This is a genomic window from Corynebacterium sp. ACRPH, assembly GCF_022347285.1.
In the GTDB taxonomy this organism is placed as follows: Bacteria; Actinomycetota; Actinomycetes; order Mycobacteriales; family Mycobacteriaceae; genus Corynebacterium.
Genome location: NZ_JAKRND010000001.1, coordinates 114,448 through 172,118 on the forward strand (window position 1 = coordinate 114,448; position 57,671 = coordinate 172,118).

The window sequence follows — 57,671 nt, forward strand, 5'->3', positions numbered from 1 at the left end:
GAGAACGTCTGGACCAGCCAATTCCACCCGGAGATGGATGCGGCGGGTATCACCCGGCGACTCAGCTTCTACGAGGACGAGGGCTACTGCGACCCCGCGGAGATAGCGGAGACCTACGCCCGCTTCGAGGGGCAGGATACGGCGGCGGCGAATTCGCTGCTGCGGCGCTTCGTGGAGCACTCCCGCAGCTCGCTGGGGATGGTAAGCTAGCTGGCTGGGCTAGGCCAGCTCGACGATCTCCATGTACTCGTCGCTCCATAGGTCCTCCACCCCGTCGGGCAGCACGATCACCCGCTCGGGCTCCAGGGCCTTCACCGCGCCCGGGTCGTGGGTGACCAGCACGACCGCGCCGGTGTAGGTACGCAGCGCGTCCAGCACCTGCTCGCGGGACTGCGGATCCAGGTTGTTGGTTGGCTCGTCCAGGAGCAACACGTTCGCCCGGGAGCTGACGAGGGTGGCCAGGGCCAGGCGAGTCTTCTCGCCGCCGGATAGAGTGCCGGCAGGCTGCTCCAGCTGCTCGCCGGAGAACATGAACGCGCCCAGTAGACCGCGGAGGTCCTGCTCGCCGGCATCGGGGCAGGCCTCGATGGCGTTGTCCCAGACCGACTTGTCCGGGTCGATCGTGTCGTGCTCCTGTGCAAAGTAGCCGACCTTCAGGCCATGGCCTGTGACAATGCCGCCCTCGCCGTCGGTGCGTTCCACTCCGGCTAGCAGCTTCAGCAGGGTGGTCTTTCCCGCGCCGTTGAAGCCGAGCACCACCACGCGGGATCCCTTATCGATGGCTAGATCCACCCCGGCGAAGACTTCCAGGGAGCCGTACATCTTGGTCAGCCCCTTGGCGTTCATGGGAGTTTTGCCGCACGGTGCTGGCTCCGGGAAGCTGATGTTGGCCACGCGGTCCTCGACGCGAATCTCGTCCAGATTGCCCAGCATCTTTTCCGCGCGGGCGGCCATCTGCTTAGCGGCCTTCGCCTTGGTGGCCTTCGCTCCCAGCTTCTCGGCCTGTTGCTTCAGCGCGCTGGCCTTCTTCTCTGCGTTGGCTTTCTCGCGGCGCCGGCGTGCCTCGTCGGTCGCGCGGGCGTCCTTGTATTTGGTCCAGCCCATGTTGTAGACGTCTGCTTCTCCGCGGACCGCGTCGAGGAACCAGATTTTGTTGCAGACGTCATCCAGCAGTTCTACGTCGTGGCTGATCATGATCAGCCCACCCTCGTGCTTTGCCAAAAAACCGCGCAGCCAGGTGATGGAATCCGCGTCCAGGTGGTTGGTCGGCTCGTCCAAAAGGAGGGTGGTCTGCGAACGACCGGATCCTGCGGTGGCCGCAAAGAGGATCTGCGCCAGCTCCACACGGCGGCGCTGACCACCGGAGAGAGTCTTTAGCGGTTGGTCTAGCACCCGCTCGGGTAGTCCCAGCGAGTCGCAGATCTGCGCGGCCTCGCTGTCGGCCTCGTAGCCTCCGAGGGCGTGGTATTTCTCTTCCAGGCGGCTGTATTTGAGGATCGCTGCATCGCGCTGGCTAGTGGATTCGCTCGTCTCCATGATCTCCTGCTGGCGTTCCATGGAGTGCCGGATGCGGTCTAGTCCACGCGCGGAAAGCACTCGGTCGCGCGCGCTCTGCTCGATGTCTCCCTCTTTGGAGTCCTGTGGCAAATAGCCCATTTCGCCACTGCGCGTGACGGTGCCCCCATAGGGTTCGCCCTCGCCCGCCAGGATGCGCATGGTGGTGGTCTTACCCGCACCATTGCGCCCGACCAGGCCGATGCGATCGCCGGGCTGCACACGTAGATGCTGCCCAGGGGCGTTCAGCAGGGTTCGAGCCCCCACTCGAACCTCGAGGTCATTAGTAACAATCACAAGGAAGAAGCCTATCAGCCATCCCCGTCGGCGACCCTTCCCACCCCATGAACACCGGAGTCGCGCTGCCCGGGTCCCCCATACTCCCGAGTCGCAGCCGGCGTGTGCCACCGACGGGGTTGTCTTCTTCTCGTGCCCCACCTTTCGGTATGTTCGTACCGAGTAGGACAACGTTTATGTTAGAAACTGGTTTTGATGCCCGCAGGTCAAGCGTTACACCTGATCTGTGGCCTGTCCCCCAAACCCTAAACTTAAACCTGAGCTTGCAAAGCTATTTATTCTATTAGGTGCGTCTTATATCTATAGGTAAATCATTCAGGCGCAAAAGATTCCTGAAGAAAAGATGAGTAAAACACGGCTGTGTAAGTTCGGGGGTAAGGATCCCACATCGGAGGTAAGTAGTGACCCAACAGCTTGTGCTTAAAGGCCTCGGGCCAGCCGGTGCACTCCTGGCCATTCGAGCTGCACAGCGCGGTTTTCACATCACCGCTTATGATCCTGCCTTCGATGTGCACAGCTCTACCCCCTTTCCCGGCACCTATGGGGTGTTCTCCACGCAGATTCCCTCGTGGGCCGACCACCTATTTGCCGCACCTGAGTCTTTGGAGGTCGTCGCAGGTACTCCCCTGAACCGCCGCACCCTAGGGTTTAGCTATCGAATGCTGGACCAGGCGGCGGTAGTCGAGGCCTTGCGTGCCGCGCGTGTGCGGATCGAAGCCAAACCACTTCCGGAGGGAACATCTGCCGTCGACTGCACCGGCGCCCCACGGACGGACACCGCGCTGTGGCAATTGGCGGTCGGCTGGTTCTTGCCTCTTACTGAGGCCCTTTCAGAATCCACCCCCACATTCATGGATTGGACCGGGACGGCTACCCAGGCCGGAGATTGCCCACCTAGCTTTTGCTACATCCAGCGCACCGACGAAGGCTGGCTTTTCGAGGAGACCATCTTGGCGGCGCATTGCAGCGCTGTCGCAGTGAAACAGGAAGAAGTATTCGAGGTACTGCGGGCGCGACTGGCAGACCGCATAGGCACCCAGACTGTACTGCGCGAAGAACGGGTCGCGATCCCGATGGGGACCAGGCGGCGTCATAAAGAAAGAAAGTTTGGCGCCGCGGCTGGGTTTATCAATCCGGCGACGGGCTACTCGCTGGGGCATGCCATGGAGTCTGCCAACGATTTCCTAGACGGCAAACGCGCTGGCGGGTGGCTGGCGTACGTGCTGCGCCAGGTCGGTGGGGAGCTCATCGCGCGGGCGGACGGTGCCACGCTGCAGGACTTCTTCGGGCACTTTTTTGCCCTGGAATCGCGGGCACAGCTGGCCTATTTAAGCGGGCGCGACGGGCTGGCCGTGGCGCGCACGATGTGGGCGCTCAGGAAGGGAACCGGGCTGCGCCACGAGTTCCTCCGTCCTCTATACCACCAGCCCTGGTCGGTGGGACGGGCGGTGTGTAAGAGGCTGTTCTCGGGTTAGACCGTGAAGCCGAGGAAGCGCAGCTGCTCGCGGCCTTCCTCGTTGATCATGTGCGGGCCCCAGGCCGGGCTCCACACCCAGTTGATCTGCAGGTCGGAGACCTCGTCGACGTTGTTGATCACAGCATCGCGCGCCTGATCCTCCAGCACGTCCTGCAGCGGGCAGGCCGGGGAGGTTAGGGTCATGTTCAGTACTGCGGTCTTGTCCTCGATCCAGATGTCGTAGACCAGGCCCAGGTCGATGACGTTGATGCCGAGCTCCGGGTCGATAACGTCCAGCAGGTGCTCCTCGACCTTGCCAGCCAGCGCCATGTCCTCCGGGCTGCGCTCTGACGGCCCCTCCGGGGCCTTGTCCAAAGGCGAGGGATCCATCTCCGGGGCGGTGGGTTCTGCGTTCTCAGTCATGGTGTGTTCCTTACTCTGTGTTGGTGTTAGCGCTCACGCCGGCCTCGGTGGCAGCGGCCTCGAAGGCCTTCCAGCCGAGCAGGGCGCACTTCACGCGGGCGGGGTACTTGGAGACACCCGCGAAGGCGATGCCGTCGCCGATGATCTCGTCATCGCCTTCGACCTTGCCGCGGGAGGTGACCATGCGCTCGAACTCCGCAAGCTTGGCGAAGGCTTCCGCAACGGGCCGGCCGACCAGCTCCTCGGCCATGACGGACGTGGAGGCCTGGCTAATGGAGCACCCCACAGCGTCGTAGGAGATGTCCTCGACCGTCTGGTTGTCCTCGCTGAGGTGCAGGCGCAGCGTGAGCTCGTCGCCGCACGAGGTGTTCACGTGGTGCACCTCGGCCTCGAAGGGCTCGCGCAAGCCCGCGTGCTGCGGGTGCTTGTAGTGGTCCAGGATTACTTCCTGGTACATCTGCTCAAGTTTCATAGGGCCCTAGTATCCTCTAGTACTTTCCTCAATCGCCGTTCTTACGCCGTGCCGAAGAACTCTTGCGCCTTGCGGATGGCGGCGACCAGCGCGTCGACTTCCGAAAGGTCATTGTAGATGTAGAAGCTGGCGCGGGCGGTGGCCTGCACGCCCATGCACGTGTGCACCGGCCATGCACAGTGGTGGCCCACACGGATGCACACACCCTGATCGTCGACGACCTGACCCAGGTCGTGCGGGTGGATCCCCTCCACGACGAAGCTCAGGGCACTACCGCGATCCTGCGAGTCGGTGGGACCGATGATGCGCAAGCCCTCGATGGTTTGCAGCTGCTCCAGGGCGTACTCCGTCAGCTCCGCCTCGTGCGCGGCGACCTTGTCCATACCCAGTTCCTCCAGGTACTTCACGGCTGCACCCAGGCCCACGACCTGAGAAGTCATCTGCGTGCCCGCCTCGAAACGCTGTGGAGCCTCAGTAAAGGTCGTGCGCTCCATCGTGACCTTCTCCACCATCGATCCGCCGGTCAAGAAGGGCGGAAGCTGGTCGAAGTGCTGTGCCTTACCGTAAAGGACGCCGACGCCGTTAGGTCCCAGCATCTTGTGGCCGGAGAAAGCGGCGAAGTCCACGTCCAGTTCGTGGAAGTTTACGGGCATGTGTGGCACGGATTGGCAGGCGTCCAAGACAAAGATTGCCCCAACTTCGCGGGCGCGGCGCACGGCCTCCTTGACGTCCAGCACGGCGCCGGTGACGTTCGACTGGTGAGTCAGCGCAACCACCTTTGTGCGCTCGCTGAGATCCAGGCTGTCCAGGTCGATGCAGCCATCCGAAGTGGCGGAATACCACTTCAAGGTCGCGCCGGTGCGCTGTGCGAGTTCCTGCCACGGGACCAGGTTGGCGTGGTGCTCCAGTTCGGAGACGACGATCTCGTCGCCTTCGGTGACCTGCAACTCCCCCGCCCGAGCGTCGCCCAGGATGTGAGCGACCTCGTTGAGCGCTTCGGTGGCGTTCTTGGCGAAGGCGATCTCCCGGTCCTCGGCGCCGACGAAGGCGGCGATGGCCTCACGAGCCGATTCGTAGGACTCGGTGGCCTCCTCCGCGATCTCGTAGGCACCGCGGTGCACCGGAGCGTTATGGGTTGTCAAAAACTCCCGCTCCGCATCCAACACCTGCACCGGCCGCTGGGCGGTAGCTCCGGAATCCAGATACACCAGCTTCTTCCCATCGCGCACGGTGCGCGAGAGAATCGGGAAGTCGCTGCGGATCTTCGCGATGTCCAGGGAACTGTTGGAACTCACAAGTTCACACTTTCTGCCCAGTTCGGGCTGAACCGAGCAAGGTTTCGTTGGGATTAGACGGATGGGAGTGGGTAAAGCGCTGGCCTAGATGAACTTGTCGTAGCCCTCGGCCTCGAGCTGCTCAGCCAGCTCCGGTCCACCGGATTCCACGATGCGACCGCCGGCGAAGACGTGCACGTGGTCGGGCTTCACGTAGTTCAGGATGCGCTGGTAGTGCGTGATCATTACCACGCCGCCGTTCTCGCGCTCCTGGTAGCGGTTGATGCCCTCGGAGACGACGCGCAGTGCGTCGACATCCAGGCCGGAATCGGTCTCGTCGAGGATTGCGAACTTCGGCTTCAGCAGACCCAGCTGCAGGATCTCGTGGCGCTTCTTCTCGCCACCGGAGAAGCCCTCGTTAATGGAGCGCTCGGAGAAGGACGGGTCGATCGCCAGCTCTTCCATCGCACCGCGGGCCTCCTTGACCCACTCGCGGATCTTCGGTGCCTCGCCGCGCACGGCGGTGGCGGAAGAACGCAGGAAGTTGGCCATGGAAACGCCCGGCACCTCGGTCGGGTACTGCATGGCCAGGAACAGGCCCGCACGGGCGCGCTCGTCGACCTCCATATCCAGCAGTTTCTCGCCGTCCAGCAGCACCTCGCCCTCGGTGATCTCGTAGCGCGGGTGGCCAGCGATGGCGTAGGAGAGGGTGGACTTGCCGGAGCCGTTCGGGCCCATGATGGCGTGAGTCTCACCGGAGTTGATGGTCAGGTTCACGCCGTGCAGGATCGGCTTCGGATCCTCGTTCTCGTCGGCGGGGACGACCTGCGCGTGCAGGTTCTTGATTTCCAGAGTGCTCATGGTGTGTAAAAAGCTTTCTTTGGGTGTTTGACGGGTTGAATGAATTTATAGAACCGTGTGCTGCAGCTCGGCCTCGACCTTGTCCTCCAGCAGCTCGCGGATGGACTCTTCCGGGATGCGCTTGATGACGTCGGTGAAGAAACCACGGACGATCAGCATCTTGGCGCTAGCCGGGTCGATGCCACGGGACTGCAGGTAGAACATGTGCTCGTCGTCGAAGCGACCGACGGTGGCGGCGTGGCCTGCGCCGACGATCTCGCCGGTCTGAATCTCCAGGTTCGGCACCGCATCAGCGCGGGCGCCGGAGGTCAGCAGCAGGTTGTTGTTCTTCTCGTAAGTGTCGGTGCCCGTGGCATCCGGGCGGATCAGCACGTCGCCAATCCACGCCGTGCGTGCCTCACGGGCATCCTTGCCCTTCTCCGGCTCGCCCTGCAGCGCACCCTTGTACAGCACGTTGGAGCGGCAGTTGCGGATCGAGTGATCCACCAGCAGGCGCTGTTCGAAGTACTGACCCGCATCCGCGAAGTACAGACCCAGCAGCTCAGCATCGCCACCGGTGTCCGTGTAGCGCACGTGCGGCACGGAGCGCACCACGTGGCCACCGAAGGCTGCGTAGTAGTGGCGAACGGTTGCATCGCGGCCAACCTGGATGTGCGAGTTCGACAGGTGCACCGCATCGTGGTTCCAGTCCTCGAAAACCACGGTGGTCAGCTTCGCACCGGTGCCAACGACGAACTCGACGTTGTCGGAGTGCGCGCCGGAGCCCTCGTAGCGGACGAACACCACGGCCTCAGCGTGGGGCTCGAGCTCCACGACCAGGGTGCCGTAGGAGACCTCGTCCTCCCCCGGGCCGTCGACGGTGATGGTCACCGGAGCCTTCAGCGCCGCATCCTTGGAGATGTGCACGTAGTCCGCGGACTCGGTGTTTTCCCACGCCTGGGCTGCGGCACGATCCACGGGAGCACCCGCACGGCCGAGGCGCTCGTCGCCCGGCTCCAACTGCTCGACGGTCACGCTGGGGGCGTCATCATCAGAAACACCGACGGCGACGGCAGCGCGCTTGTCAGCTACGGCCGAGCCATCGTGCAGGCCGCGCAGCTCACGCAGCGGGGTGAAGCGCCAATCCTCATCCTTACCGCGCGGCACGGAGAAGTCCGCGGCCGAGAAGGAGGTGAAACGGTCACCCTTGGTCTGGTGATCCGTACCAGCCTGGACCGGTGTGATAGTCGCTTCGGTTTCGTTGAGTTGGGTGGTCATTTGGTTTAACCCACCGATCCTTCCATCTGCAGTTCGATTAGACGGTTGAGCTCCAGGGCGTACTCCATGGGCAGCTCCTTGGCGATGGGCTCCACGAAGCCGCGGACGATCATCGCCATTGCCTCTTCCTCCTCGATGCCGCGGGACATCAGGTAGAACAGCTGATCCTCGGAGACCTGGGAGACGGTGGCCTCGTGGCCCAGCGTCACGTGGTCGTTACGAATGTCGTTGTACGGGTATGTGTCCGATCGAGAGATGGAGTCGACCAGCAGCGCGTCACACTCGACATTCGAAGCGGAGTGGTGCGCATCCTTGTTCACCTGCACCAGGCCGCGGTAGGCAGCGCGGCCACCGGCGCGGGCGACGGACTTGGAGACGATATTCGAGCTCGTGTGCGGAGCCATGTGCACCATCTTCGCGCCCGTGTCCTGGAACTGACCCTCGCCAGCGAAAGCCACGGAGAGCACCTCGCCCTTCGCGTGCGGGCCGGTCATCCACACGGCCGGGTACTTCATGGTCACCTTGGAGCCGATGTTGCCGTCGACCCATTCCATCGTGCCGCCCTCTTCGCACTTGGTGCGCTTGGTGACGAGGTTGTAGACGTTGTTCGACCAGTTCTGGATCGTGGTGTAGCGGCAGCGGCCGCCCTTCTTCACGATGATCTCGACCACTGCGGAGTGCAGGGAGTCGGTCTTGTAGATCGGTGCGGTGCAGCCCTCGACGTAGTGGACGTAAGCGTCCTCGTCGACGATGATCAGCGTGCGCTCGAACTGACCCATGTTCTCGGTGTTAATGCGGAAGTACGCCTGCAGCGGGATGTCCACGTGCACGCCCTTTGGCACGTAAATGAAGGAACCACCGGACCAGACGGCCGTGTTCAGCGCGGAGAACTTGTTGTCGCCGGCCGGAATCACGGTGCCGAAGTACTCCTCGAACAGCTCGGGGTACTCGCGCAGTCCGGTATCGGTATCAACGAAGATCACGCCCTGCTTTTCCAGATCCTCGCGGATTTGGTGGTAGACAACCTCGGACTCGTACTGGGCGGCCACGCCAGCTACCAGGCGCTGCTTCTCGGCCTCTGGGATGCCCAGCTTGTCGTAGGTGTTCTTGATGTCCTCCGGCAGATCCTCCCAGGTCTGAGCCTGCTTCTCGGTGGAGCGGACGAAGTACTTGATGTTGTCGAAGTCGATATCGCTGAGGTCCGCGCCCCACGTCGGCAGCGGCTTCTTGTCGAAGATGTCCAGAGCCTTCAGACGGCGCTTCAGCATCCATTCCGGCTCGTTCTTCTTCGCGGAGATGTCGCGGACGACGTCCTCGTTCAGGCCGCGGCGGGCGGAGGCGCCGGCGACATCGGAATCGTGCCAGCCGTAGCCGTACGCGCCGATGGAATCGATAATCTCTTCGTCGGTCTGGGGTTTAGTTTCAGGTGTTTGTGCAGCTTGAGTCATGGTTAACTTTCCTTCTTGGGGGAAGGGTCAATGGTTCTAAGCGGAATATAGGTGGTGCAGACACCGTTGCCGTCGGCGATTGTCGCCAAAGGCTGAGTGTGCTGTCCCAGCAGCTCTGCAACCACCCGGTGCTCCGCCGCGCACAGTTCTGGGAACTCGTGAGCGACATCTTGGATCGGGCAGTGATGACGGCAAATCTGTACGCCACCGCCTGCGTGACCGACAGTGGCAGCGTAGCCCCTCTTGGTCAATGCATCGGCAATAGCCTGGGCCTTGGCGGCTACGTCCGCGTCGGAGTCGGAGACGTCCTCCAGCAGATCGTTGATGCGCTGAGCGGCGAAGTCCTCCACCGCTTCCTCTCCGCCAGCAGAGCGAAGAGCGCGCAGCGCCAGCAAGGCGAGCGTGTCGTAATCATGTCCAAACTCCGCCCGGCCTTCGTCGGTCAGCCTAAAGAGCTTGGCGGGCCGTCCACGTTGCCCGGAACGAGGTGCCTCGACGACCTCGGCGAGGCCGTCGGAGACGACGTTGTCTAAGTGACGCCGAACGCCGGCGGCGCTTAGCCCAAATGCCTCGCTTATGTCCGATGCGCTCACCGGACCGTGGCGCAGCACGTGCAGAAGAATGCGGTGCCGCGTGTCGTGCTCTGGAGTGGGCTGGGTTGCCCGCTCCTCAGATGTCCGTGCCACGCTAGTACCTCCTTTAGCTTCTGTTAGAGTGCGCCTGTGCAACTTAAAGTTGTGCCTACATGATTAGACAACAAAAGTGTGTCGTAAATATTCCCGCTTGTCTACTAAGGTAACCCTGCCTAACTGTCACAGAGCTCGCGCGTTTTCTTTGTGGCGCTGGTCACGGCCATGGCTGAAGAAGATTGTCTGAGGCATTCGGTAGTATCTGCACCTATGACTACCCCCACCTCAGCCACCCCGAGCTCGTCTCGGGGGTCGCGTCTCCTGGCGCCCTGGCGGAGGATCCAGGAGCAATTGCCTCAACTGGGCCTGGCGGGGTCGCGTTCGGCACAGCTGCACTCCGAGTCTGACGGCGACAATGTGCCGGAGAGCTCCCTGCAGCTCCAGCCCCTGAGCCGCGCCCTTTCTATGCGGCTCTACGCTGCCGTTTTCCTCGGCGCCCTCGGCACCATGCTGATCACAGTCGGCGGCCTGGGCGCCGGCGCGTTCCCCGTGATTCACAATCCCTATTGGGACTTCCCCGGCGTGAACACGCTGGCGCGGATGCTGCATTCCACCACCGTTCTGGTTTTCGTGGGCATCGGCTTCCTGGTCTACGGCTGGTTGCTGCTTTTCACCTTCGCCGTCTCTGCATCCGGCAGACCCAATCACCCAATCCCAGTGCGGACCTACTGGCGCACCTTCTTCGTATGGGTCACCCCGCTTATGGTCACCCCGCCGCTGTTCACCCAGGACATTTACTCTTACCTGGCGCAGGGAGCGATCGCCGCGAAGGGCTGGGACCCCTACAGCGCCGGACCGGTAGACCTGCTGGGCATCGACGATCCCTTGGCCCGTTCCGTGCCGCTGATGTGGGCGCACTCCCCCGCCCCCTACGGCCCGGTGGCGCTGGGCTATGGCGAGGTCATTTCCATGCTGACCGGCAACTCCATCATCCTCGGCATCGTGCTTCACCGGTTGGTGGCCATTCTGGGGCTGGCGTTAAGCGGCTGGGCGCTCGTCCGGTTGGCGCGGCGTTGTGGCGTGTCCAGTGGAGCTGCGTTGTGGCTGGGTGTGTTGAATCCGCTGGCGATCCTGCACCTGGTCGGTGGCATCCACAACGAGGCTGCCCTGATCGGCCTTCTGCTCGCAGGCCTGGAGCTTGTGCTGCGCGGCGTGGATAACGAAGAGCGCCCCCTCACCAGCCGCTGGATACTCATCATCGGCGGGTTTGGCCTGATCACAATGGCCGGCCTGGTCAAAGTCACGGCCTTCATCGGCTTGGGCTTTGCCGGTGTCGCACTCGCCCTCTGGTTCGGCGGGCGTCTGGTGGATCTCTTCTCTGCTGCGGCCGTCGCCGTAGTGGTCGCAGTTGTAACCTCCGTCGCATTCTCCCTCTTCACCGGGGTCGGCTTCGGCTGGATCGCTTCCCAGGGTGGCGCTGCGGAGATCATCTCCTGGATGTCGATCACCACCTCCCTCGGCCTGACCTCCGGCGCGCTCGGTGCCCTCTTGGGGTTGGGCGATCACACCGATTCGGCGCTGATCATCTTCCGCACCCTCGGTCTGCTCGTGGGTGCGTTCTGGGTCGTTCGCATGCTGTGGGCCTCTTTCCGCGGCCGTATCCACCCCGTAGGCGGACTGGGCGTGGCCACCCTCATCCTGGTGTTCTTCTTTCCCGTCGTTCACCCCTGGTACCTCCTGTGGGCGATCCTCCCCCTCGCGGCCTGGGCGAACCGGCGGGCGTTCCACCTCACGGCCGTGATCTACTCGGTGGTGTTCAGCTTCTTCATCCTCCCCCGCGGACTTTCCCTGCCTACCTCCACCGTGATCTACATCTACGCGATGAGCCTCGTGTTCTTCCTGGTAGCGCTGGTGATCCTGCGGGCTCTTGCGGCCCGCAACGCAGATCTGGCCGAGGCCCTGTCGTTTCGCTCCGACAAACTCCGGCGAGCAGTAGCCGCTACTACGTAAAACGCTGCCAGGGGGCTAGACTTTCACATCATGACCACAAGACCTGAAACCCAGGCAACCCAGGCACGGGCGAGCTCTCCCGTGCTTCAGCTCCGCGACGTAGTCAAAACCTACGGCGAGCGCCGCGCCGTCGACGGGCTGAGCCTTGAGCTGTCCGCCGGACAGGTGCTCGCACTGCTAGGCCCGAACGGCGCAGGCAAAACCACGACCGTCGAAATGTGCGAGGGCTTCATTCGCCCCACCGAGGGCACCATCCGCGTGTTCGGCAAGGATCCGGCCGTCGAGTCGGACGAGGTGCGCAGTCGCATCGGGGTAATGCTGCAAGGTGGCGGCGCCTACCCCGGAATCCGCGTGGGCGAGATGTTGCGGCTGGTGGCGTCATACTCGAAAAACCCCTTGGACCCCGACTGGCTGCTCGAGACCGTCGGGCTGACCGGCCACGAAAAGACACCCTACCGGCGCCTTTCGGGCGGTCAGCAGCAGCGCCTGAGCCTTGCCTGCGCTCTGGTCGGGCGGCCCGAGTTGGTGTTCTTGGACGAGCCGACCGCCGGCCTGGACGCCCAGTCCCGCCTGGCGGTGTGGGATCTGGTGGTCTCGCTGAAGCGCGACGGCGTGGCGGTGGTGCTGACCACCCACCTGATGGACGAGGCTGAGGCGCTGGCCGATCAAGTAGTCATCATTGATTCCGGTCGCGTGGTCGCTTCCGGCACGCCCGAGGAGATGATGTCGAGCCGTGACCCGGACTCCACCGGTGCGTGGCTCGCGGTGCAGGTTGATTCCGACGCCGCACTCTCCGATGTCTCCGCGGCCATTGCCAAGCGCGCGGAGGAGCCGGTGACGGTGGACGAGCTGCGCCCCCGCCACTTCAGGATTGAAGCCCAGGAGCTGAGCCCGCAGTTGGTCGCAGCGGTGGCCGAGGCTTTCGCCGATGAATCTGTGATGATCAGCCAACTCGAGGTCAACAGGCAGTCGCTGGAGGACGTCTTCCTCTCTATCACCGGAAAGGACATCCGCTCATGAGTACCACCAGCCGCTTCGAGCCAGGATTCTTTGCCCCCGCACCCCAGCAGGCGAAGTCCGGCGACATCGTAAAGGCTCAGGCCAAGATCGAATCGCTGTTGTTCTTGCGCCACGGCGAGCAGCAATTGCTATCTATGGTCATTCCGCTGGGGCTGCTTATTGGTCTGACGCTAGTTCCCGGCGATGACGCCTCCCACGCCGTGACCCGCATTTTTCCCATGGCTTTGGCGATTGCGCTGATGGGCGCGGGCTTCACGGGGCAAGCCATCGCGGTGGCCTTCGACCGCCGCTACGGGGCTCTGAAGCGCATCGGCGCGGCGGGTGTGCCCACCTGGGCGCTGATCGCGGGTAAGGTCGTCGCGGTGTGCATCGTGGTGCTGCTGCAGGTGCTGGTGCTTTCCATCGCCTCGTTCGCGCTGGGGTGGCGCCCGGACCTCGTGGGGCTGCCCGCGGCTCTGGTGACGGCGGTGCTCGGAGTTGCGGCCTTCACCAGCCTGGGGCTGCTGCTGGGCGGCACACTGAGCTCGGAGCTGGTGCTGGCGCTGGGCAATACGATCTGGTTCGTTCTGCTGGGCGCGGCTGTGTACGCCACCATGACCACCCCGGCAGGTGAAAACGTCAATGCGCTCTTCATGGCCGTTCCCTCGGTGGCGCTGATGGAAGGCTTCCACACCGCAGTGGTTGCCGGTGGTTTCAACTGGTTGGCACTGCTGAGCCTGGCCGTGTGGGCCGTGATCGGCTCGGTCCTCGCGCTAAAGCTTTTCCGCTTCACCATGGAGAGCGACTAACGCAAGGACGCCTAGCCGCAATTAGCCCCGTCACGTGGGCTTCCGATAGTCTTAAAGGCGTGCTTGAGACTATGAAACAACGCGCCGCGGAGGAGAACAATCCCTTCGTCAGAGCGCTGCTGAAGCTGTACGCCTTTGCACATGCAGCCGACCGCAGGTTTGGCTTCCCTCGGCCCGTTACCGCCCCGACTATCCGGCGCCAGCGGCTCTTCGCCATCATCCTGTTGGCTTGCCAGACGGGAATTACCTTCACCGGCTCTTTGGTGCGCGTTACGGGCTCCGGTTTGGGCTGCGACACGTGGCCGCAGTGCCACCCGGGCTCCCTGTTCCCGGTTGCTGGCTCCGCGCCGTGGATTCACCAATTGATCGAGTTCGGTAACCGCACCCTGACCTTTGTGCTGATCATCGCCGCCCTGGTGTGCTTCATTTCCGTGGTGCGCGCCGCGCGGCGCTCCGCGATTCTCCACCTGGCCTTCATTCAGGGCATTGGCATTATCGTCCAGGCCGTTATTGGTGGCATCACTGTGCACATGGATTTGATGTGGTGGACCGTTGCCCTGCACTTCCTGCCCAGCATGCTGTTGGTCTTCCTGGCAGCGAAGCTGGTGGTGCGCATCGGTGAGCCCGACGATGGCGAGATGCAACCCTTGATGCCACGCCCCCTGCGCATTCTCACCGACGGATCCGCGCTGAGCCTGGCAATCGTCCTGATTACCGGCACCCTGGTGACCGGCGCCGGTCCGCACGCGGGCGATGAGGCGATTCTTCCGGAGCACCGTCTGCAGGTGCCACTCATCGACATGGCGCACATCCACGCCGGTTTCATGTATCTCTACCTGGGTTTGACCGTTGGCTTGCTGGCGGGCGTGTTCGCGCTGAACCTGGAGCACCGCATCAAGACGGCTTCCTACTGGGTGATCGCAGCGATCATTCTGCAGGCGATCGTCGGCATCATGCAGTACTGGCTGGGTGTCCCCCGCTGGTCGGTGCCGATCCACGTTATCGGCTCCGGACTTACCACCGCGGCCACCGGCTTCCTCTGGGCTCTGAAGTACCGCTACAGCGGCGGCAACGCCAGCCTGACGGGTACGACGGCCGGCGACTGCCAGCGTCAGGAGACCGTTGACGCCTAAGACGGCTCAGACAGCACGAAAGACTCAGTCTTTTGAGTTTGAGATGAAGCACAAGGCCGACTGGCTCAGGACGGCCTGGTGATCTTTAGTCGGGAATCTCTCAGCCGAGCACTGCCTGGGCGAGCGTCTGCCAACCCAGCACTGCGTCTACGGAGAGGGCGACGAAGAGGATAGACAGGTAGTTGTTCGACAGGAAGAACAGCTGCATCGGCTTCACCGGCGTACCGTTCTTCACGCCCTGGTGCAGCATGTGAGCCTTGATGATGAACCAGCCGCCGGAGATCAGTGCGGCAGCCAAGTAGATCCAGCTGGCGGCCGGAACCAGCAGAAGCGAGGTGATCACGGTCGCCCAGGTGTAAGCCAGGATCTGACGCGTGACCTGCAGCGGGGGTTTGACCACAGGCATCATGGGCACACCTGCGGCCTCGTAGTCCTCGCGGTAACGCATTCCCAGAGCCCAGGTATGCGGCGGCGTCCAAAAGAAAATAATCATGAACAAAATGAGCGCCTGAAGCCACGAAGACCACCCGGCGTGGAAGGCACCGCCGTTGTTATCGGTGATGACGGCCCAGCCAACAATCACCGGCATGCAGCCCGCAGCACCGCCCCAGATGACGTTCTGCCAGGTACGGCGCTTCAGCCACTTGGTGTAGACGAAAACATAGAACCAGTTCGTCAGCACGATAAAGCCGGCAGCCAGCCACGAGTGGCACAAGAAGCCCAGCCACAGCACAGAGGCAATCAGCAGCACCCAGGCGAAGACGCGAGCCTCCCCGACGGAGACGGTCTGGCGGGCGGTGGGGCGGCGACGGGTGCGGCGCATCAGCTGGTCGATGTCGTGATCGACCACGTTGTTGAACGTGTTAGCCGCGCCGGCGCCCATCCAACCGCCGATGAGTGTGAGAAGGATTAGGCCGAAGTTCACTTCGCCGCGCGCTGCCTGCAACATCGCAGGAATAGTGGCCACCAGCAACAATTCAATGACCCTGGGTTTGGTCAGTGCTAGATACGCCTTGGCCGTCTCAGCGAATGTCTTCACCGGCTGCCTCGCCTCCACCTTCTCGAATATTTTCCGAATCGCGTCTAACGCTACCCGAGCGCGGGGTGCAGGCCGAAACAGAGCCTGCACTCGCCCATCTACATATGGTCGTACGGGAGCTCCAAATAGTTCCCGCGGCCTGCAAGAAATTTTTGCCCCGAGAATCCAGCCTGCAACTGCGCCCATTAGCCACGGCGAGCGACTACGACCATTAGTATGTATGGGGTATTCGGCTTGATGAAGAAAGGCAACTGACAGTGACTCTCTCCCCAGAACAGCAGGCACTCACGGTGCGTAACTACCCGGCGGACTGGACGGAGACCGACACGCGTGCGGTCGACCTTGCCCGTGTGCTGGCCGCAGACGCCGTGGAGAAGTGCGGCTCGGGCCACCCCGGCACGGCAATGAGTCTGGCGCCGCTGGCATATACCCTCTACCAGCGGGTGCTGCGCCACGATCCGCAAGACGTGCACTGGGTAGGTAGGGATCGCTTCGTCCTGTCGGCCGGCCACTCCTCTTTGACCCAGTACATCCAGCTGTACCTGGGCGGCTTCGGGCTGGAGCTGGAGGACCTGCAGGCGCTGCGCACCTGGGACTCCAAGACCCCGGGCCACCCGGAGGTGCACCACACCGATGGCGTGGAGATCACCACCGGCCCGCTGGGCCAGGGTCTAGCATCCGCGGTGGGCATGGCGATGGCTTCACGCCGTGAGCGCGCCCTATTCGACCCGCAGGCACCTGCCGGTGAGTCCCCGTTCGACCACTTCATCTACGTAATCGCCTCCGACGGCGACGTGCAGGAGGGCGTAACCTCCGAGGCTTCCTCCCTGGCGGGCACCCAGCAGCTGGGCAACCTCATTGTCTTCTGGGACGACAACGGCATCTCCATCGAGGACCAGACCGAGATCGCCTTCACCGAGGACGTCTCCGCCCGCTACGCCGCATACGGCTGGCAGACCCTCGAGGTCACCGGCGAGGATGTCGAGGGCATCCTGGACGCAATCGAGCGCGCCAAGGCCGAGACCTCCCGCCCCACCTTCATCCGCCTGCGCAGCGTCATCGCCTACCCCGCCCCGACGAAGATGGATACCGGAGCCTCCCACGGCGCTGCCCTCGGCGCGGAGGAGATCACGGGCATCAAGCAGGCGCTGGACTTCCCGGACGAGCCATTCCCGGTGGAGGACAACGTAATTGCCCACACCCGCGGTTTGATCGATCGTGGCGCGGAGGCGCACAAGCAGTGGCAGGTTCTTTTTGACGCCTGGGCGGAGAACAACCCGGAGAACAAGGCTCTGTTCGACCGTCTGTACTCCCGCGAACTTCCGGAGGGCTTCGATGCCGAGGTTCCCAGCTGGGAGGCCGGCGAGTCCCTGGCTACCCGCAAGGCTTCGGAGGCCACCCTGCAGGCTCTGGGTAAGACCCTGCCGGAGCTGTGGGGCGGTTCTGCCGACCTGGCCGGCTCCACCAACACAATCATTAAGGGCTCCCCGAGCTTCGGGCCGGAGGCCATCAGCACCCGCAACTTCACCGCGGAACCGGGCGGCCGCAACCTGCACTTCGGTATCCGCGAACACGGCATGGTCGCCATCCTGAACGGCATCGCCCTGCACGGCCCGACTCGCCCGTACGGCGCAACGTTCCTGCAGTTCTCCGACTACGCCCGCGGCGCGGTGCGCCTGGGCGCCCTGATGAAGTCGGATGTTTACCACGTGTGGACGCACGACTCCATCGGCCTGGGTGAGGACGGCCCCACCCACCAGCCGGTCGAGCACCTGGCCTCCCTGCGCGCCATCCCCCACCTGGCGGTTATCCGCCCGGCGGACGCCAACGAGACCGCTGCCGGCTGGGTGGCTGCCCTGCAGGCCGAGGAGTCCCCGAAGGCTCTGGTCCTGACTCGCCAGAACGTGCCCGTGCTGGAGGGAACCCAGGACAAGGCCGCCGAGGGCGTGGCCCGCGGCGGCTACGTGCTGGTCGAGGAATCGACGGACACCCCGGAGGTCATCCTGCTGGCCACCGGCTCCGAAGTACAGCTGGCCGTGGAGGCCGCCAAGGAGCTGGAGAGCCAGGGCGTGGGCACCCGCGTGGTTTCCATGCCGGTCATGGAGTGGTTCCTCGAGCAGGATGCCGAGTACCAGGAGCAGGTCCTGCCAAGCAGCGTGACGGCTCGCGTCTCCGTCGAGGCTGGCATCTCCATGCCGTGGCACCGCTTCGTCGGCCTGAACGGCCGCACGGTCTCCCTGGAGCACTACGGCGCTTCGGCGGACTACCAGACGCTCTACCGCGAGTTCGGCATCACTTCCGAGGCAGTCGTCGCCGCCGCGCACGACTCCATCGCGGCGAACAAGTAAACCCCACAACCCCACCCCCACAGCAAGGACTGATTCCTTATATGAGCACCCCCGCCAACATCGACGCACTTGCACAAGCCGGTACCTCCGTATGGCTGGACGACCTGTCCCGCGACCGCCTGCGCACCGGCAACCTCGCCGAGGTCATTGAGAACAAGGGCGTGGTCGGCGTGACCACGAACCCGGCCATCTTCGCCAACGCGATGTCCCAGGGCACGGCCTACGACGAGCAGCTCCGCGAGCTCGCCGCCGCTGGTACCCCTGCCGAAAGCGCGGTGTTCGAGATGGCGGCGGACGACGTGGCGGCCGCCTGCGACGTCTTCCTGCCCATCTACGAGAAGACCGATGGGGTGGATGGCCGAGTCTCCCTCGAGGTGGACCCGCGCCTGGCCAATGAGCGCGAGGCCACCGTCACCCAGGCCAAGGAGCTGGCTGCGAAGGTGGGCCGCGAGAACCTGATGATCAAGATCCCCGCCACGCAGGAGTGCCTGCCCGCCATCACCGACGTGCTGGCCGAGGGCATCAGCGTGAACGTGACCCTGATCTTCTCCGTCAGCCGCTACATCCAGGTCATGGAGGCTTTCATCGCCGGTATTGCCCGCGCTGCCGAGGAGGGCAAGGACCTCACCAAGATCCACTCCGTGGCCAGCTTCTTCGTCTCCCGCGTGGACACCGAAATCGACAAGCGCCTGGATGGCATCGGCACCGACGAGGCCAAGCAGCTCAAGGGCAAGGCGGGCGTGGCTAACGCGCAGCTGGCCTATGCGGCCTTTGAGGAGCGCCTGCTCAACAACCCCGACTGGACCGCGCTGGCCGACAAGGGAGCGCATGTACAGCGACCACTGTGGGCGTCCACCTCAGTAAAGAACCCCGAGTACCCAGACATCCTGTACGTGACCGAGCTGGCCGGACCGCGCACCGTGAACACGATGCCGGAGAACACCCTGGATGCGACGATAGACCACGGCGAGATCCGCGGCGATTCCCTCAGCGGTACAGCGGAGGACGCACGCGCAGTCTTCGCCGGCCTGGACGCGGTGGGCGTAAACCTGGCCGAGGTGTGGACCGTGCTGGAGGACGAGGGCGTGGAGAAGTTCGTGGACTCCTGGAACGAGCTGCTGGACACCCTCTCCGCGCAGCTAGAAGCCAAGTAGCTCAAAACAGCTCGACCGGCACTCACCCACCCACCAACCAAGGAAAATAGGACTTTAGACAAGTGCAACTTCCCTTTTCCGCCGAGGAATGGCGCAACCCGTTACGCGACGAATTGGATAAGCGCCTGCCGCGCATCGCCGGCCCCTGCGGCCTGGTGATCTTCGGCGTAACCGGCGACCTGGCGCGCAAGAAGCTGCTGCCCGCCGTCTACGACCTGGCGAACCGCGGCCTGCTGCCACCCGGCTTCAGCCTGATCGGCTACGGCCGCCGGGACTGGTCGAAGGAGCAGTTCGAGGAGCAGGTTCTGGAGTGCGTCAAGGATCGCGCGCGCACCCCGTGGCGCCAGAACGTGTGGGATCGCCTCGCCGAGGGCATCTTCTTCGTCACCGGCGACTTCACCACCGATTCTGCTTTTGACGCCCTCGCGGAGAAAACCCGGGAGATCGACAACGAACGCGGCACCGCCGGCAACTGGGCTTATTACCTGTCCGTCCCGCCGGACCACTTCCCCAGCGTATGCCACCAACTCGAGCGCTCGGGGCTGGCCAAGCCGGATCCGGAGCTGGGCGAGCTGCACAACGGCTGGCGCCGCGTGGTCATTGAGAAGCCCTTCGGCCACGATGAGCAGTCGGCCCACGAACTCAATGAGATCGTGAACAGCGTGTTCCCGGAATCCAGCGTGTTCCGCATCGACCACTACCTGGGCAAGGAGACGGTGCAGAACATCCTGGCGCTGCGCTTCGCCAACCAGCTGTTCGATCCGATGTTCAACGCGCACTACGTGGACCACGTGCAGATCACCATGGCCGAGGACATTGGCCTGGGCGGACGCGCTGGGTACTACGACGGCATCGGCGCGGCCCGCGACGTGATTCAGAACCACCTGCTGCAGCTGCTGGCGCTGATCGCCATGGAGGAGCCGGTGACGTTCAACCCGGAGGAGCTGCAGGCGGAGAAGGTGAAGGTGCTGCGCGCAACCACCCCGGTGGGGCCTTTCGCACAAACCACGGCCCGCGGGCAGTACACCTCTGGCTGGCAGGGCTCGATCCCGGTGAAAGGGCTGCGCCAAGAGGACGACTTCGACCCGGAGTCCACCACGGAGACCTACGCTGCCGCGACCTTCGAGATCTCCTCCCGTCGCTGGGCCGGGGTGCCGTTCTACCTGCGTACCGGCAAGCGGTTGGGGCGCCGCGTGACGGAGATCGCCATCGTGTTCAAGGAGGCTCCGCACCTGCCGTTCGGCCCGGGCCAGACTACCGCCCAGGGCAACAACATGCTGGTCATTCGTGTGCAGCCCGAGGAGGGCGTGCTGGTGCGCTTCGGCTCCAAGGTGCCGGGCTCGGCCATGGAAGTCCGCGACGTGAACATGGACTTCAGCTACTCCGAGTCCTTCACCGAGGAATCCCCCGAGGCCTACGAGCGCCTGATCCTGGATGCCCTGCTGGACGAGGCGAGCCTGTTCCCCACTAACGAGGAAGTGGAGCTCTCCTGGAAGATCCTGGATCCGATCCTGGACCACTGGGCCCTTCACGGGCGCCCGGAAGACTACCCCGCCGGCACGTGGGGGCCGAAGGGCGCCGAAGAGATCCTGTCCCGGTCCGGGCGGCAGTGGCGTCGCCCTTAGAACCTTTTTCGTTCCCCCACCTACCCCTCCGACCGCGCGAGGAGCGCTCACTAAACGCCCATGATCATCGACCTTCCGAACACCAAGACCAAAGACATCGAGCGGCGCATCCGCGCGCTGCGTGAGGAACGCGGCGACGTCACGAGCGGGCGCGTGCTTACTCTCATCGTCGTCACCAGTGAGGACGACGATCTCGACCGCATCATCAGCTCCACCCACGACGCTTCCCGCGAGCACCCCGCCCGCGTGATCGTGCTGGTCACGCACCGCAGCGAGGAGTCTCTGCTGGACGCGCAGCTGCGCATTGGCGGCGATGCGGGCGCCTCCGAGATCATCATCATGCACCTGCACGGCGAGCTGTCCGCCAACCGCGCCTCCGTCGTGACTCCCCTGCTGCTGCCCGACACTCCTATCGTGGCCTGGTGGCCTGGCACTGGGCCACGCAACCCGGCGGCCGACCCCATCGGTGCGCTGGCGACCCGCCGCATAACCGACTCGTTGACGGACGAGGATGAAGATGCCCTCTACCGCCGTCGCATGACTTACACCCGCGGGGATTCGGACATGGTGTGGAGCCGCATCACCCTGTGGCGTGGGCTCCTGGCCTCCGCGCTGGACCAGCCGCCGCACCACCCGATCGTGTCCGCCGAGGTGTGGGGGCCGAAGCACGACCCGTCCGTGGACATCGCCGCCGGCTGGCTGGCCGAGCGCCTGGATGTGCCGTTGACCAGGCACGTTACGGTCGATGGGCGCTATGGCGAGGACGCGGAGGGCAATCGCCTGATCTCTATCGAAAAGGCGGTGCTGCACCGCCAGGTGGGGGCCATTGAGGTTGAGGCTATTGACGCCAACACGGTATCGCTGACCGTCGGCGACCAGAAGTCCATGGTCACCCTCGGCAGGCGTGCACTGGCCGATTGCCTGGCCGAGGAGCTGCGCCACCTGGATCCGGACTACGCCTTCGGGCATGCCCTCCGCGGCCTGGTGCGCGTGAACCGCCCGGACCGCGGTCCCCGCACTTCCCAGTATCGTGGCGCGCAAACCCCCGGGCCGCAGGAGGACAAGCTGGACCGCTGGACCTCCCGCGATGCCCGCGAAACCTATAACACCTTCGATGGTCAGGAGTCTCTACGATGAAGCCCACGCAGAATAGCCGCCGCACCGCAGTTGTCAGCGACAAGACGGGGGTGGAGCTGCGCCCCCGCGACAACAAGCAGGATCTCGCAACCGCCGCGGCCCGCGAGTTCATCAACACCGTGGCGGAATTGCAGCGCACCGGGGATACCGTGACGGGCGACGGCATGGTCCGCGTGGTGCTGACCGGCGGCGGGGCGGGCATCGACACCCTGGCGGAGATCGCCGCCCTGGATCACGCAGCGCAGCAGACGGCGGAGGACTTCCCCGTCACCGCGATCGACTGGTCCCAGGTATATGTTTTCTTCGGCGACGAGCGCTTCCTGGCCGCCGGCGACCCGGAGCGAAACGACAAGCAGGCCTTCGATGCACTGCTGCGCCATGTGAACATCCCCTCGCTGAACGTGTTCCGTGTCCCAGCCCTGGCCGCCGGCGAGGAGGCCGACGGCCCGGCGCTGGATTCCGCCGCCGAGTTCTACGGCAAGACGGTGGATCAGGTGGCCCCCGAGGGCTTCGACATTCACCTGCTGGGGATGGGGCCGGAGGGGCACATCAACTCGCTGTTCCCGCACACCGACGCGCTACTGCACGCCGAGGGTTCGGTGGTCGCGGTGCGCGAGTGCCCGAAGCCCCCGGCGGAGCGCATCAGCCTGACCATGCAGGCGGTTAATCGCTCCCGGCAGGTGTGGTTGCTGGTCAGCGGCGAGGAAAAGAAAGAAGCTGCGGGCCAGGTGTTTAACGGCGGCAATGGCGCCGAGTGGCCCGCAGCATTGGCCTCCGGAACGGAGGCGACGCTGCTGTGGGTTGACGAGGCCGCCAACCCGCTGCTTTAAGTTGTTTAAGCGGTCTGGCTGCTAGGCCAGGCCGTAGTGCAGAACCAGGTTCAGGCCGATCAGGGCCAGCAGCCAGATCACTGCGGTACCCACGGTCAGGCGATCCAGGTTCTTCTCCGCCACGGTGGAACCGGACAGGTTGGACTGCATGCCGCCACCGAACAGGCTGGACAGGCCGCCGCCCTTACCCTTGTGCAGCAACACGGAAAGGCCCATCAGCAAGCTGGTGATAACCAGGATGATCTGCAGCGTTAGGATCAATGCCCTACCCTCAACTCTTCTTTTGAAATCGACTAACTAAAACTTTCAATTAACACCACGAATTTACCCGCTGTAGCCCCCGCGTGACAACCTGCCACGCGGGGTGCGGCGTACTAGCTCCCTTGCTATCTCGAGTTACCTAACCCGAGTTGCGCAGCGCGGTGGCCAGACCGTTCATCGTTAGCTGGATGCCGGAGCGCACGCTATCGGAATCGTCGCCGGCGCGGAAGCGGCGCAGCAGCTCCACCTGCAGCAGGTTCAGCGGCACCAGGTACGGGAATCGGTTGCGCACGGAGCTGACCAGCTCTGGGTTGTCCGCCAGCAGGGTTTCCCGCTCGGTGATCTGCAGGAACATATCCACAGTCAGCTTGTACTCCTCGACGATCACGCCGAAGATTCGCTCCGCCGCTTCCCTATCGCCCACCAGCTCGGAGTACAGCTGCGCGATGGAAAGGTCCGCCTTCGACATCACCTGGGCCATATTAGAAAGCACCGAGTCAAAGAAAGGCCAGCGCCTGTGGAGCTCCCGCAGGTAGTTGAGGCGCGAGGTGGCGTCACCAGAAACAGAAGAACCATCCTCGATCCACCGCTTCAGGGCACTGCCCACGCCGAACCAACCGGGCAGCATCACGCGCGACTGCGACCAGCTGAGCACCCACGGGATGGCGCGCAGATCCGAGACCGCGGTGGTCTGCTTGCGCGAGGAGGGGCGGGAGCCGATGTTCAGGCTGCCGATCTCCGCCAGCGGCGTAGAGGTGGTGAAGTACTCGATGAAGCCCGGATCCTCGTGCATGAGTGCGGAGTAGGCCTTCCTCGATTCCTCCGCGATCTGCCGCATGGTTTCGAAGGCGACGTCCGGATCGTTGAGATCGTCGACGGGCAGCAGGCTGGCCTCCAGGGTGGCGGCCACTAGGGCCTCCAGGTTGCGGGAGGCGTTGGCGGGGTCGCCGTACTTGGCGGAGATGATCTCGCCCTGCTCGGTGATGCGCACCGCACCCTGCACCGCGCCCTTCGGCTGCGCCAGGATTGCGTCGTAGGAAGGGCCGCCGCCGCGTCCGACGGTGCCACCACGCCCGTGGAACAGGCGCAGAAACAGCCCGGCCTCGCGGGAGGCCTCGACCAGCGCCAACTCCGCGTCGTACAGCGCCCAGTTGGCGGCGAAGTAGCCCCCGTCCTTGTTGGAATCGGAGTAGCCGAGCATGATCTCCTGGATATCGCCGCGCCCCGCTACGTAGTTGCGGTACAGCGGCAACTGCCAGAGCTGGCGCATGATGTCCGCACCACCGGAGAGGTCATCGATCGTCTCAAACAACGGGATGATGTCCACGGACCCCTGCGGGTTCTCGCCGTTCGCCTGGATCAGACCGACTTCCTTCAGCAGGATCATCGGCTCGATCACGTCGGAGACGGACGAGGCCATCGAGATAATGCAATGTGGCACCACCTCCACGCCGAACTTCTTGGCAGCCTGCGCCGCGGCGCGGAAGATGCCCAGCTCGCGGGCCGTCTCCTCCGACCATTCGGCCTCCGGATCGGATAGGGGCCGCGGGCTGGCCAGCTCGGTCAGCAGCAACTCCACCTTCGCGTCCTCGTCCAACTCGGCGTAGTTCTCCGCCACGCCTGCGCGGGCGAAGACTTCCGTCAGCACGTTCTCGAAGCTCTCGGAGTTCTGGCGCAGGTCCAGCGAGTACAGGTTGAAGCCGAAGGTCTCCACGGCTTCCCGCAGATCCGCCAGGGTGTGATCGGCCAGCAGGTCGTCCATGGAATGGCGCAGGGCCTGATCCACCGTGTCGATGTCCGCCAGCAGCTCCGCCGGGTTGGCATAGGGCTCGTGGCCCTTGTGGATGCCTCCGGAGACCACCGGCTCGCCCAGGGTGTGCTTGGCCGTGGCAGCCACCCGCCCACGCATACCGTGGAGGGCGCGGCGGAAGGGCTCGTCCACGCGGGAAGGCACGTCGTTGCGCCCACGGTCGGCCAGCTGCTCCAGCGCTTCGGTCGTGTCAATGAACTTGGAGGACAAGCTGAGCTCGTGCTCCAGCGCGTAGATGGTCTTCTGGTAGTGGTCGAAGATAGTGCGAGCGGCGAAGGTCGTGGCTATGCTCACCGTTTCCGCCGTCACGTACGGGTTGCCGTCGTGGTCACCGCCGATCCACGAGCCGGGGCGCGCGACCGCGGTACGGGGCACCACGTCGCCGTATTGCTCCTTCATGTGCTCGTTCACGCGGCGGTTGATGGCCGGGATCTCGCTGAGCAGGCTGATGCCGTAGTAGCGCAGCCCCACCTTGATCTCGTCCTCGATGCGCGGACGCACGCTGCGGATCAGGGAAGTCTGCCACAGCAGCGTCATCCTGCGGCGGATCACCAGCTCGATCTCGGCCAGCTGGCGTGCCGAACGCACCGAATCGGGGTTGAGCTTCAGCTCCTTGAGCACCCGTGCGCGCCGACGCATCATTTTGATTATGTCGGTCTGCACGTCGAACACGGTCCGGCGGCGGGTCTCCGTCGGGTGCGCCGTCAGTACCGGCGCTACCAGGGCGTTCGCCATGGTCTCGGCGACCTTCTCCACCGGCACCTCGCGGTTGTGCAGTTCCTGCCAGGTGTAGGCCAGCGTGGAGCGCGGCGCGGTGTTGCCGCGGTCCTCCTCGAGGTCGCGCACCCGCTCGACGTACAGGTCTTCTGCCAGGTTAGCCATCAGCGCAAAGTGCGAGAACGCGCGGATAACCGGCAGCGCCTTTTCTGTCGGCAGCGTGTTGAACTGCTCGGCGAGCTCCTCAATAGGCATCTCACCGTAGCGCAGGTCGAACGCCGCGCTGCGGGTGTTTTCGATCAGGTTGAAGGTGTAGTCGCCCTCCTGCTCGCGGATGACCTCACCCAAGATGCGCCCCAGGTAGCGGGTATCGTCCCGCACCGTTGGGCTGATCTCGGGGTGGGCAATCTCCTCGGGAGCGACGGGAATTGCGGTGCCGCGGATCGTGTCTTTGCTCATCTCTATCGCTTCTTAAGCGGTTGCCTTAGCCGCTGCGGCAGCTAGACGGGCAAAGTCTTCGCCGTCTAGTGACGCCCCGCCGACCAGACCGCCATCGACGTCAGGCTGGCTGACCAGCTCTCCGACGGAGTCGGTCTTCACGGAACCGCCGTAGAGGATGCGGATACCAGCGGCAACCTCCTCGCCCGCCAGCTCTGCAACGAGCGCGCGGATGGCGTGGCAGACTTCCTGCGCGTCCTCGGCGGAGGCAACCTTGCCGGTGCCGATGGCCCAGACCGGCTCGTAGGCGATGACCGTCTTGGCCAAATCTTCCGCGGACAGGCCGGCCAGGGAGGCCTTGGTCTGCTCCTTGACGAACTCGACGTGCTCACCCTTTTCACGGATGTCCAGCTGCTCGCCGACGCACACGATTGGCTGCAGCTCGCTATCCAGTGCGGCGCGGGCCTTGGCTGCCACTACCTCGTCGGTTTCCCTGTGGTACTGGCGGCGCTCCGAGTGGCCGACGATGGCCCAGGTGCAGCCGAGCTTCTGCAGCATCGCGCCGGAGACCTCGCCGGTGTAGGCGCCGGAGGCGTGCTGGGAAACATCCTGGCCGCCGTAGGTGATGGCCAGCTTGTCCCCGTCGACCAGGGTCTGCACGGAGCGGATGTCGGTGAACGGTGGGATGAAGGCCACGTCAACGGACTCGTAGTATTCCTTCGGCAGTGCGAAGACGAACTTCTGGACGACCTGCATGGCCTCCAGGTGGTTCAGGTTCATCTTCCAGTTGCCGGCGATTAGGGGCTTGCGTGCGGTCATGAAAGTCTATGCCTCTCTAGTTCTTTCTAGATCTGGTTCTTTCTAGATGGCTGCTGCTTGGCGCAGCTTGTTCTTGTTGCAAACGTCGGGGGCTGCTTTAGCTCTCCAGGACGGAAACGCCGGGCAGCTCCTTGCCCTCCAGGAACTCCAGGGAGGCGCCGCCGCCGGTGGAGATGTGGGAGAAGCCCTCCTCGTCCAGCCCCAGGGTGCGCACAGCTGCAGCCGAGTCGCCGCCGCCGACGACCGAGAAAGCACCCGCAGCGGTGGCGTCAATAATCGCCTGAGCAACACTGCGCGTACCCTCAGCGAACGCAGGGAACTCGAATACGCCCATCGGGCCGTTCCAGAAGACGGTCTTGGACTTGGAGAGAACCTCGGCGAAGGCCTTGACGGACTCCGGGCCGATGTCCAGGCCCATCCAGCCCGCCGGGATGGAGTTCAGGTCGACGGTGCGGTGGTCAGCGTCCTTGTCGAAGCGCTCTGCGACCACAACGTCGGTAGGCAGCGCGATGACGTCGCCGAAGCGCTCCAGCAGGTCCTTGCAGGTGTCGATCATGTCTTCCTGCAGCAGGGAGCCGCCGACCTCGTAGTCCTTGGCAGCGAGGAAGGTGAAGCACATGCCGCCGCCGATGATGAGGTTGTCCACGCGCGGGGCGAGAGCCTCGATGACGCCCAGCTTGTCAGAGACCTTGGATCCACCCAGCACGACGGCGTAGGGCTTCTCCGGGTTCTCCGACACCTTGCGCAGCACGTTCAGCTCGGCCTCCACCAGGCCGCCGGCGTAGTGCGGCAGCTTCTTAGCCACGTCGTACACGGAGGCCTGCTTGCGGTGAACCACGCCGAAGCCGTCGGAGACGAAGGCGCCGTTGTCGCCGGTCAGGGCTGCCAGCTCGGCGGCGAACTCTGTTCGCTCAGCCTCGTCCTTCGAGGTTTCACGGGCATCGAAACGGACGTTTTCCAGCAGCAGAATGTCACCGTCGTCCAGGCCGTTGGCGCGCTCGTGGGCATCCTCGCCCGTGACGTCGGTGGCCAGCGGTACCCACTGGTCCAGGCGCTCGGCCAGAGCCTCGGCGACAGGGGCCAGGGAGAACTCTTCCTTGAACTCGCCCTTTGGGCGGCCCAGGTGGGCGGAGACGACGACGCGGGCGCCGGCTTCCAGCAGAGCCTTCAGTGTGGGCACGGAGGCATCGATGCGACCCGGGTCGGTGATGTTGCCGTCGGACAGCGGGACGTTCAGGTCAGCGCGGACCAGGACGTGGCGGCCCTGTACGCCCTCGTTGATCAGATCTTGAACGGTCTTGATGGCCATGGGAAGCTCCTTGAATTTTCTGCTGGGGTTGATTCTTATGGGGTTAAAGCGGGTTTGTATGAATAAGAGAAAACGGGTCGACTCGATCGGCGCGACGCGCTAACGTGCGGCGATCGGAGCCGAACCCGTCATTGTCCTAAATCGTCCTAAAGGGGACTTTCAGCCGGTAAGCGCCTTAGAGGCGCTCGCCGACGTAGGTGGCCAGGTCGACCAGGCGGCAGGAGTAGCCCCACTCGTTGTCGTACCAGGAGACAACCTTGACCTGGTTGTCGATGACCTTGGTCAGGCCGGAGTCGAAGACGGAGGAGTGCGGGTCGCCGACGATGTCGGTGGAGACCAGCGGAGCGTCGTCGGAGTACTTAGCGATGCCCTTCAGCTCGTTCTCGGCGGCCTTCTTCAACGCAGCGTTCACGGCCTCGACGGTGACCGGCTTCTCAGCCTCGAAGGTCAGGTCGGTCAGGGAGCCGGTGATAACCGGAACGCGGACTGCGTAGCCGTCCAGCTTGCCCTTCAGCTGCGGCAGAACCAGGGAGACGGCCTTTGCAGCACCGGTGGAGGTCGGAACCAGGTTCACGGCTGCGGCGCGGGCGCGGCGCAGATCCTTGTGCGGAGCGTCGTGCAGGCGCTGGTCGCCGGTGTAAGCGTGGACGGTGGTCATCAGGCCCTTGACGATGCCGAACTCCTCGTCCAGGGTCTTAGCCAGCGGAGCCAGGCAGTTGGTGGTGCAGGATGCGTTGGAGATGATGTGGTGGTTCTCCGGGTCGTAATCGGTGTGGTTAACACCGACGACGAAGGTTGCGTCCTCGTTCTTCGCCGGGGCGGAGATGATGACCTTCTTGGCGCCGGCCTCGATGTGAGCCTTGGCAGCCTCAGCGTCGGTGAAGAAGCCGGTGGACTCGATGACGATGTCCGCGCCCAGCTCGCCCCACTTCAGGTTCTTCGGCTCGCGCTCAGCGGAAACGGCGATGCGCTTGCCGTCGACGGTGATGGACTCGTCGTCGTACTCGATCTCTGCGTCCAGGCGACCCATCACGGAGTCGTTCTTCAGCAGCACAGACAGGGTCTTGTTGTCGGTCAGGTCGTTGATGCCGACGACCTCGATGTCAGCGCCCTGGGAACGGATAGCGCGGAAGAAGTTGCGGCCGATGCGGCCAAAGCCGTTAATGCCAACACGGATAGTCATAAGTTGATCTCCTAAACAGAGCGTCTACATTTACTTCGATCTAGACGCCAAGGCCCACGGCTCAATAAACCAAGCCCTCGACCCTCACGCCGACACCTCCGAGAGTACCTGCGCCCCACCAGCTTCGCAGGGATTACTAACCCCCTTTGGGACGGGGGTACTAGTCCACGTCGTTAAACAGTTCAGAGGTCACCGCGGAGTGCGTATCCGGCAGCCCCAGCTCCTCCGCGCGCTTGTCCGCCATAGACAGCAGGCGGCGGATGCGGCCCGCCACCGCGTCCTTCGTCATCGGCGGCTCCGCCAGTCGGCCGAGCTCCTCCAACGAGGCCTCCTTGTGCTCCACGCGCAGTTGGCCGGCCTGGGCCAGGTGCTGGGGCACGTCGTTCTCCAGGATCTCCAGGGCGCGCTCTACGCGGGCCGCGGCGGCCACGGCGGCACGCGCACTACGGCGAAGGTTGGCATCGTCGAAGTTGGCCAACCGGTTGGCCTTAGCCCGGTTCTCGCGGGTGCGGCGCTGCTTCTCCCAGACCTCGCGGGTCTCCTTGGCTCCCATGAGCATCAGCAGCCGCCCGATCGAATCGCCGTCGCGGATGACCACGCGGTTAACTCCCCGGGCCTCCTTCGTCTTGGCCGTCACGTCGATGCGGCGGGCGGTTCCCACCAGCGCCAGTGCCGCCTCGTTGGAGGGCGTCTGTACCTCCAGCGCCGAGGAGCGCCCAGGGTCGGTGATGTAGCCGTGGGCCAGGAAGGCGCCGCGCCAGGCCGCCACGCACTGTTCCGAGGTGCCGCCGATGATGAAGCGCGGCAGGCCGCGAACAGGCCGGCCCACGCGGTCGATCAGTTCGGTGCGGCGGGCCAGCTCCATGCCGCCCTCAGTCCAGCGCAGAACGTGGCGCGGGCGGCGGCGTAGGTTCCCGGCGCCGATGATCTGGTGCTCCGGCTCGATCTTGTACAGCTGCTCAACCATGTCGGTCAGGCGCCGGGCGGTCTCTGCCGAGTCGACTTCGGATTCCACCACGATCTTCTTGCCCACCAGGTGCAGGGCGGCCGTGTAGCGCAGCAGGCTGGCGACCTCGGCGGTCATCACGTCGTGGCGGGTCACCAGAACTCGGTTTAGCTCTGCCTTCACATCAGCCGTCAGTGCCACGGGCTTCCCTTCCTTGGTCTCTTTGGTTTCGATTGTCCCGATTGGTCGTATGCAATCAGTGCTCAAAGCATCTGATTATAGCCGGGAAAGCTACTCCCGCTCCGGGAGGTCCTGCACGCCCCCGGATACCTCCTGCAACACGGCGGCGAGCTTCGCCGGGTTGTGCCGGTCGGTCCAGCGCCCCCGGTTGTCGTCCTCTCGCACGTCACGGTAGATGACTTTGGCGCCGAGTGCTGCTGCGGCTCTATCGATATGACGCCGAGTGGCGGCCACTGGCATCGTTGACAGATCGACGATGACAACGTCAATCTGCAGGCTCGGGCAGTGCTGCCGCACCATGTGGATGTGGTGTTCCAAGGACATGCCTGCGGTCTCCCCCGGTTCCGGGACCAGGTTCAGCACCAGCGCCTTGACGGCCTTTGTCTGGTTCAGCGCGTCCACGATCTCCGGCACGAGTATGTGCGGGATAACGCTCGAGAACCAGGATCCCGGTCCCATGGAAACCAGATCGGCGGTCAGGATCGCCTCCACGGCCTCCTTCGAGGCTGGCGGGTTTTCCGGGTACAGCTTCACGCGGCGCACCTCGCCGAGGGTAGAGGCAACCGCCACCTGGCCGCGGACGGCCACGACCTCGCGCGGATCCTCCTCCAGCCCCAGCACCTCGGCCTCGAGGTCCAGCGGCTCGTTGCTCATGGGGATCACCCGCCCCTCGACGCCCAGCAGGCGCCCGATCTCGTCGAGTGCGTCCATTTCGCTGCCCATCACCTGCGCCACGCCGGTGATCAGGAAGTTGCCGAGCGCGTGTCCCTTCAGCGCCCCGGAGCCTCCGAAGCGATGCTGGAGGACTTCCTCCCACATTCGCCCGCGCTCATTATCCTTGGTCAAAGCCGCCAGCGCCATGCGCAGGTCGCCCGGCGGGAGCGATCCCAGCTCGCGGCGAATGCGGCCCGAAGAGCCGCCGTCGTCGGCAACCGTCACGATGGCGGAAACGTAGTCGGCAATGGTGCGCGCCGAACGCAGTGTGTTGAACAGCCCGTGCCCGCCGCCAAGGCAAGCGATGTTCGCAATGGGCTTGCCGGGTTTCTCGGAAGTATTCATGGTTTGTCTCCGGCCCCTTTCCTAACGTTCCAGGTCCCGGTGGGACAGGTTCACCAGCACGCCGTCGTCGGCCAGGCGGCGGGTCAGCTCTTCGACAATTGCCACGCTGCGGTGGTGGCCACCCGTGCAGCCGATGGCCACGGAGACGAAGAACTTGCCCTCCTTGCGGTATCCCGGCAGCACCGAATGGATGAGCCCGACGATGTGGTCGAGGAACGCTTCCGCGCCCGGCTGAGATAGCACGAAGTCGGAGACGGGGGCGTCAATACCTTTAAAGGGCCGCAGCTCCGGATCCCAATAAGGGTTCGGCAAGAAACGAGCGTCCAGCAACATGTCGATGTCCTTCGGCGGACCGTGTTTGAAGCCGAAGCTTTGCACGTTGATGCGCACGCTCGAGTGGTCGGCGGCGGCGAAGAACTTCTCCAGCTCGCGGCGCAGATCGTGGATGCTGCGGTTGGTAGTGTCCAGCACGATGTCGGCGCGCTCGCGGATGCTGGTCAGCATCTCGCGTTCGCGGTCGATGCCGTCCTGCAATGTGCCCTTCTGCTGCAGCGGGTGGGTGCGGCGGACGGCGTCGAAGCGGGCGATCAGCGCCTCGTCGGTGGCATCCAGGTACAGCACCGTCGGGCGCCGGCCCCCGGTGTGCAGGTCATGCAGCACGCTGGTCAGGTTGCCGGCGAAGTCGCGGGAGCGCACGTCGGTGACGATCGCCAGCTTCTCGATCGGCGAATCCTCAGAGAAACTGAGCTCGACCATGCGCACGATGAGCTCGGGCGGGAGGTTGTCTGCGACGTACCACCCGAGCTCCTCCAGGGCTGCGGCAGTGGCTCGACGCCCCGCCCCAGACATGCCCGTAATAAGGATCAAACTGGGCTCTTGCTGCGTTGATGCGCTCATGTCCCCGATCCTACCCAGCATTCAGCGCATCGTGAATGAGTTGCGCCAACTTGGGGCCAAAGCCCGGCAGCGCGGCAATGTCCTCCACGCTGGCTTCTTTGACCCTCGCCACGGAGCCGAACTCCTTGACCAGCTGCTTGCGGCGCTTCGGTCCCAGCCCTGGAATATCGTCCAGCTTGCTGCGGCGCATGCGGGCGCTGCGCTGCTGGCGGTGGAACGTGATGGCGAAGCGGTGCGCCTCGTCGCGCAGGTTCTGCACCAGGTATAGCGCGGGAGAGTTGCGGGGTACGATGATCGGATACTCCTCCCCCGGCACCCAGATTTCCTCCAGGCGCTTGGCGATGCCCACCAGGGTGACGTCGTTCACGCCTAACTCGTCGAGCACCTCCTGGGCGGCGTTTACCTGCGGCAGGCCGCCGTCCACGATGAAAAGCTGCGGCGGGTAGGCGAACTTGCGCTTCTCGGCTGCTGGGTCCGTGCCTTCCGGGGCGCTGTCTTCCAGCTCCGTCTCGCCCTCCAGCAGATCGCCGGCATCGTCACCCGCAGGCACCGCGGATTTGTCCTGCTGATAGCGCTTGAATCGACGGCGCACGACCTCTGCGATGCTGGCGACGTCGTCGGAGTGCCCGTCACCCGCTGCGTCGCGGATCTTGTACCGGCGATAGTCGGCCTTCTTCGGCAGGCCATCCTCGAAGACCACCAGGCTGGCCACCACGTCGGTGCCCTGGATGTGGGAGATGTCGGTGCACTCGATGCGCAGCGGGGATTCGTCCATCCACAGTGCTTCCTGCAGTTCCTTCAGCGCCGCCGAACGAGCCGTGATGTCGCCCGCACGCTTCAGCTTGTGCTGCGCCAGTGCCTGCGTGGCGTTGGTCTCCGCGGTGGTCATCAGCGCCTTCTTGTCACCCCGCTGCGGTACGCGGATCTGCACGTTGGATCCGCGCAGGCTCGTCAGCCACGCCGCCAGGTCTTCGGCCTCCTCCGGCATCGCGTGGACCAGGATCTCGCGGGGCACGGGTGTTACCTGCACGTCACCCACCAGGTCGCCCAGGTCCTGTGCGGCGGCCGGGTTGATGGCGCGGGCAAGGTCCCGGTCCACCTCCGGGCCGGAGGCACCTCCCACCTGGGTCTCCGTCGCCTTCGCCAGCTCCGCGGTCTCGCCGTAGAACTGGGTGATGAAGTCCGCGACCAGTTTCTCCTCGCTCAAGTCCTCGCGCTCGACCACCCAGCCACGCTGGCCGTGGATCCGGCCGCCTCGGACGTGGAAGATCTGCACCGCGGCCTCCAGTTCGTCGGCCACGAAGGCGATCAGGTCGGCGTCCGTGTTGTCGGAGAACACCACCGCCTGCCGCTCCATGGATTTCTGCATGGCCTGTAGCTGGTCGCGCAAGGATGCGGCGCGTTCAAAGTCCAGGTCCTCGCTGGCCTGCTCCATTTCCTTACGCACCCTGCGCAGCACGGGCTCGGTGTTGCCCGCCAGGAAACTGGAGAACTGATCCACCAGCGCGCGGTGGTCTTCCGGGGTGATCTTGCCCACGCACGGGGCGCTGCAGCGATCGATGTAGCCCAGGAGGCAGGGTCTTCCCAATGCTTCGTGACGCCTATACACCCCAGCCGAGCACGTTCTGATCGGAAACACGCGCGTCAGCGACTCGAGGGTCTCCCGAATCGCCCACGCCTTGGGGTACGGCCCGAAGTAGCGCACGCCCTTGCGCCGGGGCCCGCGGTACATGAATGCGCGCGGGATCTGCTCCTTCACGCTGATCGCCAGCATGGGATAGGTTTTGTCGTCCCGGTACATCACGTTGAACCGGGGGTTGAAGCGCTTGATCCAGGTGTACTCCAGGTTCAGCGCTTCCAGCTCGCTGGATACCACCGTCCACTGCACGTGGCTAGCGGACTGCACCATCGCCCGGGTGCGCGGGTGCAGCTGGTCGAGATCCTGGAAGTAGTTGGACAGCCGGGCGCGTAAGTTCTTGGCCTTGCCGACATAAATGACGCGCTCGTGGGCGTCCCGAAAGGTATAGACCCCCGGGTCGGTGGGGATGCCGCCGGGTTCGGGGCGGTAGGAAACGCTAGTCATCGAAAGGCATGTAGCGATCCTCCAGCTGGCGGAAGTCCTCTACACGCTGGGCGATCAGCTGCTTGTCGTAGATGTTCAGCGCCATCATCGGCACGAACTCAAAGTCGGGCAGTTCCAGGCGGGCCCACTTGGCCTCCTGCGGGAAGGACAGCCCGTGGATGATCTCCCACGGGTAGAACTGCCCGTTCACGATGTTGCGCACCTCCACGCCCTCACTGTTCACCTTGACGTGCGGGCGCAGCAGGGATAACGCTACGAAAGAGAAGACCAGGCCGATGCCGATGAACCCCCATTGGTCGGCCTTCGTCACCGTCACGCCGGTATCGCCCACGGCCACGACGATGGCCATGAAGATGTGCACCGCCATGATCAGCACGACCAGAATCCACGCCAGCTTCTTCAAGAAGGGCGAGGATACTTCAAGCTCCCAATTCTCCTTATCGCTCACGGCAATCCACCCTACTCTGTCCGGGGTGGTAGCCCCTAAACGCCACGCTCGATCTGGCGTAGCACCAGGGCGGTGTGGATAGCGGCTACTGCTGCGTCGCGCCCCTTGTCCTCCTTCGCATCAACGCCACCCGCACGGTCCACCGCCTGCTCATGGGTGTCGACGGTCAGCACGCCGTTGCCGACGGGCGTTCCCGAGTCCATGCCCGCCCGCGTCAGGCCGTAGGTGACGGCATCGCAAACCACGCGGAAGTGCTCGGTCTCCCCCTGGATCACGCAGCCGTTCGCCACTACGGCGTCAAAACGCTTGCATGCCGCGGCGACGGCAACCGGCAGCTCCAGTGCCCCGGCGACCCGCCACTCTGAGACCTGCGCCCCGGCCTCCTTGGCGGCGGCGATCGAGTGCTCGTGCATCTGGTCGGTGATGTCGGCGTTCCAGGATGCGCTGATGACGGCCACGGTCATGCCATAGGCAGAACCGGCCTTGAGCTGGACGTCGGCGACTCCGTTATGTGCCACGGTTACCGGGCTCCTTCTTTCTTCTAGTGGGTTCTAGTCCAGGGTATCGAGTTGGTGGCCCATGCGGTCGCGTTTCGTGCGCAGGTACACCACATTGTCCTCGTTGGCGTTGAGCTCCACCGGGATGCGCTTGGTCACGTTCACGCCGTGGCTGGCCAGGTCGTGGATCTTGTCCGGGTTGTTGGAGATCAGCGCGACCGCCTGCACCTGCAGGTCCTTGAGGATCTGCGCGGCGGCGCTGTACTCGCGGGCGTCCACCGGAAGGCCCTGCTCCAGGTTTGCGTCGACGGTATCCAGACCCTCGTCCTGCAGCACGTAGGCGCGCAGCTTCGGCAGCAGGCCGATGCCCCGGCCTTCGTGGCCGCGCAGGTAGATGACCACTCCCCGGCCCTTGGCCTCGATGTAGTCCAGGGCGGCGGAAAGCTGGTCGCCGCAGTCGCAGCGGCGGGAACCGAAGACGTCGCCGGTCAGGCACTCGGAGTGTACGCGCACCGGAACTGGCTCCTCGCTGCCAGTGCTGACTGCGCTCACATCGCCCTTGACCAGCGCCACGTGTTCCGTGCCGTCGATGATGTTGACGTAGCCGATGGCCCGGAAGTTGCCGTGGACGGTCGGCAGGCGGGTTTCCACGGCGCGCTCGAGAGTCTGGGTGTGGTGGCGGCGCCAGTCCTGCAGCTGCTCGATGCTGATCAGGGCCAGGTCGTGTGCGTCGGCGAAGCGGCGCAGCTCCGGCAGGCGGGCCATGGTCGTGGGATCTTCCTCAGAGACAATCTCGCAGAGCGCGCCGGCCGGCGCCAGGTTCGCCGCGCGGGCCAGATCTACCGCGGCCTCGGTGTGGCCCTGGCGCACGAGCACGCCCCCGCGCTTGGCGCGCAGCGGCACCACGTGACCGGGGCGGTTAAAGGTGGCGGCGGTGGACGTAGGGTCGGCCAGCAGGCGCACGGTGCGGGCGCGGTCGGTGGCGCTGATGCCGGTATCCACGCCCTCGGCGGCGTCAACAGTCACGGTGTAGGCGGTGCCGCGAACGTCTTCGTTGCGGGCCACCATCGGCGGCAGCCCCAGGCGGTCGCAGTCGGCGCTATCCATGCCCACGCACACATAGCCGGAGCTGTGGCGGACCATGAAGGCCATCAGCTCCGGGGTGGCCAGCTCCGCGGCGAAGATGAGGTCGCCCTCGTTCTCCCGGTCCTCGTCGTCGACGACCACCACGGCCTTGCCCGCCGCGATGTCGGCGATGGCGCGCTCCACGGAATCCAGTTTGATGTCTTGGGGTTCGCTAGTTTCGCTCGTGCTCATTGGTGCCCTCTATGCCTCTTACTGATCGTCCTGCGCGCCGTGCTGTGCCAGCCGCTCGACGTACTTCGCCAGCACGTCGCATTCCACATTCACCGTATCGCCCGGGTTCAGGTCCCCCAGCATCGTGTCCGCCAGGGTGGTCGGGATCAGGGAGACCTCGAACCACGCCTCACTTGAGCCAGACCCGCCTGCTTCGGCCACCTCCGCTACTGTCAGCGACGTGCCGTTGATCGCCACGGATCCCTTCTTGGCCACGTAGCGCGCCAGTTGGGGATCCTCCAGCTGGAAGCGAAACACCTCCCAGTGCTCCGAGGGGCGGCGCTCCCGCAGGGTCGCTGTGCCGTCCACATGGCCCTGTACGATGTGCCCGCCGAAGCGCTGGCCGCTGGCCATGGCGCGTTCCACGTTCACCCGGTCGCCGACGGAAACGTGCCCTAAGGCGCTGTAGTCCAGCGTCACCTGCATCACGTCGGCGGTGAACTCCTCGGGCGCAAGCTCGGCCACGGTCAGGCACACGCCGTTGATGGCGATGGAATCGCCGCGCTTAGCGTCTACCAGCACACCCGGTGCGGTGAAGCGCATCCTTAAAGAATCCCCGGCTTCTTCGATCGCGGCTACCCGCCCGACCTCCTCGATGATCCCGGTGAACATACGCGCTCCTTAAATTTTGTGTATGTGATTACATACACATTATCCCACTGTGGGTTGATCCCAGTATCAGGGGGTGCGCCCGGGCGCGGTCATCGTCCAGCGCAGGTCTTGGCCGAAAACCTGCAGCTCACGCGGGACGAAGCGGCGGATGTCCCCGATCGTTTGGCCGAGGCGGTTCTCGCCATCGCTTAGTGACGCCACCCCCGCCCCCAATACCGCCGGGGCCGCGTAGTACTGAACCTCGTCCACTACGCCGGCTTTCACAAACGCTGCGGCTACTTGAGCTCCGCCTTCCACCAACAGGGTGCGCACCTCGCGCTTCCAGAGTTCCGCCAGTACTTCGTGCACGTCGCGGGTTGGCAGATGCAGGGCGTGCCCGGGCGCGGCGAACACCGCCGCCTCTGCGGGAATGTCGCTAGTCCCCATGATGACCCGCAGCGGCTGTAGCTCCTCGGGGAAGGGCCGCCCGTCAGCATCGCGGGCGGTCAGCCGCGGGTTATCCGCCGCAATGGTTCTGGTGCCCACCAGGATCGCGTCGCGGCGGGTTCTATCCTCGTGCACCGCCACGCGCGCTGGCTCGCCGGTGATCCACTGGCTGGTTCCATCCACTGCGGCCACCCGGCCATCCAGCGTGGAGGCCATCTTCAGGCACACGTGCGGGCGCTGCTGGGCCTCGGAAATCAACCAGGGCTCCACGCTGTACATCTCCGACCACGCGGGCAGCTTTGCTTCATCGCTGGCCGTCGGATGCGGCAAATAGGGGCCGTGAACCTCCACGCCCGCGGCGCGGAGCGTGGCGGCGCCACCCTCAGCAGCTGGATTTGGGTCCGCGAAAAGGAAGTCCACCCGCTGTATGCCGGCACGGATGAGGGCCTCTGCGCACGGGCCATTGCGGCCAGTGTGGTTGCAGGGCTCCAGGGTGACTATCGCCCGGCCACCCCGCGACTTCTCCCCTGCCTGCTGCAGGGCGCCGACCTCCGCGTGCGCCCCGCCGGGGGCCTGCGTGAACCCGCGGCCCACCACCTGCCCGGAGGAATCCTCGATCACCGCGCCCACCGGCGGGTTCGGGCTGGCTAGCTGGGCCGCTTGCCAGCCGAGACTGTGGGCGTCAGAAAAAAGAGAAAGATCCATAGAGCTACTTGGCGCTGGCGCGGATCTCATCGACCGCCGCGGCGGGGTCCGGCTTGCCAAACACGCTGGAACCGGCGACGAACACGTCCACGCCCGCGGCGGCGGACTCGGCGGCGGTCTCAGCCCCAATGCCACCGTCGATCTCAATGAGGGTATCCAGGCCGTCGGCATCGATCCGGCTGCGCAGCTTGCGGACCTTGTCCAGTACCTCGGGCATGAACTTCTGGCCGCCGAAGCCGGGCTCCACGCTCATGACGAGCACGAGGTCGAAGCGATCCAGGTGGTCCAGCAGCGGCTCCACCGGGGTGTTGGGCTTGATGGAGATGCCCGCCATCGTGCCGTGACCGCGCAGCTTATCGGCCAGAGCGATGGCGGTATCGACGTCCGCGACGGCCTCCAGGTGGAAGGTCACGGACTGGAAGTCGTCGGCGTAGTCCTCCGCCCACTTCTCCGGGTTCTCGATCATGAGGTGCACGTCCAGGTGCTTGTCCGTGTGCGCCAGCAGGGACTTGGCCACGGGCAGGCCGAAGGAGAGGTTCGGGACGAAGTGATTGTCCATCACGTCGATGTGCAACCAGTCGGCGTTCGGCACGCGGGCAACCTCTTGGGCCATGTTGGCGAAGTCGGCGGCGAGGATGGACGGGGCGATCAGGGGGGTGCGGGGATTGGACATGGGATGGGCTTCCTCACTAGTGGACTATTGGCTTGTGCTTGTGCTCGGGCTGTTGCTGGCGGGGCGCAGGGCGGCGAAGAACATCGCGTCCGTGCCGTGGATGTGCGGCCAGAGCTGTACAAACGGGGCAGTTTGGGTGGTGTTCGTATCAGCCAACTCAGGCAGAAACTCGGTGACATCCAGGATCTCTGCGCCCGTGCGGGCGGCGACGGAGCGGACGACCTCGGAGGTCTCCTTGGGGTGCGGCGAACAGGTGGAATAGATCACCACGCCACCGGGGGCCGTGGCAGCAAGGCCGCTGACCAGCAGCTCTCGTTGCAGCGTGACCAGCGGGGCGACGTCCTGCGGATCCTTGATCCAGCGAGCCTCCGGGCGGCGGCGGAGCGCGCCCAGGCCGGAGCAGGGCGCGTCGATGAGCACGCGCGCGAAACCTCCCTCCGGGGCATCCAGGCCGATGGATTCCAGCTTCCGGCCGTCGCCGACGTGCACGCGCACGGGCAGGTCGCGAGTCGTCTGCTCGATCAGCTTCGCGCGATGATCTGCGATCTCAATTGCATCCACGGTGGCCTGCTCCAACATGGCCACTGAGGCGATGAAGGCGGTCTTGCCGCCCGGGCCCGCGCACAAGTCCAGCCAGCGGGCAGGCAGGTTGTCGGCGACGGGAACGCGGGTGGTGGCCAAGCCGATCAGCTGGGAGCCTTCGTCCTGCACGCTAGCCATCCCCTCGCGCACCGGGGCGACTTCGCCTGGGGCGCCCTCGTCCAGGTACACCGCATAGGGAGAGAACTTGCCCTCCGTACCGCCGGTGATCAGCGCCAGTTCCTCGCCGCTGATCTGTCCGGGACGGGCGGCCAGGTGCACGATCGGGCGGGCGTCGTCGGCCGCCAGGGCGCGCTCGAGCTCGGCGCGGCCGGCGTTGGTCGCGGGGTCCACGCCCAGCGCATCGGCGAAGACCACGGCGATCCACTCGGGGTGCGCGTTGCGCAGAGCTAGGTCGGCCAGGCTGTCGCTGGGAGCTACGCGCTCGATCCACGTCTCCGGTTTCTTGCGCGTCAGCGCGCGCAGCACGCCATTGACGAACCCGGAGGCCTGGCCTGCTCCGAAGGCCTTCACCAACTCCACCGAGGTGTTCACCGCGGCGTGGTTCTCCACCCGCGTGCGCAGGATCTGGTACGCGCCCAGGCGCAGGGCGTCCAGCGCCACCGAGTCGATCTTCTCAATCTTGCGGCCGGCCGCATCTTCGATGATCGCGTCGAGCAACCCCCGCGCCCGCAGCGTGCCATAGGCCAACTCGGTCGCAAATGCGGCGTCACGCCCCTTGATACCCGACTCCCGCAGCGCCTTGGGCAGTGCGAGGTTGCCGAAGGCACCGTCGACCGTGACATCGCGCAGCACGCCGAAAACCACGTCGCGCACCTTGTCTCCGGATCCCCGCGACCTGCTCTTTCGCTGCCTGTGCTCGGGGCGGCGCTGTTGGTAGCCCGTCGCCTTCTTGCGCTGCCCCTCGCCGCTGCGGGCGGATTCGGAACGAGACCTGAAGCCTCCCATGGCCTTACTCCCCCGTCTCCCGCGCGCTGAACGTCGGGCGACCCGCCAGCAGTTCTTGCTGCCCGCGCGCCCACGCCGCGGCTTCCATCATCTTCTTGCCGGGCGGCTGGATGCGGGTGATCTCTAGAGCGGCAGTGCCGGTGCCGACGAAAACCTTCTTTGGTGACGCCACCACTTCGCCGACGCCAAGCCCAGTGACCTCTTCTGTGCTACTGGGCAGCAGCATGCCGATCTTGTATCGCTGGCCGTCCAGCAAGGTCCACGCACCGGGGGCGGGGGTGTGCGCGCGGACGACGCGCTGGATCACCTCGGCCGGTTGGGACCAGTCAATCTGCGCGTCCGCGGGGTGAATCTTCGGTGCGTGGGTGGCCTGCGAATCTTCCTGCGGGGAAAGCTCGGCAGTGCCTTCGTCCATGGCGACGAGCGTATCGGCCAGCAGTTCCCGGCCGGCGTAGGTCAGGCTGGCCAGCAGGTCGTCGGCGGTGTCCTCTAGGCCGATCTTCTGTGACAGCTGGGCGGCGACGGGGCCGGTGTCCAGGCCTTCCTCGATGCGGAAGATGGAAGCGCCAGTTGTCTCGTCTCCCGCCGCCAGGGCGGCCTGCACGGGTGCGGCGCCGCGCCAGCGTGGGAGCAGCGAGTAGTGCAGGTTCACCCAGCCGTGCTCAAAGACGTTGAGGATGTCCTTGGGGATCAGGTTTCCGTAGGCCACGACGGCGGCTGCGGTTACCCCCTGCGCTGCGAGGTCGTTCAGAACGGCCCGGGCCTCGTCACCAGATTCAGTTCCGGCCTTGAGGCTCGGCCACTTGTAGGTCGGGATGGCGGCCTCCTCAGCGACCTCCGCGACCTTCGATGGGCGCAGGCTACGGCCGCGGCCCCGCTTGGCGTCCGGCTGGGTAACCACCGCAACGACCTCGATGCGCTCATCGGCGATGAGGTGCTCGAGGGCCACGGCGGCCGGCTCCGGGGTTCCGGCAAAGACGATCTTCACTGCTTAAACCACTCCGATTCGCGGATCTGCTTCATTGCTTCGCGGCGCTGCTCAGCCGAGAGGTGCTGAATGAACAGCACGCCGTCCAGGTGGTCGGTTTCGTGCTGCACGCAACGGGCCATAAGGTCCGTGACCTCCCGATCCACCTGCTCGCCGTCCACGGTTACCCCGCGCAGGCGCACGCGCTGGGCGCGGGTGACGTCCCCGTGGACATCGGGGATGGAAAGGCAGCCCTCGCCGCCGGTCTGGGTCTCCTCGCCCACGGCCTCCCAGGTGGGGTTGATCACGTGGCCGCGGTCGCCGTCGCAATCGAAAACGAAGATGCGACGGGTGATGCCGATCTGGTTGGCGGCCAGGCCCACTCCCCCGTAGTGATCCATGGTCTCCAGCATGTCCTCGACCAGCCGCCGGGTTCCGGCATCCTGGATCTGTTCTGGCTTGACGGGGTCCGCCACGGTCTTGAGAACCGGGTCCCCGAAGTAGCGCATGTTAAGCACGGTCATGGTTATTAACCCTAACCGATGCGCACGGGATCCATGACAACCCGCAAGGCCTCCGGTTGAGCCGCCCGCGAGCCCCGGTGGATGGTCCGCACCGACTGCGCGCTGCGCAGGGCCTGGCCGAGGGCTATCCGCTGGTCGGCGGGCACGCGCACCAGCAGCCTGCGTGCGGACTTTCTGGCCTGTGGGTCGTGAGGGTCGATCCCCGCGGGCAGGCGCACGCCGGGCGGCAGCTCCACCGGACCCAACGTTTCCGCGCCTTCGGGCAAGTCCCACGCCGCCTCGAGCGCTTCGATGGCAGCGGTGGTGCCGTCGATCGCGGCCACGCTGAAGGCGGGCGGGAAGGCGGCCTCGGCCCGGTGCGCCAGCTCCGCGCGTGCAGATCCGACGGGATCCCAGCGGATCAGTTGCTGAGCCGTCGGCAGGTTCGCTGCCCCGGCGAAGACCACCTTGCCGCCCTGGCTCCGTGGGGCGACGAGGGCGGCGGCCTCCATCCAGTGCCGGAGCGCGGTCTCCGCGGCGCGGAGATCCTGCCTGCCCAGCAGGATCCACGGATCCACCAGGATCGCCGCGCCGTACAGGCCGCCCTCCACGGTAGGTTCCGCCCCGGGTGTGGCCACGACGATACTTTTGCGCAGCCGGACGCTATCCACCACGTTCTTACCGCCGCTGGCGATGATCGGCACCCCGGGGAATGCCCGCCCCAGCTCCTCCACCGTCCGGTCGTGGCCAATCACGGACAGTCGCACGCTGTGGTTGCCGCAGGCGGAACACGTAAACAGCCCGGCGGTCAGCCCGCACCAGCGGCAGCGCGGCGGGGCGGCCTCGGCGCTCGTGGGCAACTCCAAAGGCCCGATGCAGTGCCGGCAGCGGGCGGGCGTGCGGCACTTCGCACACGCCAGCGCGGGCGCGTATCCCCGCCGTGGAACCTGCACCAACGCGGGCACGCCGTTATCCACGCACTCGCGTAGCGCCTCGAAGCCCATGGAGGGAATGCGCGCCCCGGGCGCGTGAAGCTCCCGCTCCGTCGCACTATCGGTCTCCCCCATGCCGCGGATCCACGGCATGGCATCGTGCAGAACCTCCCGCGTAGGAAGCAGCGGATACACCAACCCGCTATCGACCCACTGCTGCACCTCGGCCGAGCGGTGCACCCCGGCGATCAACAGCCCCGCCCCGGTGCGCTGGGCGTGCAACGCCAGCGCCTCCCGCGCGTGAATGTACGGGGCGCGAGGATCCACCAGGTTGTCGTCAGCCTCGCCTACCAGAACCATCAGTCGGGGCGCGACAACGGGCAGCAACGCCGCAGAGCGTGTGCCCACCACCACGCGCGCCTGGCCCGCGAGAACTGAGAGGTAGCGGCGGTAGCGCGCATTCGGCCCCACCTGTGCCGTTAGCTCCATCACCTGGGCGGGGTTCATGTGCTCCTTCAGCCCCGCCACCAGTCGATCCACCAGACGTTGGTTGGGAGTCACCACCAGTACGCTCCCCTGCGTATTCCAGGCCACGGCGGCGGTGATGGCCGCGATGAGGGTGGGGATGTCGCGGCCTGGGGGCGTCAATAAACAAGCGCGCGCAGCCTTGCCCTCGACGAGCGCGGACAGGTACGCCGCGCCGTGAGTGTAGGGCGCCAAAGCCTCCTCGGCGGCAGCGTAGGAATCGGTGGCGGCCTGCTCGACCGACTGGAGCTTGGCCCCGAGGTCCTCCCAGGCTGCGCCGTCGGCGAACAACCCAGCGTTCTCCGCCGAAGCGTGGCGGGATGGCACGACGGAACGCAAGATGTCCGAACGCACGCCCGCGTAGCGCTCGGCGAGCGTGTTCACGAGCTCCCACAGGGGCTTCGGCAACACTTCGATGGGACTGATCACGCGCTCCAGCTGGCGCAACTCGCCAGGGTGGTCGCTTCGGCGGCGGCGCTCGATGACGAACGCATCGACCAACCGGCCGGAGAAGCGAACGCGGACGCGCACACCCGGCTGGGCATGCGCGTCCATGTCTGCAGGCACCGCGTAGTCGAAAAGCCGGTCGAGGTGTGGCACGCCGAGCATCGGCAGTACGCGGGCGACGGGCTGGTCCACTGTGCTTTAAACCTGCTTAACCTGCTTAAACTACTGAGCCTGCTGAGCGGCGGCGACGGCCTTCTGCAGCGCCTCCACCCGGTCCGTGCGCTCCCACGGCAGGTCCAAGTCGGTGCGGCCGAAGTGGCCATATGCGCTGGTCTGGGCGTAGATCGGGCGCTTCAGGTCCAGCTCCTGCAGGATCGCGGCCGGGCGCAGGTCGAACACCTGGCGAACGGCATCCTGGATCGCCTCGACCGGTGCCTTTTCGGTGCCGAAGGTCTCCACGTACAGGCCCACCGGGGTCGCTCGGCCGATGGCGTAGGCCACCTGCACCTCCGCGCGGTCGGCCAGGCCGGCGGCGACGATGTTCTTGGCAACCCAGCGCATGGCGTAGGCGCCGGAGCGGTCCACCTTGCTCGGGTCCTTGCCGGAGAACGCGCCACCGCCGTGACGGGCCATGCCACCGTAGGTGTCGACGATAATCTTGCGGCCGGTCAAGCCGGCATCGCCCATCGGGCCGCCCAGCACGAAGGAGCCGGAGGGGTTCACCAGCAGCGTGTAGTCGGTGTCCGCCAGGTTGCCGCTTAAGCCCGCCTCGTCCAGCACGTACTGGACGACGTGGGTGCGGATCTGCTCGTGCAGCCACTCCTGCTCGATGCCCGCGTCGTGCTGCGTGGAGACCACGACGGTATCCAGGCGCACCGGGGCGCCTTCCGCGTCGTAGGCGAAGGTCACCTGGGTCTTGCCGTCGGGGCGCAGGTGCGGAACGATGCCCTTCTTGCGCACCTCCGTCAGGCGGCGGGACAGGCGGTGTGCCAGCGCGATCGGCAGCGGCATGTACTCCGGGGTTTCGTTGGTGGCGTAGCCGAACATCAGACCCTGGTCGCCGGCGCCGAGGCGGTCGATCTCATCCAGCTCCGTGCCGCCTTCCGCGTCGTGCGAGCGGTGCTCGAGGGCGGTATCGACACCCTGGGCGATCTCCTGGGACTGCTCGCCGATGGCCACGCTGACACCACAGGTGGAGCCGTCGAAGCCCATGTCGGAGCTGTTGAAGCCGATCTCCAGCAGGGTCTTGCGCACCAGCGCGGGGATCTCTACGTAGGTGGTGGTGCGAATCTCGCCGACGACGTGCACCAGGCCGGTGGTCACGACGGTCTCAACGGCCACGCGCGCCTCGGGGTCCTTGGCAATCAGCGCATCGAGAATCTTGTCGGAGATCGCGTCGCAGATCTTGTCGGGGTGCCCTTCGGTGACGGACTCGCTACTAAACAGGCGCAAAGACACGTGGATTTTCCTTTTATACGTTTGAATTACTGAAGACTTTTAAGTCAATGGACACATACTAGACCAAGCTGTCTGTATTTGTCACGTAGCTGCCTAGAGAGTCTCGCACACGGCCTTCCAGATAGCGGCAGCGACCCCGGTCTTTGGCCCCTGCGGCACGTCGATGACCTCACCGTCCGGGCGCAGGATCCAGCCCGAGCTATCCGGCTGGCCGAAGACCTTGCCGTCGCCTACTGCGTTGCACATCAGCATGTCGCAGCCCTTTTTCTCGAGCTTCTTGCGGGCGAAGTCGAGCGGGGTGCTGTTTTCGTCGCCGGTTTCTGCCGCGAAGCCCACGATCTTTGTTGTGGACGCCACGTCTCCCCGCCTGCGCGCCTCAACCACGCCCGCGAGGATGTCCGGGTTCTCGGTCAGCTGGATGGTGGACAGGTCGGCCTCCGAGCCTTTCTTCATCTTCGACCCCGCCATCTCTGCGGGACGGTAGTCGGCCACAGCCGCGGCCATGACCACGACGTCGGCGGTTGGCGCGTGCTCCATGACGGCCTGCTGCATCTCGCGGGCGGTCTTCACCCGCACCACCTCAGCGCCGATGGGAGTGGGCAGATTCTCGGTGACACCGGCCACCAGGGTGACCTCGGCGCCGCGCTGGGCGGCAACCTCCGCTAGCGCGTAGCCCTGGCGGCCGGAAGAGGCGTTGCCGAGGTAGCGAACGGGATCCAGGGGCTCGTGCGTACCACCGGCACTGATGACGACCTTCTTGCCCTCCAGGTCGCGGGTGAAGGCCTCGCGGTCTGCTAGGACGGTGAGCGCCAGCTCGCCAATCTGCTCCGGTTCCGGCAGGCGCCCCGCACCGGTATCCGTACCCGTCAACCGCCCGTGGGCGGGGTCCAGCACCGTTAGGCCGTGACGGCGCAGCGTGGCGACGTTGTCCACGGTCGCCGGGTTCAGCCACATCTCGGTGTGCATCGCGGGTGCCAGCACCACGGGGCACGTGGCGACCAGGCAGCTGGCGGTCAGCAGGTCATCAGCGCGACCATGGGCGATCCGCGCCATCAGGTCCGCGGTGGCCGGAGCCACGACGATCAGGTCAGCCTCCTGCCCCAGGCGGACGTGTTGCACCTCGTCCACGGCGTCAAAAACATCGGTGGCCACCGGCTGGCCCGAGAGAGCCTCGAAGGTGGCGGCACCCACGAAGTTCAGTGCAGAGCGAGTGGGAATCACCCGCACCTGGTGGCCGCGCTCGGTGAAGTAGCGGACCAGATGAGCGGCCTTATACGCAGCAATGCCGCCCCCTACGCCGATGACGACGCGGAGCGGCTTGGTGTTCAATTCAGCTGATGCAACGTTCACAACGAATCAGCCTAGCTGGTTTAACCCTCGGTGTGTTCCAACAGATCCCGGTTAATCTCGCGCAGGGCGATGGACAGCGGCTTCTCGTGAACATCCGGGGTCACCAGAGGTCCGACGAACTCGAAGACGCCCTCGTCGACCGTCTGGAAGTAGTCGTTGATCTGACGTGCGCGCTTAGCGGCGAAGATGACCAAGGCGTACTTGGAGGAGACCTTCGTCAGCAGCTCGTCGATCGGTGGATTGGTGATGCCTACAGGAGGATCGAACACGCTATCGTTCGCATTCACGTCCTGGTTTTCCACGGTATTCACCTTTTCTTTGGTGGGTTGTTTGATTATTTATTTAGTTCTTCAAAGCGCGGGACTGGAGTGTGCGTCACTGGAGCTTATGGGCTGTATTGTTCCCTCTGCGGCCAGCTAGCGAAGGATCTCGCTGATGGCTGCCACAGCCTGATCCACGTCGTCGTTCACAACCACGTGATCAAACTCGGACTGCGAGGCCATCTCGACCTTCGCGGTCTGCAGGCGGCGCTCTATGACGTCCTGCGTCTCGGTTCCGCGACCGGTCAGACGGTCAACCAGTACCTCCCACGACGGCGGAGCCAGGAAGACGGTCTGCACCTGGGGCAGCATCTTCTTGACGTTGCGCGCGCCCTCGAGGTCTACCTCGACGAGTACCGGACGGGATTCAGCCAGCGCCTTTTCGATGGGTTCGCGCGGCGTGCCGGAAAGCTGTAGGCCTCCGTGGATCTCCGCCCATTCGAGCATCTTGTCTGCCGCAATGTTCTGTTCGAACTGTTCGCGGGTGACGTAGATGTAGTCCTCGCCATCGACTTCGCCAGGTCGCGGGCCGCGGGTCGTCATGGACACACTGAAAAACAGGTCCGGAACGTCGGTGCGCAGGCGCCGCACAACAGTGGACTTACCCACCGCAGAAGGGCCCGCCAGTACGACGATCCGTCCGCTATTCAGGTCCTGACTCAAGACTATTCCTCGAAACCGAAGTGCTCCAGCAGCGCACGGCGCTGACGGTCACCCAGGCCGCGGATGCGACGGGTCTCGGCGATCTCAAGCTGCTCCATGATCTCCTTGGCCTTCACCTTGCCAACCTTCGGCAGGGAAACCAGCAGGGCGGAAACCTTCATCTTGCCCAGGGTCTCGTCGGTCTCGGCGTCCTTCAGGACCTGCTTCAGGTCGGTGCCGCCACGCTTCAGCTTCTCGCGCAATTCTGCGCGTGCCTTGCGTGCCTCGGCTGCCTTCTTCAGCGCTGCTGCGCGCTGCTCATCGGTCAACTGGGGAAGTGCCACGGGTGCCTCCGTTAAATTTTTCTCGTCTTAAAGGATGGAAAGTTTTTCTGGTCTATAACCAGCATGCTGTAGAGCCCAAACGGTATTCCAAGCAACGCTGGATATTAAATCCTCTCGGTGGAAAATGCCAAGCTGACACACCGAGATTCATTTTTCGGACTCATGTTCTCGACTACTGTACACGCTTCACCCGAACCGCCTATATGTGCAGGCGGGGCGCTACGCGAGCAGCTTTCAAACAATGTGTATCAGTGTAACACCTGAATCCATGAAGAACAGCAAAAGCCCCTGCTAATGGCCGATTATGGCCATCAGAACAACGGGACCGAAAGCCACAGCTCTAGAGCCGTAGCGTTGCCGCCTGCTCGGCCACGGCGTTGCGCAGATCCGCAACCTCAGGCCCTGCGCGCAGTACGCCGCGGGAAACGTTGGGCGATACTAGTGACGCCGTCTGGTCTCCCCCGGCGATACGTCGCACATCGTCCATGGTGCCTCCCTGGGCGCCGACTCCCGGCATCAGAACCATGCCGCCCACCTCGTCCAAGCGCGGCGGCTCCGCCAGAGTCGCGCCTACGACTACGCCGAGGTTGCCAGCCCCAGGATGCTGGGAGTTTTCCGCGGCCACGCGGTCCACAATGTACTGGGCCAAGTTCGTGTCTGTGTCGTCGAAGTAGGAGCGTTGCAGACCCCGCGCCTCCGGGTTAGATGTGGCGGCCAGGACGATCACTCCCCTGCCGTGCTGCTCACCCAAGTCGATAACGGGGCGCAGGGAGTCGAAGCCCAACCACGGGGATACGGTCACAGCGTCGCTGCACAGCGGGGAATCCGGATCCAACCACGCCCGTGCGTACCCGGCCATGGTCGAGCCAATGTCGCCCCGTTTGGCGTCGGCAATAACCAACACCCCGGCCTTCCGCAGCTCCGCGATCGATCGCTCCAGCACGGCCAACCCGGCCGAGCCGAACTGCTCGTAGAAGGCCACCTGGGGCTTGACCACACAGGCGACGTCCGCGAAGGCCTCCACGCAGGTCTTGCTGAAGGCCTCCAGTCCGGCCACGTCGGCCTTTAAGCCCCAGTCCTCCAGGATGCCCACGTGCGGATCCATGCCCACACAGAGCTGCCCGAACTCCTGGGAACGCTCCAGGAAGCGCTCGCCGAAGGTTGGGCGGCCTACCGAACTCGCACTCGCGGTCACGAGTGATCGACCTCCTGAATGGCGCGCACGGTCGGCTCGGCGCCCTGCAGGGCCTCGATACCCTGGACGGCTGCCACGGCTCCCTGGACGGTAGTCACGCACGGCACGCCCATGTTCACCGCAGCGGAGCGGATGTCGTAGCCGTCGTGACGCGCCCCGGCGGATCCGGCCGGCGTGTTCAGAATCAGGTCGATGTCGCCGTCCTTGATCCAGTCGCCCACGGTGCGCAGTGGCTCGCCGTTAGCATCGACCAGCGGGGTGTTCTCCGCGGCGGCGCGGCGCTCGTCGGATATCTTGGCCACGACCTCGCACTCCACGCCGTTGCGGCGCAGCATGGCGGCGGTGCCCTGGGTGGCCAGGATCTTGAAGCCCAGCGAGTACAGGCGCTGGATTGGCAGGAGCACCGTGCGCTTGTCGCGGTTGGCCACCGAGACGAAGACGGTGCCCTCGGTCGGCAGGTCGCCGGTGGCTTCCTGGGACTTTGCGAAGGCGGTGCCGAAGTCGTCGTCCAGGCCCATGACCTCACCGGTGGACTTCATCTCCGGGCTCAGCAAGGAGTCCAGCACGTGGCCCTCCGGGCTGCGGAAGCGGTTGAAGGGCATCACGGCTTCCTTCACGGCGATGGGGTGGCCCTGCGGCAGGGAGCCGCCGTCGCGGTCGTGCGGCAGGATGCCCTCCTCGATCAGGTCCGGGATGCTGGTGCCCAGCATGATGCGCGCGGCGGCCTTGGACAGCTGCACGCCCGTGGCCTTAGAGACGAAGGGCACGGTGCGGGAGGCGCGCGGGTTGGCCTCGATGACGTAGAGGATGTCGTCCTTCAGCGCGAACTGAACATTCATCAGACCCTTCACGCCGATGCCGTGAGCCAGCTTGGCGGTGGCCTTGCGCACCTTGTCGATGTCCTCCGCGCCCAGGGTCATCGGCGGGATCGCACAGGCGGAGTCGCCGGAGTGGATGCCGGCCTCCTCGATGTGCTCCATCACGCCGGCCAGGTACACGTGCTCGCCGTCGCACAGGGCATCCACGTCGATCTCGATTGCGGAGTCCAGGAAGCGGTCCACCAGGACCGGGTGGTCGTTGGTGATCTCAGTGGCGCGCTGGATGTAGTTGGACAGGCTCTCGTCGTCGTAGACGATCTCCATGCCGCGTCCGCCCAGCACGTAGGACGGGCGAACCAGCACCGGGAAGCCGATGCGGGCGGCCACGTCGTGTGCCTCCTCCACGCTAGTGGCGGTGCCGAACTCCGGGGCCGGCAGGGCAGCCTGCTCCAGCACCTTGCCAAACTCGCCACGATCCTCGGCCAGGTTGATGGCCTCCGGGGAGGTGCCAACGACCGGCACGCCAGCGTCTGCCAGACGCTGCGCCAGGCCCAGCGGGGTCTGGCCACCCAGCTGCACGATCACGCCTGCGATCTCGCCGGACTCGGCCTCTGCGTGGTAGACCTCCATGACGTCCTCGAAGGTCAGTGGCTCGAAGTACAGGCGGTCGGCGGTGTCGTAGTCCGTGGAGACGGTCTCCGGGTTGCAGTTGACCATGACGGTCTCATAGCCCACGCGAGACAGCTCCAGGGCGGCGTGCACGCAGGAGTAGTCGAACTCGATGCCCTGGCCAATGCGGTTCGGGCCGGAGCCCAGGATCAGCACCTTCTGCTTGTCCGGCTGCGGGGCAACCTCGGATTCGGCGGCCGGATCCAGCTCGTAGGAGCTGTAGTGGTACGGGGTCTTCGCCTCGAACTCAGCGGCGCAGGTGTCCACGGTCTTGAATACCGGGCGGATGCCCTGGGCCCAGCGCAGTGCGCGCACGCCGTCCTCGCCCGCCAGCTCCGGGCGCAGCGCTGCAATCTGCTTATCCGACAGACCCATGTACTTCGCTTCGCGGAGAAGGTCGACGTCCAAGACTGGGGCGTCAATAAGACGACTGCGGAACTCCACCAGACCGGCGAGCTCGTGCAGGAACCAAGGGTCAATGCCGGAGGCCGCGTAAACCTCCTCGACGGTGGCGCCCAGGCGCAGGGCCAGCTCCACGTCGTACATGCGGCCCTCGGTCGGGCGCTTCAGGTCCTCCAGCACGGCCTGCTTGTCGGTGGCGCGCTCGCCGGCGAACTCCTCGTCCGGAACAGTCCAGAAGCCGGCCTGCTTGGTTTCCAGGGAACGCATGACCTTGTTCAGGCCCGTGATGTAGTTGCGGCCGACGGCCATGGCCTCGCCGACGGATTTCATGGTGGTGGTCAGCGTGTCGTCGGCACCGGGGAACTTCTCGAAGGCGAAGCGCGGGGCCTTGACGATCACGTAGTCCAGGGTCGGCTCGAAGGCGGCTGGGGTGACCTCGGTGATGTCGTTGCGAACCTCGTCCAGGGTGTAGCCGATGGCCAACTTGGCGGCCAGCTTCGCGATCGGGAAGCCGGTGGCCTTGGAGGCCAGGGCTGAGGAACGGGACACGCGCGGGTTCATCTCGATGGTGATGATGCGCCCGTCCTTCGGATTCACGGCGAACTGGATGTTACAGCCGCCGGTATCCACGCCGACCTCGCGCAGGATGGCGATGCCCTGGTCGCGCATCACCTGGTACTCGCGGTCGGTCAGGGTCATGCTCGGGGCGACGGTCATGGAGTCACCGGTGTGCACGCCCAGCGCATCCACGTTCTCGATGGAGCAGACGATCACGACATTGTCCTTGCCGTCGCGCATCAGCTCTAGCTCGAACTCTTTCCAGCCGAGGATGGACTCCTCGATCAGAACGTTGGCCTCCGGGGAGGCAGCCAGGCCGCCGCCGGCGATGCGCTCCAGGTCCTTTTCGTTGAAGGCCAGGCCGGAGCCCAGGCCACCCATTGTGAACGACGGGCGAACGACGACTGGCAGACCCAGCTCGGCGACGGTCTCGTGGACCTCGTCCATGTTGTGGCACACGCGGGAGCGGGCGGAATCGCCGCCGATCTTCGCCACAATGTCCTTGAACTTCTGGCGGTCCTCGCCGCGCTCGATGGCGTCGATGTCCGCACCGATCAGCTCCACGCCGTACTTGTCGAGGATGCCCAGGCGATCCAGCTGGATCGCAGCGTTCAGTGCGGTCTGGCCGCCCAGGGTGGCCAGGACTGCGTCGACCTTGTGGCCGGCGGCCTGCTGCTCCTGGAAGATTTTCTCGATGTACTTCGGGGCGATCGGCTCGATGTAGGTGTTATCGGCGAACTCCGGGTCGGTCATGATGGTCGCCGGGTTCGAGTTGATCAGCGTAACGCGCAGGCCCTCTTCCTTGAGCACGCGGCAGGCCTGGGTGCCGGAGTAGTCGAACTCGCAGGCCTGGCCGATGACGATCGGGCCGGAGCCGATGACGAGTACGTGGTTGATGTCTTCGCGACGTGGCATTGGTTTTCCCTTTAATTCGGTGTTACTAGCTGTTGCTGGCTGTTGCTTAACTTGGCTCTGTTGCGTTAGCTGTTCTTCTCGAGGTTCGCGAAGAACTTATCGAAAAGCGGGTTTGCGTCGTGCGGGCCGGCTGCAGATTCTGGGTGGTATTGGACGGAGAATGCGCTGCCGTCCAGCAGTGCCACGCCCTCGACGACGTCGTCGTTCAGGCAGGTGTGCGTCACCTGCGCCTCGCCGAACGGGGTGTCGAACTTCTCCAGCGCCTTGCCCTTCAGGGCGAAGCCGTGGTTCTGCGCGGTGATGTCGATCCGGCCGGTCTGGTGATCTAGCACCGGCACGTTGGTACCACGGTGGCCGAACTTCAGCTTGTAGGTCTCCATGCCCAGAGCGCGGCCGAGCAGCTGGTTGCCGAAGCAGATGCCGAAGAAAGGAATCTTGGCCGCCAGGATCTTCTTCAGCTCCTCCACCGTCGCGTCGGCCGTCGCTGGGTCGCCCGGGCCGTTGGAGATGAACACGCCCGTGGCGTTGTACTCGGCCATCAGCTTCTGCACCTCTTCGAAGCTGGTGTTGGAGGGCACGACCACGCTGCGTACGCCGCGCTTGGAGAACTCCCGCGGGGTGTTCGTCTTAATGCCCATGTCGTAGGCAATGACGGTGTACTTGGTCTCCCCCTCCGGTTCCACCACGTACAGCTCGTCTGTGCTGACGTCCGCCGACAGGTCCGCACCCGCCATGGACGGCTGAGCCTGCACCTGGCTGAGCATGTCCTCGTCGGAGGTGAGGGCGTCACCGCTAAAGATTCCCGCGGCGACGGAGCCCTTGTCGCGCAGGTGGCGCACGATGGCGCGGGTGTCGACGTTCTGGATGCCGATAATGCCCTGGGTCTCCATCTCGTCAGTCAGGCTGCGGTCGGCGCGCCAGTTGCTCACGGAGCGGGACAGGTCGCGGATAACCAGGCCGGCGACCCAGATCTTGTCGCCGCGGGACTCGGAATCCTCGTCGTTCCAGCCCGTGTTGCCGATCTGCGGGGCGGTCGCCACCACGATCTGACGGTGGTAGGAGGGGTCGGTCATGGTCTCCTGGTAGCCGGTCATTGCGGTGGTGAATACTGCCTCGCCCAGGGTGCGGCCCGTCGCGCCGAATGCGCGGCCGCGGAAGATCTTCCCGTCGGCGAGAACCAGTGCTGCTGGCGTGTAGCTCATTGTGCTTGTTTCCTTTAACTCTTAGCTGTTGTGTTTGGTTCTTTTTTATTGACGCCCACTCGTGGGTACTTAGTTCACCGCTGAGCCGTTCTTGCAGGTCACCTTGCCTCGCAACAGCGTGGTTGTCACCTTGACCGGCATTTCCATTCCCTCGTACGGAGTGTTGCTGGCCTTGGAGGCCATGTCCTTTCCGTGCGCCGTCCACTTCTGGTTCACATCCACCGCGCACAGGTTCGCCGGCTCTCCTACCGCGATCGGGCGGCCGTGGCCGGGCAGCTTGGTGATCTCCGCCGGGCGCTCGGACATCACCTTGGCGATGAAGCGCCAATCCTCGTCGCCGTCGATGACGAAGATCTTGGCGATCAGCGCCAGTGAGGTCTCGATACCCAGCATGCCGGGGCGAGCATGGTCGAACTCGCAGCACTTGTCCTCGGAGCCGTGCGGGGCGTGATCGGTGGCCACGCAGTCGACGGTGCCGTCGATCAGGGCGGCGCGCAGGGCCTCCACGTCGCGTTGCTCGCGCAGCGGCGGGTTCACGCGGTTCACCCCGTTGTAGGTCTCCAGCCGCGCGTCGGTGAGCAGCAGGTGGTGTGGCGTAACCTCCGCGGAAAGAGGAATGTCCTGGGACTTCGCCCAGCGCAGCAGCTCCACGGTGCCTTCCGTGGAGGCGTGGCAGATATGCAGGCGGCCGCCATAGTCGCGGGCCATGATGGCATCGCGGGCGACGATGGATTCCTCGGCCACGCGCGGCCAGCCACCCAGGCCCAGGCGGGCGGCGGTCTCGCCCTCGTGGGCCACGGCGCCCTCAGTCAGGCGGGGCTCCTCGCAGTGCTGGGCCAGTAGCACGTCCATACCCTTGGAGTATTCGATGGCGCGGCGCATAAGGCGGGGGTCGTCGACACACTTGCCGTCGTCGGAGAACATGCGCACCTTCGCGTCGGAATCGGCCATCATGCCGAGTTCCGTGAGCTCCTTGCCCTCCAGCCCCTTGGAGATCGAGCCGACCGGGTGCACGTCGCACAGGTTCGTGTTCTGGCCCTTGAACCACACCATCTCCGCGATGGCGGGGTTGTCCGTGACCGGTGCCGTGTTCGCCATGGTGAACACGGCCGTGAAGCCGCCCTGGGCGGCGGCCGCGGAGCCGGTGGCAATGGTCTCGGTATCCTCGCGACCCGGCTCGCGCAGGTGAACGTGCATGTCTACCAGGCCAGGAAGCAGCACCTGGCCGTCCAGGTCCAGCACCTCCACGCCCTGCGGTGCAGAGCTAGCCAGGTCCGCGCCGATCTCGGCGATCACGCCGTCCTGGATCAGCACGTCCTGCTTCTCCCCCTCGCCGTAGAGCAAAACGCCACGCAGCAGCACTGCGTTCTCGGCGCCGGTGGGGTGGCCCGCCAGCTCGCCGGTGGCCGGGTACTCGGGGGTCATCGTCAAAGCTCCTTCATCGAAAGTCTTCTTATCCGTCTGTGCCATGTGCGCCTAGCCCTCTTCTCCAACTAGCAGGGTGAACAGCACCGCCATGCGCACGTGCACGCCCGCGGTAACCTGGTTCAGCACCACGGTCTGCGGGGCATCGGCAACGTCGTAGTTGATCTCCATGCCGCGCAGCATCGGCCCCGGGTGCATGATGATCGCGCCCTCCTGCATACGCTCCGTGCGGGCCTGGGAAAGGCCGTAGCGAGTGGCGTACTCGCGGTGCGAGGGGAAGAAACCGCCGTGCATGCGCTCGGCCTGCACACGCAGCATCATCACCACGTCCGCGTCGGCGATCTCGCTGTCGAAGTCGTAGCTCACGCGCACGCTGTCCGGTTCCGCACCCCAGTGCTCAATACCCAGCGGCACCAGCGTCGGGGGTGCCACGAACACCACCTCCGCTCCGAGGGCTGTGAGCAGCTGCGCATTCGAGCGAGCCACGCGGGAGTGCAGGATATCCCCGACAATCACTACCTTCGTGCCGCTAATCTCCCCGATGCGGTTGCGCATCGTGGTGGCGTCCAAAAGAGCCTGGGTGGGGTGCTGGTTGGAACCGTCACCTGCGTTGATGATGGCCGTATCGTCCAACCAACCGGCTACCTGCCGAGCCGCGCCGGAAGACGGGTGGCGCATGATGATCGCGTCGGCACCCACGGCCTTCAGGGTCAGCGCGGTATCGCGCAGGGACTCGCCCTTCTTCACCGACGAGCTGGAGGCGGAGATGTTGATGACGTCCGCGCTCATCCACTTGCCCGCGGTCTCGAAAGAAGATCGGGTGCGGGTGGAATTCTCGTAGAACAGGGTGAAGATTGTGCGCCCGCGCAGCGTAGGCAGCTTCTTCATCTCGCGGCCCTCGAGGGCCGCGGCGAAGCGGTCGGCCTCGTCCATCAGGCCTAAGATCTCAGACTTGTTCAGATCGGCAATGCTAATCAGGTGCCTCATGGCTTAGTTGCTTCCTTCCCCAGTGCCTGGCCTGCGGGTCAACACCACGTTGTCTACCCCGTCCAGCTCCGCGAGGTTCACCGTCACGTCCTCGTCCGCGGCGGTCGGAATGTTCTTGCCCACGTAGTCCGCGCGGATCGGCAGCTTGCGGTGACCGCGGTCGATCAGCACCGCCACCTGGACGGAATACGGCCGACCGATGTCCGTGAGTGCATCGAGTGCGGCACGGATGGAACGGCCACTGTAGAGGACGTCGTCGACCAGGACGACGATGGCGTCATCAATCCCCTCCGCGGGAACCTTGGTGGGTTTCAGCGCGCGGTGGGTGGTGTTGCGCAGGTCGTCGCGGTACAGGGTGATGTCCAGGGAACCCTGGAACACCTCTACCCCCGTGAAGTGCTGAATCTTCTCGGCCAGGCGGGCCGCAAGCGGCACTCCCCCCGATGGAATGCCGAGTAGAACTACGCGCCGGGAGTCTTCCCCATCCAGCGCCGTCTTTTCAATAATCTGGTGCGCGATGCGCGCGACAGTACGGGAAACCTGATCCGCGTCGAGTAGGGTGACGCCAGCTTCCCCAGCCGTCGAGTTCATCGTGACCTCCTTTCCCGCCTCTCTGTGCGGTCCGTTAAAGGACGTCTACTTTTTGACGACTAGAAGTCTATCACGCTTCGCCGGACTCTTTGACGACCCCGTCGAGCAGCCCGTCCAACTCGTCGGACTCCTCGGTTGCGGCGGACTCGCCTTGCTCAGCCTGCTCAGCTCGTTGAGCGGCGGCCGCGTCGGCGATCTTCATGTCCGCCTGCAGTTGCAGGTCCTTGTTGATGCCGTCCAACACCGCGTGGATGTAGCTGGGCGCCTTGTCGTGGGAGTATTCGCTGGCCAGCTCCACTCCCTCAACCACGGCAACCTGCGGCGGCACGTCGTCGTTGAACTTCAGCTCCCACCCCGCCACCCGCAGCACCGCGCGGTCGACGGCGGGAAGGCGATCCAGCTGCCAATCGCTGGAAAGGTGGAGCGCAATGGCCTCGTCCAGCGCGTCCAGGTTCGTTGCCACGCCGGGCACGATCTGCTGGGTGTACTCCGGCACGGGCTTCACTTGGTTCGCGGAATCCTTGGCCAGCGAGATGCGCTCCTCGACGATCTCCACCGGGTCGATGTCACGGAACTCGGCCTCGAACAGGATGTCTACGGCGCGACGCCGCGCCTTGTAGCGCGAGCCGTGGCGCTTGA

Annotated in this window: 51 protein-coding genes (2 of these 51 only partly in view); 11 read left to right on the top strand and 40 right to left on the bottom strand. The window is 65.0% G+C overall.

Going from position 1 to position 57,671, the window contains the following annotated elements; translation table 11 throughout:
- Positions 1-210, top strand: partial view of a glutamine amidotransferase gene (locus MHX66_RS00540; RefSeq protein WP_239198426.1) — the end only. Its footprint begins 534 nt before the window's first position; only the last 210 of its 744 coding nucleotides appear in the window; its start codon lies off the left edge, out of view; it ends in the stop codon at positions 208-210.
- A 9-nt stretch (positions 211-219) separates the two neighbouring features.
- Here MHX66_RS00540 and MHX66_RS00545 read toward each other — a convergent pair whose 3' ends face one another.
- Entirely contained in the window at positions 220-1,851 is a 1,632-nt protein-coding gene (locus MHX66_RS00545) for an ABC-F family ATP-binding cassette domain-containing protein (RefSeq protein ID WP_239198429.1), read from the bottom strand.
- Positions 1,852-2,252: 401 nt separating this feature from the next.
- Between MHX66_RS00545 and MHX66_RS00550 the strand changes: the two genes are divergently transcribed.
- Positions 2,253-3,326, top strand: coding sequence for a lycopene cyclase family protein (locus MHX66_RS00550; protein WP_239198432.1), 1,074 nt, complete (start codon positions 2,253-2,255; stop codon positions 3,324-3,326).
- On the opposite strand, the gene MHX66_RS00555 is transcribed toward MHX66_RS00550, so the two are convergent.
- The 7 genes from MHX66_RS00555 to MHX66_RS00585 all read right to left on the bottom strand — a co-directional run bounded on the left by MHX66_RS00555 (position 3,323) and on the right by MHX66_RS00585 (position 9,728).
- Positions 3,323-3,730: a metal-sulfur cluster assembly factor gene (locus MHX66_RS00555; protein ID WP_239198435.1), complete on the bottom strand. Its 408-nt coding sequence runs from the start codon at positions 3,728-3,730 to the stop codon at positions 3,323-3,325. The two genes, MHX66_RS00550 and MHX66_RS00555, sit on opposite strands and share 4 nt — an antisense overlap.
- Before the next feature lie 10 nt (positions 3,731-3,740).
- Positions 3,741-4,202, bottom strand: coding sequence for a Fe-S cluster assembly sulfur transfer protein SufU (sufU, locus tag MHX66_RS00560; RefSeq protein WP_239198438.1), 462 nt, complete (start codon positions 4,200-4,202; stop codon positions 3,741-3,743).
- 41 nt (positions 4,203-4,243) lie between these two features.
- Positions 4,244-5,497, bottom strand: coding sequence for a cysteine desulfurase (locus MHX66_RS00565; protein ID WP_239198441.1), 1,254 nt, complete (start codon positions 5,495-5,497; stop codon positions 4,244-4,246).
- Positions 5,498-5,581: 84 nt separating this feature from the next.
- The gene (sufC, locus tag MHX66_RS00570) at positions 5,582-6,337 is read right to left on the bottom strand and encodes a Fe-S cluster assembly ATPase SufC (protein ID WP_239198444.1); all 756 of its coding nucleotides are present in this window, start codon (positions 6,335-6,337) and stop codon (positions 5,582-5,584) included.
- A gap of 45 nt (positions 6,338-6,382) precedes the next feature.
- Positions 6,383-7,594 carry a Fe-S cluster assembly protein SufD gene (gene sufD / locus MHX66_RS00575; protein WP_239198447.1) on the bottom strand — a complete coding sequence of 404 codons (1,212 nt, stop codon included), beginning with the start codon at positions 7,592-7,594 and terminating at the stop codon, positions 6,383-6,385.
- A gap of 5 nt (positions 7,595-7,599) precedes the next feature.
- On the bottom strand, positions 7,600-9,042 hold the full coding sequence (sufB, locus tag MHX66_RS00580; RefSeq protein WP_034987621.1) for a Fe-S cluster assembly protein SufB: 1,443 nt from the start codon (positions 9,040-9,042) through the stop codon (positions 7,600-7,602).
- 2 nt (positions 9,043-9,044) lie between these two features.
- Positions 9,045-9,728 (bottom strand): metalloregulator ArsR/SmtB family transcription factor, encoded by a 684-nt coding sequence (locus tag MHX66_RS00585; protein WP_239198450.1) that lies wholly within the window; start codon positions 9,726-9,728, stop codon positions 9,045-9,047.
- A gap of 213 nt (positions 9,729-9,941) precedes the next feature.
- Here MHX66_RS00585 and mptB point away from each other — a divergent pair, with 213 nt between their 5' ends.
- From mptB to MHX66_RS00605, 4 genes are all read left to right on the top strand, one after another.
- Complete coding sequence (mptB, locus tag MHX66_RS00590; RefSeq protein WP_239198453.1) at positions 9,942-11,681, top strand: polyprenol phosphomannose-dependent alpha 1,6 mannosyltransferase MptB; 1,740 nt, start codon at positions 9,942-9,944, stop codon at positions 11,679-11,681.
- Positions 11,682-11,711: 30 nt separating this feature from the next.
- Positions 11,712-12,701, top strand: a complete 990-nt coding sequence (locus MHX66_RS00595) for an ABC transporter ATP-binding protein (RefSeq protein WP_239198456.1) — start codon at positions 11,712-11,714, stop codon at positions 12,699-12,701.
- Positions 12,698-13,489, top strand: a complete 792-nt coding sequence (locus tag MHX66_RS00600) for an ABC transporter permease (RefSeq protein WP_239198459.1) — start codon at positions 12,698-12,700, stop codon at positions 13,487-13,489. Before MHX66_RS00595 ends, MHX66_RS00600 begins: the two co-directional genes overlap by 4 nt.
- Before the next feature lie 71 nt (positions 13,490-13,560).
- On the top strand, positions 13,561-14,622 hold the full coding sequence (locus MHX66_RS00605) for a heme A synthase (protein WP_239198644.1): 1,062 nt from the start codon (positions 13,561-13,563) through the stop codon (positions 14,620-14,622).
- Between the two features lie 100 nt (positions 14,623-14,722).
- Here the strand turns inward: MHX66_RS00605 and MHX66_RS00610 are convergent, their stop codons facing one another.
- Complete coding sequence (locus MHX66_RS00610; RefSeq protein WP_239198462.1) at positions 14,723-15,679, bottom strand: heme o synthase; 957 nt, start codon at positions 15,677-15,679, stop codon at positions 14,723-14,725.
- A 239-nt stretch (positions 15,680-15,918) separates the two neighbouring features.
- On the opposite strand from MHX66_RS00610, the gene tkt reads away from it, so the two are divergent.
- The 5 genes from tkt to pgl all read left to right on the top strand — a co-directional run bounded on the left by tkt (position 15,919) and on the right by pgl (position 22,755).
- Positions 15,919-18,009: a transketolase gene (gene tkt, locus MHX66_RS00615; protein WP_239198465.1), complete on the top strand. Its 2,091-nt coding sequence runs from the start codon at positions 15,919-15,921 to the stop codon at positions 18,007-18,009.
- 41 nt (positions 18,010-18,050) lie between these two features.
- Positions 18,051-19,163, top strand: a complete 1,113-nt coding sequence (gene tal / locus MHX66_RS00620) for a transaldolase (RefSeq protein ID WP_239198468.1) — start codon at positions 18,051-18,053, stop codon at positions 19,161-19,163.
- A 62-nt stretch (positions 19,164-19,225) separates the two neighbouring features.
- Positions 19,226-20,788 (top strand): glucose-6-phosphate dehydrogenase, encoded by a 1,563-nt coding sequence (gene zwf / locus MHX66_RS00625; protein ID WP_239198471.1) that lies wholly within the window; start codon positions 19,226-19,228, stop codon positions 20,786-20,788.
- A 60-nt stretch (positions 20,789-20,848) separates the two neighbouring features.
- Entirely contained in the window at positions 20,849-21,925 is a 1,077-nt protein-coding gene (locus tag MHX66_RS00630) for a glucose-6-phosphate dehydrogenase assembly protein OpcA (RefSeq protein ID WP_239198474.1), read from the top strand.
- Positions 21,922-22,755, top strand: a complete 834-nt coding sequence (pgl, locus tag MHX66_RS00635) for a 6-phosphogluconolactonase (protein ID WP_239198477.1) — start codon at positions 21,922-21,924, stop codon at positions 22,753-22,755. The genes MHX66_RS00630 and pgl overlap by 4 nt, the downstream gene beginning before the upstream one ends.
- A gap of 21 nt (positions 22,756-22,776) precedes the next feature.
- On the opposite strand, the gene secG is transcribed toward pgl, so the two are convergent.
- The 31 genes from secG to nusB form a co-directional block, all read right to left on the bottom strand.
- The gene (gene secG / locus MHX66_RS00640) at positions 22,777-23,016 is read right to left on the bottom strand and encodes a preprotein translocase subunit SecG (RefSeq protein WP_034987982.1); all 240 of its coding nucleotides are present in this window, start codon (positions 23,014-23,016) and stop codon (positions 22,777-22,779) included.
- 139 nt (positions 23,017-23,155) lie between these two features.
- Positions 23,156-25,936, bottom strand: a complete 2,781-nt coding sequence (gene ppc, locus MHX66_RS00645) for a phosphoenolpyruvate carboxylase (RefSeq protein ID WP_239198647.1) — start codon at positions 25,934-25,936, stop codon at positions 23,156-23,158.
- Positions 25,937-26,014: 78 nt separating this feature from the next.
- A complete protein-coding gene (tpiA, locus tag MHX66_RS00650) occupies positions 26,015-26,800 on the bottom strand; it encodes a triose-phosphate isomerase (RefSeq protein ID WP_239198479.1) in 786 nt (261 codons plus the stop codon).
- Positions 26,801-26,897: 97 nt separating this feature from the next.
- Complete coding sequence (gene pgk / locus MHX66_RS00655; protein ID WP_239198482.1) at positions 26,898-28,109, bottom strand: phosphoglycerate kinase; 1,212 nt, start codon at positions 28,107-28,109, stop codon at positions 26,898-26,900.
- Positions 28,110-28,284: 175 nt separating this feature from the next.
- Positions 28,285-29,292 carry a type I glyceraldehyde-3-phosphate dehydrogenase gene (gap, locus tag MHX66_RS00660; RefSeq protein WP_035010416.1) on the bottom strand — a complete coding sequence of 336 codons (1,008 nt, stop codon included), beginning with the start codon at positions 29,290-29,292 and terminating at the stop codon, positions 28,285-28,287.
- Positions 29,293-29,452: 160 nt separating this feature from the next.
- Positions 29,453-30,439 carry a DNA-binding protein WhiA gene (gene whiA, locus MHX66_RS00665; RefSeq protein WP_239198485.1) on the bottom strand — a complete coding sequence of 329 codons (987 nt, stop codon included), beginning with the start codon at positions 30,437-30,439 and terminating at the stop codon, positions 29,453-29,455.
- Between the two features lie 90 nt (positions 30,440-30,529).
- Positions 30,530-31,537 carry a uridine diphosphate-N-acetylglucosamine-binding protein YvcK gene (yvcK, locus tag MHX66_RS00670; protein WP_239198488.1) on the bottom strand — a complete coding sequence of 336 codons (1,008 nt, stop codon included), beginning with the start codon at positions 31,535-31,537 and terminating at the stop codon, positions 30,530-30,532.
- 21 nt (positions 31,538-31,558) lie between these two features.
- Positions 31,559-32,434: an RNase adapter RapZ gene (rapZ, locus tag MHX66_RS00675; RefSeq protein ID WP_239198491.1), complete on the bottom strand. Its 876-nt coding sequence runs from the start codon at positions 32,432-32,434 to the stop codon at positions 31,559-31,561.
- A 10-nt stretch (positions 32,435-32,444) separates the two neighbouring features.
- Complete coding sequence (uvrC, locus tag MHX66_RS00680) at positions 32,445-34,517, bottom strand: excinuclease ABC subunit UvrC (protein ID WP_239198494.1); 2,073 nt, start codon at positions 34,515-34,517, stop codon at positions 32,445-32,447.
- A complete protein-coding gene (locus MHX66_RS00685) occupies positions 34,510-34,965 on the bottom strand; it encodes a PH domain-containing protein (protein WP_011273578.1) in 456 nt (151 codons plus the stop codon). Before MHX66_RS00685 ends, uvrC begins: the two co-directional genes overlap by 8 nt.
- Before the next feature lie 35 nt (positions 34,966-35,000).
- Positions 35,001-35,429 (bottom strand): 6,7-dimethyl-8-ribityllumazine synthase, encoded by a 429-nt coding sequence (gene ribH / locus MHX66_RS00690; protein WP_239198650.1) that lies wholly within the window; start codon positions 35,427-35,429, stop codon positions 35,001-35,003.
- 87 nt (positions 35,430-35,516) lie between these two features.
- Entirely contained in the window at positions 35,517-36,779 is a 1,263-nt protein-coding gene (locus MHX66_RS00695; protein WP_239198497.1) for a bifunctional 3,4-dihydroxy-2-butanone-4-phosphate synthase/GTP cyclohydrolase II, read from the bottom strand.
- A gap of 18 nt (positions 36,780-36,797) precedes the next feature.
- Positions 36,798-37,430, bottom strand: coding sequence for a riboflavin synthase (locus MHX66_RS00700; protein WP_239198500.1), 633 nt, complete (start codon positions 37,428-37,430; stop codon positions 36,798-36,800).
- 66 nt (positions 37,431-37,496) lie between these two features.
- A complete protein-coding gene (gene ribD / locus MHX66_RS00705) occupies positions 37,497-38,561 on the bottom strand; it encodes a bifunctional diaminohydroxyphosphoribosylaminopyrimidine deaminase/5-amino-6-(5-phosphoribosylamino)uracil reductase RibD (RefSeq protein ID WP_239198503.1) in 1,065 nt (354 codons plus the stop codon).
- 4 nt (positions 38,562-38,565) lie between these two features.
- The gene (gene rpe / locus MHX66_RS00710; protein WP_239198506.1) at positions 38,566-39,234 is read right to left on the bottom strand and encodes a ribulose-phosphate 3-epimerase; all 669 of its coding nucleotides are present in this window, start codon (positions 39,232-39,234) and stop codon (positions 38,566-38,568) included.
- 24 nt (positions 39,235-39,258) lie between these two features.
- On the bottom strand, positions 39,259-40,782 hold the full coding sequence (locus MHX66_RS00715) for an RsmB/NOP family class I SAM-dependent RNA methyltransferase (RefSeq protein ID WP_239198509.1): 1,524 nt from the start codon (positions 40,780-40,782) through the stop codon (positions 39,259-39,261).
- 4 nt (positions 40,783-40,786) lie between these two features.
- Positions 40,787-41,770 carry a methionyl-tRNA formyltransferase gene (gene fmt / locus MHX66_RS00720; RefSeq protein WP_239198512.1) on the bottom strand — a complete coding sequence of 328 codons (984 nt, stop codon included), beginning with the start codon at positions 41,768-41,770 and terminating at the stop codon, positions 40,787-40,789.
- The gene (def, locus tag MHX66_RS00725; RefSeq protein ID WP_049049953.1) at positions 41,767-42,273 is read right to left on the bottom strand and encodes a peptide deformylase; all 507 of its coding nucleotides are present in this window, start codon (positions 42,271-42,273) and stop codon (positions 41,767-41,769) included. The genes fmt and def overlap by 4 nt, the downstream gene beginning before the upstream one ends.
- 11 nt (positions 42,274-42,284) lie before the next feature.
- Complete coding sequence (locus tag MHX66_RS00730; protein WP_370646237.1) at positions 42,285-44,348, bottom strand: primosomal protein N'; 2,064 nt, start codon at positions 44,346-44,348, stop codon at positions 42,285-42,287.
- 30 nt (positions 44,349-44,378) lie between these two features.
- Complete coding sequence (gene metK / locus MHX66_RS00735; protein WP_239198515.1) at positions 44,379-45,614, bottom strand: methionine adenosyltransferase; 1,236 nt, start codon at positions 45,612-45,614, stop codon at positions 44,379-44,381.
- Between the two features lie 93 nt (positions 45,615-45,707).
- The gene (gene coaBC, locus MHX66_RS00740; RefSeq protein WP_239198518.1) at positions 45,708-46,964 is read right to left on the bottom strand and encodes a bifunctional phosphopantothenoylcysteine decarboxylase/phosphopantothenate--cysteine ligase CoaBC; all 1,257 of its coding nucleotides are present in this window, start codon (positions 46,962-46,964) and stop codon (positions 45,708-45,710) included.
- Positions 46,965-46,984: 20 nt separating this feature from the next.
- Positions 46,985-47,266, bottom strand: coding sequence for a DNA-directed RNA polymerase subunit omega (gene rpoZ, locus MHX66_RS00745; protein WP_034988049.1), 282 nt, complete (start codon positions 47,264-47,266; stop codon positions 46,985-46,987).
- A gap of 114 nt (positions 47,267-47,380) precedes the next feature.
- The gene (gmk, locus tag MHX66_RS00750; RefSeq protein ID WP_239198521.1) at positions 47,381-47,947 is read right to left on the bottom strand and encodes a guanylate kinase; all 567 of its coding nucleotides are present in this window, start codon (positions 47,945-47,947) and stop codon (positions 47,381-47,383) included.
- A 2-nt stretch (positions 47,948-47,949) separates the two neighbouring features.
- Positions 47,950-48,270 (bottom strand): integration host factor, actinobacterial type, encoded by a 321-nt coding sequence (mihF, locus tag MHX66_RS00755; RefSeq protein WP_005294871.1) that lies wholly within the window; start codon positions 48,268-48,270, stop codon positions 47,950-47,952.
- A gap of 340 nt (positions 48,271-48,610) precedes the next feature.
- Entirely contained in the window at positions 48,611-49,465 is an 855-nt protein-coding gene (pyrF, locus tag MHX66_RS00760) for an orotidine-5'-phosphate decarboxylase (protein WP_370646238.1), read from the bottom strand.
- Entirely contained in the window at positions 49,462-52,827 is a 3,366-nt protein-coding gene (gene carB, locus MHX66_RS00765) for a carbamoyl-phosphate synthase large subunit (protein WP_239198524.1), read from the bottom strand. Before carB ends, pyrF begins: the two co-directional genes overlap by 4 nt.
- 65 nt (positions 52,828-52,892) lie before the next feature.
- Positions 52,893-54,029: a glutamine-hydrolyzing carbamoyl-phosphate synthase small subunit gene (gene carA / locus MHX66_RS00770; RefSeq protein ID WP_239198527.1), complete on the bottom strand. Its 1,137-nt coding sequence runs from the start codon at positions 54,027-54,029 to the stop codon at positions 52,893-52,895.
- Between the two features lie 69 nt (positions 54,030-54,098).
- On the bottom strand, positions 54,099-55,499 hold the full coding sequence (locus MHX66_RS00775) for a dihydroorotase (RefSeq protein WP_370646239.1): 1,401 nt from the start codon (positions 55,497-55,499) through the stop codon (positions 54,099-54,101).
- Positions 55,500-55,505: 6 nt separating this feature from the next.
- Positions 55,506-56,441 carry an aspartate carbamoyltransferase catalytic subunit gene (locus tag MHX66_RS00780; RefSeq protein WP_239198530.1) on the bottom strand — a complete coding sequence of 312 codons (936 nt, stop codon included), beginning with the start codon at positions 56,439-56,441 and terminating at the stop codon, positions 55,506-55,508.
- A gap of 3 nt (positions 56,442-56,444) precedes the next feature.
- The gene (gene pyrR, locus MHX66_RS00785) at positions 56,445-57,032 is read right to left on the bottom strand and encodes a bifunctional pyr operon transcriptional regulator/uracil phosphoribosyltransferase PyrR (RefSeq protein WP_239198533.1); all 588 of its coding nucleotides are present in this window, start codon (positions 57,030-57,032) and stop codon (positions 56,445-56,447) included.
- 70 nt (positions 57,033-57,102) lie between these two features.
- On the bottom strand, positions 57,103-57,671 hold the 3' portion of the coding sequence (gene nusB / locus MHX66_RS00790; protein ID WP_239198536.1) for a transcription antitermination factor NusB. The gene runs 49 nt beyond the window's last position; only the last 569 of its 618 coding nucleotides appear in the window; its start codon lies beyond the right edge, outside the window; its stop codon occupies positions 57,103-57,105.

What these genes read in the sequence shown, in the direction of transcription:
- MHX66_RS00555 (WP_239198435.1), bottom strand. Translation starts at nt 3,730, where the DNA reads ATGACTGAGAACGCAGAACCCACCGCCCCGGAGATGGATCCCTCGCCT.
- sufU (WP_239198438.1), bottom strand. Translation starts at nt 4,202, where the DNA reads ATGAAACTTGAGCAGATGTACCAGGAAGTAATCCTGGACCACTACAAG.
- sufC (WP_239198444.1), bottom strand. Translation starts at nt 6,337, where the DNA reads ATGAGCACTCTGGAAATCAAGAACCTGCACGCGCAGGTCGTCCCCGCC.
- sufD (WP_239198447.1), bottom strand. Translation starts at nt 7,594, where the DNA reads ATGACCACCCAACTCAACGAAACCGAAGCGACTATCACACCGGTCCAG.
- sufB (WP_034987621.1), bottom strand. Translation starts at nt 9,042, where the DNA reads ATGACTCAAGCTGCACAAACACCTGAAACTAAACCCCAGACCGACGAA.
- mptB (WP_239198453.1), top strand. Translation starts at nt 9,942, where the DNA reads ATGACTACCCCCACCTCAGCCACCCCGAGCTCGTCTCGGGGGTCGCGT.
- MHX66_RS00595 (WP_239198456.1), top strand. Translation starts at nt 11,712, where the DNA reads ATGACCACAAGACCTGAAACCCAGGCAACCCAGGCACGGGCGAGCTCT.
- MHX66_RS00600 (WP_239198459.1), top strand. Translation starts at nt 12,698, where the DNA reads ATGAGTACCACCAGCCGCTTCGAGCCAGGATTCTTTGCCCCCGCACCC.
- MHX66_RS00605 (WP_239198644.1), top strand. Translation starts at nt 13,561, where the DNA reads ATGAAACAACGCGCCGCGGAGGAGAACAATCCCTTCGTCAGAGCGCTG.
- tal (WP_239198468.1), top strand. Translation starts at nt 18,051, where the DNA reads ATGAGCACCCCCGCCAACATCGACGCACTTGCACAAGCCGGTACCTCC.
- MHX66_RS00630 (WP_239198474.1), top strand. Translation starts at nt 20,849, where the DNA reads ATGATCATCGACCTTCCGAACACCAAGACCAAAGACATCGAGCGGCGC.
- pgl (WP_239198477.1), top strand. Translation starts at nt 21,922, where the DNA reads ATGAAGCCCACGCAGAATAGCCGCCGCACCGCAGTTGTCAGCGACAAG.
- tpiA (WP_239198479.1), bottom strand. Translation starts at nt 26,800, where the DNA reads ATGACCGCACGCAAGCCCCTAATCGCCGGCAACTGGAAGATGAACCTG.
- pgk (WP_239198482.1), bottom strand. Translation starts at nt 28,109, where the DNA reads ATGGCCATCAAGACCGTTCAAGATCTGATCAACGAGGGCGTACAGGGC.
- gap (WP_035010416.1), bottom strand. Translation starts at nt 29,292, where the DNA reads ATGACTATCCGTGTTGGCATTAACGGCTTTGGCCGCATCGGCCGCAAC.
- yvcK (WP_239198488.1), bottom strand. Translation starts at nt 31,537, where the DNA reads ATGAATACTTCCGAGAAACCCGGCAAGCCCATTGCGAACATCGCTTGC.
- rapZ (WP_239198491.1), bottom strand. Translation starts at nt 32,434, where the DNA reads ATGAGCGCATCAACGCAGCAAGAGCCCAGTTTGATCCTTATTACGGGC.
- uvrC (WP_239198494.1), bottom strand. Translation starts at nt 34,517, where the DNA reads ATGACTAGCGTTTCCTACCGCCCCGAACCCGGCGGCATCCCCACCGAC.
- ribH (WP_239198650.1), bottom strand. Translation starts at nt 35,429, where the DNA reads ATGACCGTGGCCGTCATCAGCGCATCCTGGAACGCCGACATCACCGAC.
- MHX66_RS00695 (WP_239198497.1), bottom strand. Translation starts at nt 36,779, where the DNA reads ATGAGCACGAGCGAAACTAGCGAACCCCAAGACATCAAACTGGATTCC.
- MHX66_RS00700 (WP_239198500.1), bottom strand. Translation starts at nt 37,430, where the DNA reads ATGTTCACCGGGATCATCGAGGAGGTCGGGCGGGTAGCCGCGATCGAA.
- ribD (WP_239198503.1), bottom strand. Translation starts at nt 38,561, where the DNA reads ATGGATCTTTCTCTTTTTTCTGACGCCCACAGTCTCGGCTGGCAAGCG.
- rpe (WP_239198506.1), bottom strand. Translation starts at nt 39,234, where the DNA reads ATGTCCAATCCCCGCACCCCCCTGATCGCCCCGTCCATCCTCGCCGCC.
- MHX66_RS00715 (WP_239198509.1), bottom strand. Translation starts at nt 40,782, where the DNA reads ATGGGAGGCTTCAGGTCTCGTTCCGAATCCGCCCGCAGCGGCGAGGGG.
- def (WP_049049953.1), bottom strand. Translation starts at nt 42,273, where the DNA reads ATGACCGTGCTTAACATGCGCTACTTCGGGGACCCGGTTCTCAAGACC.
- carB (WP_239198524.1), bottom strand. Translation starts at nt 52,827, where the DNA reads ATGCCACGTCGCGAAGACATCAACCACGTACTCGTCATCGGCTCCGGC.
- carA (WP_239198527.1), bottom strand. Translation starts at nt 54,029, where the DNA reads ATGAGCTACACGCCAGCAGCACTGGTTCTCGCCGACGGGAAGATCTTC.
- MHX66_RS00775 (WP_370646239.1), bottom strand. Translation starts at nt 55,499, where the DNA reads ATGGCACAGACGGATAAGAAGACTTTCGATGAAGGAGCTTTGACGATG.
- MHX66_RS00780 (WP_239198530.1), bottom strand. Translation starts at nt 56,441, where the DNA reads ATGAGGCACCTGATTAGCATTGCCGATCTGAACAAGTCTGAGATCTTA.
- pyrR (WP_239198533.1), bottom strand. Translation starts at nt 57,032, where the DNA reads ATGAACTCGACGGCTGGGGAAGCTGGCGTCACCCTACTCGACGCGGAT.